Raw genomic sequence first — 53,567 nt, forward strand, 5'->3', positions numbered from 1 at the left:
GCACCCCCGCCCCCGAACCCCCACCCCCGCGGCTCAACCCCGGGGCCCACAGGGACCTCCCGCGCTTCGCTACGCCAGCCCCGCGGAGGCGCTCCGCTACGCGCGGGTCCCTCCTGTGGACTCCGGGGATGAGCCGCAACCAACTATGACGAGGGGGTCTGGTTCTCCCTGACGACAGGGGTCCAGTTCCGGATGTCGCTTGATACGCGGCGGCGGTCTTGCGGGCGCGCGGCGCCCTGGCGGGCGCTAGCGCAGCCGCGACAGGCTCCGCCGGCGCGGTGCCGCGGCTCGTGCCAAGGCTGATCTCGTCATCATCCGTTGGAACACAGTCTATCTGTCGCGGGCGGTCGATCAGCTGCAAGCCGAGGGCCATGGGCTGCCGGATGACATCCTGCGCCACGTCAAGAACAAGCCCCGCGGACTTCTTAGACCACTGGTGATGCGCGCATGTCCTCGCCATGGTGCTGGAGCGATGAGGCCGTGAGGAGGAACGCATCGGATGGTCCGGAACGGCTCCTTTCAACCCTGCAAGGGCTGAAGCTATCGTTCGATCAAAAAAGCTTAGTTATTCTCAGCCTGGCCAGTTGAAGTCCGTCCTCGGAGATGATCCGGCCCAGACGCGCTAAGGGATCTGAGGTTTTCCAAAAGCAAGCTCTGGGCCTCGGTAAGGGGCATGCCCCATATTGCCGCTAGCTGCTTGACCGCCTGCCAGGCATCCACCGGGTGCAGTGGGCCCTTGGAACCTGAGGCAAATGGTCCATCGGTTTCTGTGAGGATACGGTCGCGCGGCATCGCTTTAGCCAGAGACCGGCCTTTCTCACCGCCTAGCATGGCGGGGCCAACAGAAAACCAGCAGCCGATGTCGGTGGCGCGGCGGAGTTGAGCGGCGGTTCCGGAGAACCAGTGGAGTATGGGTGTCCCGGCGTCGGCATTGACGGCGAGCCGGTCGAGGATCTCGTCTACGGCGCGCCGGCTATGGATACTCATGATACGGCCACCGCCCTTGCCTGCGAGGCGGAGCACAGCGTCGAAGACCTTGGTCTGTACTGCGCTATGCTGGCCATAGCCGGGGCCGCCGTCGAGCCCAATTTCGCCGACGTAACGGGAGCGAGCAAGAAGCTCCTCGAATAGGCCGAGCTCATCAACGCGTTCGTGGGCGAGTTGGGGGTGAAGGCCGAGTGCAGTCCGGATCCGCGTGTGCCCCTTGGCAAGCTGAGCGGTCCGGACCCATGCGCGGGGCGTTGTTGTGACGGAGAGCACGTAGACGCGGGCGGTCCCGACGTCGCGGATTTCGCGCTCAGGATCTGGATAGAGATCGAGATGGCAATGGAAATCGATCAAACGCTCAGCCCATGCGACGCGAAAAAGTTCTCGAGTTCGTCCATCCCCCGTTCAACTACTCGAAACAGCGCCGCACGTTCTGCGGCGTCTCCGGGGAGCGGGCCGGTCTGCATCACCCAGCTTTTCAGACCGCGATCATAGCGACGCGTCAGCGCGGTATGGATGGACACGATGTCATCTCTGTAGTCGTCTTCGATAAGCGCGTCGACCAATTTGTCCGTGTCATACTTCGTTCCGTCGCTCAGACCTGCGCGATGGAAGGCTGAACGGCGGATTGAGCACGGCCAGCAGCGCCCGCACTGCATGTTCTTACGGTGCCAGTTCCCGCACGACACGGTGGATGCGGCGAACTGCGCGATGTTCGCCTGATTCGCCCGACGGGCAAGCATCTCACCCTTGGTTTCGTGCCGGTGTGGATTATTGATCCTCAGCCCAAGATCGACGGCGTTGAAGAGCTCCTGAAGGAGCGCGAGGTAGTGTGGATGGGCGGTACGGGTGCTCAACGCGCCGATCCGGCGCGCGGTGAGCGGCGGATTGAGCGCAATCAGGCCGTTCTCGCACATGTGCAGATCGATTGACGCCGTGCCGCGGAAGGTCCGAACCGCCTGCCCCACGAGCCCTGCGAACGTGAGAAAGAGGAAGCTCCTGGTGCGCGTGGTGATATCGGTCATCCCCTCACGGGTCGGATAGCAATTGAACGCGATGCGCTGAGGCTGCGAGGGAAGCAGGGCCGAGACCGCGGCTTGATACTTCTTGTCACCACGCGGCGCATGGCTGACGAGCAGCGGCCGGATGCCCGCGTCGATCAGATCCATGACGCCGAGCCCGCTGTCGAGCCCGCCCGAAAAGAGCGCGACTGCATCGATCTTGGACGGGTCGATGAAGCTACGATGGCGAACATCGAGCCAAGAGGGCGGCATGAGGCCGCCGGATCGGAAGCTGAAAGACCAGGTGTCGCCGCTTAGGAATCCCAGGATTCTGACCAGTAATGGCCCGAGCGTATTCCATCGGTCTGGCTCGGTCACGGGAACGTCAAGTTCGATCTCGCGGCGCCAGCCGTCGGCAGCATCGTCACGCAGGACGAAAGTGTCTGCGGCGGTGACGCCCATGGCGACCGCCACGAGGTCCATCGCCTGGCGGGACGGCGGCACCACCAGCCGCTCGAACCGGTCACGTAGGTCGTTGCCGATCACGCCAGCACCCGGAACCGGTGGATGGGCGCCATATAGGAGTACCGGAATGTCGCCGGCGTCGAGCCCGTCGCCAAGCCGCTGCGGATCGAGGTCGAGGACGACGCGGGTCATTCGGAATCGCTCCAAGCCTGCCAGATGTCGGCGAGAGCGGCCTGTTCAATTGCAGCAATCTCATCACGGCTGAGCGAGCCGAGATCGCCGGACAGGCGTGGGGAAAGGTGTGCGTCCATTGCGGCGCGCACCACTTCGAGCAGTTCGTTCTCCGTGGCCGTCGAGCGCTCGACGCTGGGGGCCTTCTTCCATGCCTCGCCGGCGGCGACGGAAATCTCCTGGAACAGAATGCGGGCGAAGAACTCGACCAGCACCGAGACGATCTGGTCGGGTGCAATCGCCGACGGATCGAAGCCGCCGTCCTCGCCCAGCACCTCCGCAAGCGATTCCTGCATGGCGGACCGAACCTGATCGGCGTCGGCGTTCTGCGGAGCGAGAGCCTCGGCGATCGCCTGGGCGGCCTCGTCCATCGGCAGGCCGGCGAGGGAGGCCAGATCAAAGGCGCCAGAGGGGGTTTGGATCTGGGCGCCGGACAAAGCCCGGATTAGATCGGCGCCTGCAGCATAGGCTGGGCCGAAGCGACGTGGCCCGACCGATGAGCCGCCGGTGGCGGCCGAGGCGTATTTCTGCAGCGCTTTCGCCATTGATCCGCCGCCACCGCCCGCCACCTTGCCAAACTCGGTACGGAAGCCGCGAAAGCGCTGGCCCTCGGGCTCAGGTAGAGGGGCGTTCGGCGTGACGTCCGCCCAGGGCGGCACCAGTGGCGACCTGCTGTTCGGTCCCTTGGCCGATGCCGATGTGCCCATCAGTTTTCCTCCACCCAGTCTTCATTCTTGATGAGTGTCTGCAGCCACTTTGGGCGATGCGTCAGCGACCGGAGGTACCGGTTGAGCCTCGCCGCGGCGTCAGGCCATGCCCGCGCGAGCACCACGCTGCCGCGAAGGTCGTTCCTGACCTTCGTCCAATCCGCATTCTTCCGGATTTCGGCGATCATCTCATCCATGGCCCCGACGGCTTCGGAAGGATCAATTCCGGTGGCGGCCTCGCGCGCGGCGACCGAACTCACGGTTGATGTCGCGAGCAGCGCCTCGATCGCCCTGAGGGTCGTCGGAGACAGGGCGGAACCCCGCAGCCGCATCGGGACGGTCTCGCGGGAGAGATAGACAGCGGGCCGCAGGTCGATGCCGGACAGCTTGGGTTCGAGCCCGAACCAGTCGCGCAGCACGGCAAGGTGCGGCTTCAATGCCTCGGGCAAGAGATTCCGCAACGCCGCTTCCGTCTGTGCCGCTTCCGCCTTGGCAAACAACTCCGGTCTGCCCGACTCGGCCGCCTGAACCATATGCTGCAGAGCCTCGGTCGCAGCGCCGTCGGTGCAGCGCTCGAACAGCGCGAGTTTGGCGATGACGGCCTCGTCCAGGTTCATATCGCGTCGCTTCGCGACTGATGCGCGCATCCGCACGACGTTCATCATGCGCTTGACGATGCGCGGGTTGCCGTTGACCTTGACCGACTGCGCCAGCATCGGCGCCATGCGCAGGCCGAGCTCGAACTGATCGCGCAGCACGGCGTCTGTGGATCCAAGCAGACCCATGACCTTGTCGACGTCGTATCTGTCGCCGTCCTTCCATGAGTGACGCAGGTCGTCGATGAGGAAGGCTCGGAGCGCCGCGACCTCATCCTTACCGCAACCCGACCTCGTGGCGATCAGCATCGTGAGATAGGCGCGGATCTCGAGGACGCCGGGGCGTGGTACATGGACCGGCACCTGGATCAGCTTGTCGAGGTAGTCGGTGACGAGGCGGTCGCCGGGATCGTGGAAATGCTCGGATACAGCATGACGGATCATGTCCTCGTCGGCCGCTACGACGAAGGCGGTGTTCGGCAGGAACATGAAGAGGCGGATCGCCTCGAGCGTATGGATCGCATTCGGCGGCAGGCAGCGATCCAGATTGTCGATGAAGACGACGAGTTTCTTGTCGAGCCCGGCGAGCACCTCTCCGAACTCGGCACGTAAAGCCGTGATTTCCTCGGTGGGCGCCTTTGCCGGGTCGAGCAGCTTGCCCGCCCTCTCGGCGAGCTTTTCCGCATCTTCGCCCGCATCCTCGCGATCCTTGTCGTCGAGGCCGTTGCTAAGCGCCTTCCCACCGGCCTCGACCAGGCGCCCGGCAGCGCCGAATGTCGGAAAGCCAAGCGCCGCCGCGCCGCCTTCGACGAGCAACCCCAGGAGACGGACCTTGTTCAAGCGCTTGATCAGGCCGCCAGCCTTCTTCCTCAGCCCCTCGGGCGCGGCCTCCGCGAGCGCTTTGGCAATGACCGACATGAGCGCGGCACGGGCATCGTCGAAACCCTGGTAGAACCAGGCGTCGAACCGGACGACTAGATACTGGTCCGTCTGATTCTTTAGCAGGCTCTCGACAAGGTTGAGCGTGCTGGACTTGCCGATGCCCCATCCGCCAAAGATTCCAAGCGATAGCGGAAGCAGCTGATCGTCGCCTATCATCTCGGCGACCATCTCCGCGACCTCGGAATAGTTCAGGAAGTCGATGTCGGTCTCGGTGTCAGCCCACACGGACCGTCCTCCACTTACTCAAATGTCAACCCCAGGTGGCCGCTTCTCGCCCGCAGAACCGGCAGCAGCAACCGCCATCACCCAAATTGCAACGAACGCCCATCTGTTCGTCGCCGCCCCTTCAGCACGGCCCGCTCTCGCAGGGATATCCATCGCGGTCCCTGTCGAGCCTGTTGAGCCCGCACTGGTTCAGGTAGTAGTTCGCCTCGGCACAGGAATTCATCTGACCGCACGTCCGCTTCAGCCCACAGGTGAACCCCGAGTTCACCTTCCGGCTCTGCCTTGCGGGCGCGGTCGGGGCCTCGGCCTGCGGCACCTCAAACAGCGTCGCCGGACGGGCCGCAGGGGCTGCCCCGGTCGTCGTACGGACTCTCGGCGGCGCCAGCACGGTATCCACCGGCCCCAGGAAGCGCCCGCTAACCCAGCCTAGGCGCCCCTGATACGAAACCTCCATCCACGTCTCTCCATCGATCTCCTGAGCGTCCCCCGTGTGAATCACGATCGTTCCCCGAGGCAGCGGGCCGCCGTAGCGGTCGTAGCCTGTGCCAGGCCCTCGCCGCATATTCAGGGATTGGGCCGTGACCTTCCGGGGCGAGGGTGTCAAGCTACGTGTAAAGTCTACTTTACGAGACGCTGTAGAGGCCGCGGGGGCGGTCGTGTAGGTCGACGGGGCCACGTTCTGGGCCGTGATCGGAGCTGGAGTCGGGGTCGGCGTATACGGCAGCGAAGGAGCATCCGGAGCGGGCGCATAGGTGACGTATCGGGGCGCGGGGGATTGGTCCTCCCCCATGCATTTGCCCAGGACGACGAGAACGATGAGCCCGAGAATGAGGGCTCCGGGTCTGGCCTTGGCCAATGACGCGATCCGAAATGCGCCCCGGAACGATGGGGCTAGTTGACCGGTGCGACGGCGACACCCCCAGCCTCGGCGCAAGCCTGGGCCGGCCTTGCGAGGGTCAGGGTGCCGATCCGGCAGATGACAGCCCCGGAAGCTGCGGTCGGCGTGCCGGGCTCGATCTGCCGGGCCACCGCGGGCGAGGCAACGAGGGTTGGGCCGGTCTGCGGCTCCAGGGTCATGGTCAGCGTGGGGTCGTACTTGTTCAGCGCGCCGGTCGCGTAGTCCACCAATCCGAAATCGAGCGTCAGTGCTCCTGCAACGCCCCATCCGCTGGCCGAAGAAACCAGCGTCACGGTCTTGTCGCGATAGCCGGGCGCCTTGCAGGTGAAGAGAATGTCGTTCCGGCTCTTGTCCACCTTGTAGATGTGCGAGACCGGATCATAGGTCCCCGTTGGGGTACCCTTCCTGGTGCCGCTGCACGAGGCCACGGCGGGCGTGACATCCACCCGGATTTCCTGGCTTGTCCCCTCCGTGATTGATGCGCAACCGGACAGGCTGAGGGCTGCCAGCGCAGCCGTCGACAATCGGTTCATCGAAAGAGTTCCTAAAATGCCGTCAAACTCCTAAGAGGAAAGCAGCATGGAGCCGAAAGCGCAAGGGGCGAACTTCCGCGCCGTCAGTGCCTCCTAGGCGCTCTCAACTCGATCCAACAAGCTGTCCAATGCGCGACAATTGCCACTGTCGTGTGATGGCTAAACCTGGGCCATATCGGGCATCATTGGCGCTTCCATGGAAGGAGCATGTGATGCACCGGCAGACCAGAGACAATTTCGACGTCGAGGCCGTGTTGAAGATGATCGCTGCGGGCAGGGCGCCGGAGCAGGGATGGCCATCCCTTGTGGAAGAGGCTGCGCACTTGATTGACCGACTGAACGATCGCTTGGCCGCCGTGCGCCTCGCGGCACGGAAGATCAACGCCGCCGCCGGTGAGTGACGTCGTGAACCAACCTCAGGAGGCGATGCCCAAACCACCGACAGCGCCTGTCATCCCGACCGCCATCGCTGATGCGGCTCAGGGGGCCCTTGAGGGCGCGTACCTGCACGGATTCCTGGCCGGGAAGAGGGCCGGGCGGGAGGAGATCGCGGCATTCCTCCAGCATCGGGCCGGCGCTCTCCGACGTTCCGGCAAGCATGCTGCGGCGGACGAGCTGGTGCAGATCTCGGTCGACGCTCTCTCAGCTCCTTCGGCGTGACTGGCGTAATCCACCGCAAAGCCGCGTCAGTCGTCTGCCAACAGCTTGCCGGTGAAGTTCCCCTGCCACAGGCTCGAATGCCGGCGGTAGCCGCGGGCCGTGCGCGCGTCCTTCCACCGACCGTGCTCCATCGCCGCCTCGAGCGGCACGCCCTTGCGGTCGGCCGCCGTCATCATGCCGGCGCGCAGGCTGTGCCCGGAAAACTCCCCCTCGGCCAGCCCGGTCCCCTTGATCACCCGCTTGACCAGGCGGGCGACGGTCTTGGGGTCGATCGGCTGCAGCCGGCCGTCCATCCCATAGGTCAGGTGGCCGCCGCGGTCGATCCGGCAGAACAGCGGCCCCGGCGCGTCGCCGCGGGCCGCTAGCCAGGCCGAGACCGCGGTCACGGCGCAGAGCGGCGATCGCGGCACCGCCTGGATGCCGACCTCCTCGCCGCAGCGCTCCTGGTCGGTCTTGGAGCCGGCGACGAACAGGACCAGGCCCTCGGGCGTGAAGGTGAGGTCCCGGAGATCGAAGCTGGCGAGCTCCGAGCGGCGGAACCCGCCGGCGAAGCCGGTCAGCAGCAGCGCCCGGTCGCGCAGGCAGCGTTTCGGCGCCGGCGCCGTCTCGGGGTCGAGCAGCAGCAGCACCGCGCGCAGATTCTCCTCGAGCAGCGCCGCCTTCTTCGCCGGCCGGGCGCCTTTGGTCCGACGCAGGCCTTGGACGAACTCCGGGAAGAACCCGTCGTCGAGATGCAGCGGATGGCCGAGCCGGCGCCGGATCGCCAGCACGGCGGCGCGCCGCAGCTCGATGGTCGACAGCGACCGGGTCTCGGACAGCGCGGTCAGGTGCATCGCCAGCCAGGAGGCGTCGGCGACGGGCCCGGCAGAGCCCGCGGCTCCGGCAGAGCCCGCGGCTCCGGTCGGGTCGAGGCCGAAGCCGAGGCACCATTCGCTCCACTGCCGCCAGGCGGAGGCGTAGGCCTGCCGGGTGTTGGCGGAGAGCGAGGCCTCGACCAGCTCGTCGGCGCGTCCGGCGAGGCGGCGGATTTCGGCCTTCTGGTCGTCGGTCAGGTGGCCGAGCGCCGCGGGCACCGGCAGCGCGGCCGCCGACGACCCTTCCCACTGGTCGATCACAGCGGGGGCATCTGGCATTCATCCCCTCCCCGGCGGATGGGGCGCCTGGCCGAGCAGCTGTCGTAGCTCCTCGGCCGCGCGATCATCCCAGACCACGGCTCGATGGATGGCCACCTGAATGGCGCGCCTGGATCCGCCCAGCAGCGCCAAGCGGAGACGCGTGTCGTCGGCGTGGTCGCGCAGGAACCGCTCCGGCCGCTCCTGGTAGCGCCGCAGTGTCGCCGCGCGCGGCGTCATCGTTGGCCGCCCAGGAACGCGGCAGCCTGTCGGAAGCCGCCGTCCTTCAAGCGCTGGACCGCTTCGCCTCGGGCCTGGCGAAACGCGGCCGCGATGTCCCGCGCCAGAGCGTTCGCCTTCGGGTGCCCGTCAACATGGTTTCGCTCGATCAGGGCTTCAGCGACACGGTCAAACTCGTCAGCCATGTGATGGTCCTTTGATCGTGCCGAGCATGCCATATCCGCCGAGGAAGCCGGGCCTCGCGTCGTCCGGCACCGCGACCCGGTGATGCTCCAGCATCAGCGACCGGAACCGCTGCCACTCGCCCTCCCCCGTGGGCCCGTGGGTGCAGGCCAGGCACTGGCTGGTCTCGGCCAGGGCCCGGTCGGCAGGATGGTGGACGTCGATGCCGAGCCGGCCGAAGCGGCCGATGCAGTGGCCGGTCGCGTCGTTGACCCAGACGGCGTGAGCGCCGGTGAGGATCTCGTGGTCGCTCATGCCGACCCGCCCCGCTCTGCGATGTTCGCCGCCGGCGAAGCCTGGCGGCGCTCGGCGAGGCCGGCCTCGTAGCCGCGGCGGAACGCGTCGAGCCGGCCGGAAACCCACAAAGCCGCCCAGTTCGGCGTCAGGCCCGCCGCGGCGAAGTGCCGTCCGCTGTCATAGGCGGTTCGGATTTTCATGATCAGCATGTCCCCTCCCCTCCCGATCAGTCCGGATCGCGGCAGGCGGCGAGCACGGGGTCATCAGGGTCGACGCCGTTGGCGATCGCCATCGCCCGGTAGCTGGCGTGCAGCGGGTACGGGCTGTCGATCTCGCCGCGCCGCAGGCGCCCGGCCCGGGCGGCGAGCCGGGCGCCGAGATTGTGGGTGGCGCCGCGCATGACGAAGCCGGCGCAGCCGAACTCGCCGCCTTCGGGGCTCTTGTGGCAGGCGAACTGGGCGACGGCCATGTCGTAGGCGGTCGCCGCCAGGTCGCGGAACCGCTCGGCCGCGAACTGGCCCCGCGCCACGTCGGTGCGCCAGGGGCATTCGGCGCAAGGCCGGGTCTGGTAGGTCTTCATGCCGTGGGTGCCGTCAGCTCGCATCCGGTGCCGCCAGGGCCCAGGAGATCGGATTGCCCTCGACCACGCGCCGGACCGCCTTGGCCGCTTCCAGCCGCAGCAGCGCGGCCCGGACCTTCGGCGTCTTCTCCTTCACCCCGTAGGCGATGTCGGCGGTCCACATCGCGCCTTCGCGATGGTGCCGCCGGAGATAGGCCAAGATCCGGTCCTGCAGCTCAGACGACATTCGCATCCTCCTGCCTTGCGCGGCGCGTGCTCGGGCGCCGCGGCCCGGTCTCCACTGCGGCGACCGCGCCGTTGGCGAGGGCCACCATTGCGGCCGCGGCTGCGGCCGCCTGCACGGCGGCCGTGCCGCCGGTGCCGGGCGGGCACAGCCGCAGCACGCGGCGGCCGCGGGCATCGCGGATCACGGTGCCGAGGCTGCGGCCGTCCGGGCCGAAGCAGGCGGGCGCGTCGGCCTCGGCCCGCCACGGCGGCTCGGTTGCGTCGGGTCTCGCCATCATCGCCCTCCTGTCGCCGTCCCCCGGCCCCTGCCGGCGAGTCTACCCGACGGCGGCGCGCCGCCACAAGCCTGCCAACGCCCGATAAGCCCCCTTGCCGGGCATAGGATATTTACTAACTCAAAGAAAACGCTGTCCTTTTACTTAAGATATTAAGCTCTCGCTGGCACCGAAGATGTAAATAGCGCCCCGTCCGCGGGGTGGGCGTCGCGTCCTTGTAGGCCTGCCCGGGCCGGGCGCAACCCCTCGCCTGGGCTCGGGGCCTTCCACTGCGTTTCAGCCTCCGGTGCGCCCGGCCCTTGTGGGCGGGCCTCCCGGCCGCTCTTCGCCGCCCACCCCGCTTGGCCGGGGACGGGCGGGTTGGAGAGCCAAGGGAGAGGCCCGATGCCTGCTGTCGAACGCTGCTCGGAACCCGACCGGCCGTCCCTCTATGCCGAGGTCACCGGCCGCATCGTGCATGAACTGGAGCAGGGCCGGGTGCCCTGGGTCCAGCCCTGGGGCCGGAGCCCCTGCCCGCTCGGCCTGCCCCGCAACGCCGCCACCGGGCGCCGGTATTCCGGCATCAACATCCTGATCCTGTGGGACGCCGCCGTGGCTTGCGGCTTCCCCTCGCAGAACTGGCTGACCTACCGGCAGGCCGTGGAGCTGGGCGGCCATGTCCGCAAGGGCGAGCGCGGCACCACGGTCGTCTATGCCGACCGCTTCGTGCCGCAAGCCGAGCGCGAGCGCGCCGAGGCCGAGGACGACGAGCCCGCGGGCGTGCCGTTCCTCAAGCGCTTCACCGTCTTCAACGCAGCCCAGTGCGAGGGCCTGCCCGAGCGGGTCGGCAGCGCCGTGCCGATGGTGCCGGACGACGCCATCGTGCCCGAGGCCGATGCCCTGATCGAAGCGACCGGCGCCGACATCCGCATCGGCGGCGACCGCGCCCTTTATGTGCCTTCGGAGGACTTCATCCGGGTGCCGCCGCGCGCGTCCTTCTTCGCGCCGATCAACTGGTACCGCACCTGCTTCCACGAGCTCGGCCACTGGACCGGCCATCCCTCGCGCCTCGCCCGCGACTTCTCCGGCGCCTACGGCTCGGTCGCCTATGGCCGCGAGGAGCTCGTCGCCGAGATGGCCAGCGCCTTCGTCTGCGCCTCGCTCGGCATCGTCCCGACCGTCCGCCATGCCGACTACCTCGGCGCCTGGCTCGAGCTTCTGCGCGAGGACACGCGCGCGATCTTCCGCGCCGCCAGCCACGCCAGCCGGGCCGCCGACTTCATCCTGGAGACGGCGCCATGCTCCTGATCCCCGATCCCCTGCGCGAGCGGCTCGCCGCCAACTTCCGGGCCGGTCCCGAGCACGATCCGGTACCGGTGGTGAAGCTCTATGCCCCCTGGGGCGTCGCCTGCTGGTTGCTGACCGAGCTGATGGAGGACGGCGACACCCTCTTCGGCCTGTGCGATCTCGGCTTCGGCTGCCCCGAACTCGGTTATGTCAGCTGGGCCGAGCTGGAGGCCCTGCGCGGCCCCTTGGGCCTTGGCATCCGCCGCGACGAGCGCTTCGCGCCGGCCCGCCCGCTCTCGGTCTATGCCGGCGCCGCCCGGCTCTGGGGCCGCATCGTCGAGGACGACGTCCTGCTCGCCGATGCCGCCCGCCACCTCACCCCGCTTCCGCCCGCTCCGGGCGGTTGAGCCTGCGCCACCCGGCGCAGCCCGGCCCCGCCCGGCGATCTTGCCGGATGGACGGACGGGGCCGGTTCACCCATCCCTCATGAGAAGGATGAGCCACCATGGAACTGCTCCACATCCCGCTCGGCAAGCTGTATCCGTCGCCCCTCAACATGCGGCACGGCAAGGCCGAGCCCGATGTCTCCGACCTCCTGCCCCTGATCCGGGCGCGCGGCATCCTGGTGCCGCTGCTGGTCCGGCCGGACGGCGAGCGCTACGAGATCATCGCCGGCCGGCGGCGCTACTTCGCCGCCCGGATGGTCGAAGAGGAGGCAGGCGAGATCGAGCCCCTGCCCTGCGGCGTGCTGGCGCCGGGCGACGATGCCGCCGCCATCGAGGCCTCGATGATCGAGAACATGGCCCGCCTCGATCCCGACGAGTCGAGTAGAGATAGCGCGCCGCGTCGGCTTGCGCCGATCGGTCTCGCTATCCCCCTCGCCGAACCGGACGTGCGAGTTTTCCCGCATCCGGCTCTCCATGGGCGGCTGTTGCCGCGGTGCCCGCAAGGGCGGTGCTCAACGTGTTGAACGATGGCCAGAAGTCATTCGCGCCAGGTAGCGCGAACGCGATCCGGTCCCTGTTCCAGCCGTTCGAGATCCTGATGCCACGCAGTGCGTAGCGGGCTGTCCCGCCGTCTTGGAACCTCCGCATCCAGACTCCCTCATCACCCCAACGCCCCCGCGAGGCCGGGGCGGTTCCGCGGAACCGCCGCCGCAGCACGTGGGAGGACGTTCTGGGGTGCTTCTTCTTGAGCCAGATGAAGAGGCGCCGCCAGAGCCAGTGATCGAGTTTGGCGAACTCGCCGCGGGCTCCGACGGCATAGCGGTAGTAGGTCCGCCATCCCGTGACGATCGGGTTGAGTTCCCGGAGAAGGTCGGACAGCGACCGGCTGGTCGTCGCCCGCGTGGTCATGGCCTTGATGCGTCGGCGGATCGCCTGTGCCTTGTCGACGGGAATCTTACCCTTTCCGACCGGCCGATCAGCGAGCGCCGACCGCTCCAGGACCACTCGATAGCCGAGGAAGGTGAAGCCCTCCTCGACTGCCGTGACCAAGGTCTTCTCCAGGGACAGCTCCATGCGAAGCTCCTCCTCGAGGAACCTCGCCAGCCGCTCCCGTTCGGCCTCCGCATCATCTTGCGACCCCGCGACCAGGATCACGAAGTCGTCCGCGTATCGAACCAGGTAGAACGTTGGCTGGCCGCGCTTCCAGTCTCGGTTGCGCTGCCAGACCGCTCGCCTGAGATCGTCACGCGGAGCGGGCGTCCAGCGCCGGTAACGCTCATCGAGCGCCGTCAGGTAGACGTTCGCCAGGAGAGGCGAGATTACACCTCCCTGCGGCGTCCCCGTCACCGGGTGCCGGACCATGCCTTCGGCCAGGATACCAGCCTTCAGGAACACGCCGATCAGACGCAGGACCTTGCGGTCCCTGATCCTTCGTCGGACCCGCTCCATCAGCAGGTGATGGTCGATGGCATCGAAGCATCCCTTGATGTCGCCTTCGACGACGTAGCGCACGCGTGTGCGCCCCGCCCGCGTCGGCTGGAGTTGGCCTCGAATCGAGGCTATCGCATCATGGGTGCTCCGCCCGCGTCGGAACCCGTATGAGGTCGGGTAGAAGTCCGCCTCGAAGATGGGCTCCAGGACGTGCATGAGGACCATCTGCACCAGACGATCCTTGAGCGTGGGAATGCCCAGCGGTCGGAACTTTCCCGGCTTGCCCGGTTTCGGAATCAACCGCTCCCGGACAGGTTTGGGCCGGTAGGTTCCAGCGCGGAGTTCCTCTCGGATGCCCTCGAGGTACGCCGCGACACCGCCGGGCCGCCCTTCGACTTTGCGCCGCGTCAGCCCGTCAACTCCCGGTGTGTTGCTGCCCGCACTGCGGGTCAGCTTCCTCCAGGCGAAGGCGAGCGTTCGACGATCGCAGATCACGTTGAACAAGTCGGCGAATCCCTTGTCGGGGTCCGCGTGACTCCACCGGTACAGCTTGCGCTGCATGTCGAGGATGAACTCGGTATTCACCGAGCCGGGCATACGCCCTCCTCCTGCTGGCCAGCTGACCCCACTGTCCCCCTTCGCCGTGTGAGCGGCTTTCCCGCCCTCTGACTACTACGAGGACTCCGCCCCCTGCCGCCGCGATCACCGGTCGCCTCGATCATCCCTCGCCCGGAGGCTGGGGAGACGGTGACAGGGTTCCCAGGTTCCGTTTGCTTCCCCTCGTCCGCTGTAGGCGCCGACTTTACCCCGTGTGGAATCCGATCCCTGGTCACCGCAGACTGGACCAGAAACTGACCGACGCTGCGCGCCAGCCCCTGGACCGCAACGTCATCAGTGCGGCCCAGCTCTCCACCGGCCTTGCGGCCGGCCCACCCACTTCCGCGTTGGTGGAGTTCGTGCTCTTCCGGGGCTTCAAGCATCGGTTCGGTTGCCCTCGCCATGACGGACTCGCTGGCCGGCCCGCTCAGGAGGGCGGAAGTCCTCCCGCGGCTGGCTTTGACGGGTTCTGCTGATGTATGGCTCCCCGGAGGCACCCGGTTCACCTCACCCATCTGCTTCTCCTCGCGCACTGCGGCGCACTCGGTTCGGGGTCTTCCACCCCGCAGGGATGCAAACAGCCAGGTGGCTCCCACACCACCATCCTGGCGCACGATGACGCAGCACGAGGCATTCACGAGACTGGTCAAGGAGGGCCGCAGCGTGGCCCAGATCGCCGCCACCTTCGGCCTCACCGAGGTGATGGTGAAGCAGCGCCTCGCCCTCGGCAACCTGCTGCCGCGGCTGCGCGACCTCTACCGCCGGCAGGAGATCGATGCCGAGACCATCCGGCACCTGACCATAGCGTCCAAGGCCCGGCAGCGCGAATGGCTGGCCCTCTACGACGACCCGAAGCAATGGGCGCCGACCGGCATCCAGGCCAAGCGCTGGATCCTCGGCGGGCAGGCGATCCCGGTCTCGGCGGCGCTGTTTCCGCCCGACGAGTACCCCGGCAAGATCCTCTCCGACCTGTTCCGGGAGGAGCGCTACTTCGCCGATCCGGAGGCCTTCTGGCCGCTCCAGAATGCGGCCATCGCCGCCAAGTGCGAGGCGCTCCTCGCCGCCGGCTGGGCCGGGGTCGAGGTGCTGGAGGCGGGCAAGCCTTTCGCGGAATGGGAGCACGAGCGGGTGCCGAAGGCGAAGGGCGGCAACGTCTTCGTCACGGTCTCGCATCAGGGCGAGGTCGAGCTGCATGAGGGCTGGGTCAGCCGCAAGGAGGCCCGCAAGCTCCGGCCGAAGCAGGACAGCGGGAGGCCCGAGCCGGCGGCGCGGCCGGAGGACAGCCGGGCGCTCAAGCGCTATCTCGACCTGCACCGGCATGCCGCCGTGCCGGGGGGCGCTGCTCGGCCATCCGGGCACGGCGCTGCGGCTGCTGCTGGCGCATGTCATCGCGCCCTCGGGCCGCTGGCAGGTCGAGCGCGAGGGCCAGGAGGCGCCCAGCGAAGCCGTCGCCGCAAGCCTTGCCAGCAGCACCTCGGAGGCGGCGTTCGGCGCCGAGCGCCGGGAAGTGCTGGAGCGGCTCGGCCGCGCCGAGGACGAGGCGCTCGTCGCTGGGCATTATGCCGGTGATGACGCCACCGCCGCCGCCTTCGAGGCCTGATGGCGCTCCCGGACGAGGAGGTGATGTGCGTCCTCGCCGTCGCCATCGGCGAGACCTTGATGGCCGGCGCTGCCGTCGTCGATGCCGTCGCCGCCAGGCTCGGCATCCGCATGGCCGAGCTCTGGCAGGCCGACGACGCCTTCTTCGATCTCGTCCGCGACCGCGAGGTGGTGGACGCGATGCTGGCCGAGGTCGCCGGCCGGGCCGTGGCAGACGCGAACCTCTCGGCGACGCTCTAGGCTCGCCGCGGCATCGTCCGCGACTGCCTCGCCGGCGCCAACGGACGGGCCAGGGTCGAGGGCTGGACGCCGGCCTGGATGGAATTCCCGGCGCGGTCCTACACCGCTCGCGGCGCCCTCGCCTGAGGCCGTAGCAGCAGGGGCGGCGCCGCCGTCCCTGCCCTTCCCGAAGCCGCTCCTGCCCCGCGCGGGAGCGGTCTTTGCCGTCCCCTGTTGCCGGCCGGCGAGGCTGCCGTGGCCCGTGCCGGCATGGTGTCTCCGCTGTCCGGCCGGGGCCGGTCCCGCCGCGCTGTCGTTGGACCTGCGGGCGGCGCCGGCCGGTCCGAAACCCTCCCGACCGGTTTTCTCCCCGCCGCCTCCGGCGGCTCCTCGCGCCCGCTCCGCTCCACAAAACCGGTCCGTCCGGGTCCTCCGCTGCCGCTCCGGCCCTCCGGGTGCGGGCCGCCCGCCGCGCCCGCGACGGTCCGCCATCGCGGCGGGACAGGCCCCCGCGACATCACAGAAGGAGACACGCCATGCCCGCGATCGGTCACGTCACCAAGCTCGCCACCGGCGGCTACAAGGGCCAGGTCAAGACCCTCTCCATCCGCGCCGAGATCGACATCGTCCCGAACACGGCGAAGTCCGGCGACACCCAGCCCGACTTCCGCGTCCTCACCCAGGGCGTCGAGATCGGTGCCGGCTGGGTCCGCACCGGCGAGGCCTCCGGCAAGCCCTATGTCAGCCTGTCGCTGGCCGCTCCCGAGTTCGGTCCCCGCAAGCTCTACGCCAATCTCGGCCGCGCTGCCGGACAGGACGATCCCGATGTCTTCGCCCTGATCTGGAACCCGGCCGACTAGTCTCAGCCCGGCCGCCCTCGCACCTCGCGGGGGCGGCTCTGTCATCCGCGGCTGTCAAGCAACACGAACCTTTCCGCACCGGGCCACGACCGGGAATGGCATGGGCGCAGCCGCGGGGAAGCAGCCCGCCGGAGTGCCCCGGCTTCAGCCATCATCGGCGCGTGAATAGCTCCCGGAATGCCGCCTCGGCCTCGCGCAGCCCCTCATCGGTCAGCACCACCGACTGCGCCTTGTTCGCCGGATTCGCGATCAGCCCATTGCGGAACAGCCGGTCCGTCGCGCCCCAGTCGAAGCTCTTCCACGCCCGGCGCTCGGCATGCAGCGTCAGCCACATCAGACCGAGCACCGCCCGGTCGATCTTCTCGGTGTCGATCTCCATCCGCCGATCTCCTCGATCGGCCCGGCGGCGGCGACGCCTCCCTGATGCGGGAGAGCTCGTGTCCCCTGAGGGGGCCCTGGCGGCACCGCCGGTGACATGTTGCTTCGTCTCGGCCTTCCCATCCTACCAGCCGGAAGCGGAGCCTCCGTCAAGGAGGCGCGGTCCCCCCGAGATGCTCCGCATCTCGGCTCCCCCGCGCCCCGCTCCGCGGCGCCTCCGGCGTCCCTGACGGAGCCTCCGCCGGCTGCTCCTGACAGACGTCCTCGACGAGGAGGACGGCTCATAACGGAGGATCCGATGCTCCCTTCCGACCATCCACACGCGTCGTTCGACCGCTTTCCCAAGCTCGTCCATGACCTCGAGATCGAGTTCGGACCCGACGGACTCGACGCCGTGGTCGAGCGCTTCGTCGAGGCCGAGCTGGGCGAGTTCGTCTGGGACGGCCGCATCGCGGAACGCGATCTCGGCTCCTACGAGAACGAGGATGACGACGAGTTCGGAGGCTCGGGTCTAGTGGGGATCCTGAGCGTCTTCCGCGGCCGATATCGCGTCGCGACCTGCGTCGTCGACCGCGCCCGGCGGCTTCAGATGATGCTCGTCATCAATGATTTCGACGACCTGGAGAGCGCCGATAACGCGTTCAGAAGCGGCGCTTGAGAGGCCGATTCGACGCCTCGGAGAGCGGTCGATCGGCCCGGCCGCTCTCCGGCTTCGAAGGCCGGCAGATCGATAGATTGGATTTGAGGGATCGCAGACGGGCGGGCTCGAGGTGGCTGGGGACGGGAGAGTCGGCGGGTCCGATTAAGACGGCAAGATAAAGCGCCGGCACACGCCGGCGCCTAAGTCTTTGTCTACACATCTTTTTTCATGGTGCCATGGCCGTTCGGCAGTGGGCCATTCTGGCACCATGCACTCCGCGGGCTTGCCGCGGCCACCGCGCTAGCCGCCGCTGTCGAGCGCTGGCTGGACCCATCCGGACGCCCGCTCCAGCATCGGTGTCGCGCGGGCACCGTTGGCGGCATCGAGCGCTGGGTATCCGATGGCGGCGATGTGGGAATTGATGCGCCTCGTGTCGCGCAGGATGTCCAGATGGAGCGAACTGGTCTCGATGCTTTCGAGACGGCCCTCGCGCAGCCGGAGGAAGTGCGTCTCGGTGGCGTGGCGTTCGAGCTCGCGGAACACCTCCTTCTCGGCGATCAGCCTGGCAGCCGTATGGGCATCGCCGGTCATGAACACAGAGACGGCGAGCTTCAGGTTCGCCAGCAGCCGCTCGCACATGGCGCGGATCTCCTCGGTGCCCTCCGCCGAGAAGGCCAAGCGGAAGCGGACCCTCTTGGCCGCCAGCTCCATCAGGTTCTTGTCGATGATGTCGCCGATGTGCTCGAGGTTGATGGCGAAGCTGAGCACGTCGGAATAGCGGCGGCCAGCCTCGTCATCGAAACCGTCGCGGCTGATCCTCGTCAGGTACAGCTTGATCGCGCGGTGCAGGCCGTCGACGCCATCGTCCATGCGGCTGATCTCGGTAACGCGCCTGCGATCGTCGGCCTGGAGGGCCTCGACCACGCCGCGCAGCATGGCCTCGACGATGTCGGCCATGCGCAGGGTCTCCCGGGCGGCGTTGGCCAAGGCGAGGTGCGGGTCGGACAGGGCGCCGTCGTCGAGATGGAGCGGCGCGCCCGGGTCCTGAAGGTTCTCCGGCCGGTCTGGCAGCAGCCATTCCAGCAGCCTTGCCGTCGCCGGCAGGGCGATGAAGAAGGGGATGGCGAGCACGAGATTGAAGGCGGTGTGGACATTGGCGGCCAGGCGCGCCGGGTCGGGGTCGAGCCGGAGCAGCAGGTCGGCGATCGGAGCGGCGAGCGGCAGGGCGACGGCGACGCCTATGGCGCGGGTCAGGAGATTGCCGACCGGCAGCCGGCGATGGACCGGGTTGCCACCGCCGGCGCCTTCCAGCACCGGGTTGATCGCGCTGCCGAGATTGGCGCCGACAACTAGTGCGACCACCGCCGCCTGCTCGATCACCCCGGCCCCGGCGAGCGACATCACCAGCAGCACGACCGCGACGGAGGAATGGGCGGCCCACGCCAGGCCGGCCGCGATCAGAACGCCGAGCGCCGGGGCCGAGGCGACGAGGCCGAAGACCGCCCGGACCGACGGCACCTCGGCTGCCGGTTCGATCGCCACCACCAGCAGGTGCAACGCCAGGAGGATCAGCCCGAGACCGATCCAGACCCGGCCGAGATCGCGGCTGCGGGTACGGCCGCTGCGCTTGAAGGCGACGACACCGACCAGGATCAGGATCGGCGCGACCAGGGAGATTTTGAAGGACAGGATCTGCACGATCAGGGTGGTGCCGACATTGGCGCCGAGCATCACTCCAAGCGCCGGAGCCAGGCCGATCACGCCGGAGGCGACGAACGACGTCGCCATCAGCCCGGTGGCGGTGCTGCTCTGCAGCGCGGCGGTCACCCCGAGCCCGACCAGGAAGGCGTTGAGGCGGTAGCGCAGGCTCCGGCCCAGCACCCGGCGCAGGTCCGAGCCGAAGGCCCGCATCACCCCAGTCGAGACCATGTGCACGCCCCACAGCAGCAGCGCGACATAGCCGGCGAGAGTGAGGAGTATCAGCGCGCCGGTCATGCGGCCGTCGAGGGCAAGGCGGGTCTCCTAGGTGGCGGAGATTGCAGAAGGTGTCGACCCTAGGACCAGAGTGCTCGCGCCGTCCGGCTCGCAGTCGTCATGAGAATGACGAATTCGGGACATTGGATTGATTGCGGATGGACTCAGGCCTCGTGCCGCTCCGCTCGCGTGAGCTGAGGTCATCCCGAGCGGGCCTTCATGAAACAGACAGATTATTCCAATGATCTTGCCGATCGTGACCCGGATGCCCTTGCCGTCGTCGGTTCGGCGATCGCTTCCGGAGAGCGCCATTTCCGGCCATCGACCTGGCGCACCAGTACCGGACGTCACCCAAATTCATCGGATTCGGCCGGTTCCCGCCAAGCCGACCCAGTGAGCCTGATCCAAAACCGGCCATCGCACTCGGCTCCGTGAAGCGGACATGGCCGGCTGCGGCTCATACCGGTTATTGGCATGGTGTCCCAGAAGCGGCGGAGCTGAACAAGGCTTCAAGATCGGGCGCGAGAGATCTCAGGGGTTCGAAGGCGGTTGTCTAAAGCGCGTTGATCCAGGCGGTCACCGCGGCGTTCACGTCGTCTTTGCGGTCCTGCATGATCCAATGACCGGCGTCGGGCCATACGTCGACTTTCGACCTCGGGTGCGAGAACCACGGCCGCATACGGTCGGCTTGGACCGGATCACGACACAGGTGGTAGAAGGGCACCGTCAAGCTTCTGCAGAATATCGCGCTCGCCTCTCCTACGCCTATCTGGTCTGCTCCGAAGAAGAGCGGACCGAAGGACTCGCGCACGACGTGCGGTGGCACCCCCTGCAAGCGTCTCGTGTGCCAGCGTTTGTATGCCGGATCGGTCGCGGGGTCGTAGACGAGCTGAAACAGGGCCGGGACCACCACCCCGGGATCGTTGACGTTCAGATCATGAGCAGTCTTCCCGAAGAATTGCGCTGCATCGCTGGAAAAGCCGAGCGCACCGTCGACGGACACAACGGCGTCGACCATGTCAGGTCGCTTGGCGGCGAGACGGGCAGCGATCTGTCCACCCATCGAATGCCCCACAATGATGAACGTCTGGCCGGGATATCTGGTCGAGATCAACGCCTCGATGTCGGCAATGTAATCAGCGGGCGTGTAGGCGCCTGACGGCATGACCTCGGACCTGCCGTGCCCCCGCAGGTCGACCGCGACGACACGGTAATTGCTCTCGAACAACGGCAGCTGCCAGCTCCAATCGTGGGAGTCGCACGTCCAGCCGTGCAGAAGCATCACATTCTTGCCTGTGCCTGCCTCCGTGGCGAAGAGCTTTGCCGTGGAGCCGACCGCCGCGTAAGCCCGGCCGTGACCCTGCGTGCCCGCAACCGCCGCCGCGCCGGCGAGCGTCAGCATCCCGCGCCGGGACAGATCGTACCGCCTTGCTTCCATTCGGATCCTCCGTGGTGCTTGAGCCCGCCGACCGGCTCCCTCCATCGGTTTGGGTGATTCAGATCTTGAGCTCAGAGCGATCGAGTTGCCGCAAAAGTATACATCGGATATCTACGGTCAATTACGCACCGCGAAGTGCGCAGGTATACAGAGGGATATCGGGATGACGTGCCAAGTTGATGCGGTGTTCTTTGCGGACTGCGCCGCACGCTCCTTCTTCGATCAGGTCGCCAACAAGTGGTCGGTGATGATCCTCACCCTGCTCAGCGAGAAGCCGACCCGCTTCAATGAGATCAGGCGGAGGCTGGAAGGCGTCACGCACAAGGCGTTGGCGCAGGCGTTGCGACGTCTGGAGCGCAACGGGCTGATCGCTCGCCAGGTGCTCGCCACCTCGCCAGTCGCGGTCGAATACTCAATCACGGACCTCGGGCGCACCCTGCAGGGCCCGTTTGGAGCAGTGTACGAGTGGGCGATCAACCATTTGCACGAGATCGAGCGGGCGCAACAAACCTATGACGGACGGGCGGGCCGGTGAGTCCACTTGGCCTCGGTGACGAGAGCGCCAAAAGCAGTCGCCACGCCGGTATCTCGACACCGGACGTGGCTAAAACTCCGGGCGCCTGGCCTCGTGTCGCCCAACTCGGGTTACGAAGCGTGCCCGAAACCGGTCGCCACAGCCGGCTCCTAAGGCCGCCGCCGGCGCCAACGGCCTGAGGCGTCGTCAGTCCGGCGCGCGGCCGGAGACAATCGGCCTCTGGTACCAACGATTCACCCCATCTGGACCTACCCAGCGGCGGCATCAAGGATCAAAGTCCCGTCCGTTCGATGTCGGTCCACTGTTCTCCAGATCGCGGTCGCGGCGCCTGACGCCGCAGTTCTGTGGTCGTCTCTAGCGTCCTGTTCATGGCCACGTCGGCGTATCTCCTTTTTCTGTGAATACGAAACGGAGTATTGCCATGACCCAATTCTTCTACATCCGCTCCCTGCAGTCGCCCAATTACGTTCTGAACGGGCAGGGCGGCAACCCGGTCGCGGGCCAGGCCATCATCACCTGGACCCAGGTGGAGGGGTTGATCGGGGGGTACAACGAGCTCTGGATCCTGCAGAATCAGCAGATGGAGGTCGGGCCGAACACGAAGACGTCCAGCTTCCAGATGCCGCAATACTACATCGCCTCGGCCTCCAGCCCCGATCTCGTCTTCGATCTCGGGCCGGATATCAACGGCTCGCCCTCCGTCGTCCTGGCGACGAAGGTGGCCGGCAAGGCCAGCCAGATCTGGTCCCTGCAGCCCGGGACGATCTCGGATGAGGCCACGGCCGGCGTGCTCGTCAATACTTCGAACGGACAGGCCCTGACCGCCAGCGGCACGTATCAGGGGGCCCAGCTCGTGACCTCCGCCCTGCCGAACCCGGTCACCTCCGGCTATGCCTGGCAGATCGAGCCCTGCGCCGTGCCGGTCAACCAGCCGACGACCATCCAGTGCATGCAGTTCGGGCTGCAGTCGCCGCAGGTGATCACGATCTCGCAGGTCGGGACGTTCGACGCCCCGAACGGGTCCCTCTCCGTCGCCCCGATCGTCCCGCCGACCAAGGGCAAGCCGACTTGGCCCGCCAACGCGATCTGGGTCTACACCCTCGACGGCCTGATCGTGAGCAGCGATAATCCGCAGCTCGCCCTCACCTGGTGCAGCAACGGCATCTACGCGCTACCGCGGCAGCCCGCGGGTTACAACAGCCTGCAGCAATGGATCGTCACGGCCGCTCCGGCCGAGTGGTCCGACGGCAACGACACGTACAAATATTCGCGGCTGACCATCTCGCCCTACTCCCAGCCGGATCGGTATCTGATGCTGAACCAGTGGGGCGGCCTGGCCATCCAGGCCTATGACGGTGGCGCGGCCGCCAACGGGTCGATGTACTGGGCCAATGGCAGCGGCTATCCGCTGGAAAGCATCATGGCCCAGCCGCCGCTGCCGTTCCCCACGGGGCCGAGCGACAACGACCAATACGCGCAGAGCTACAGCTACATCAGCGCCAACGTGAATCCGCAGGCCAAGGCGACCGCCGGGATCCGCGCCTATTACACTACCTCCAACCAGCAGGAGCTGGGCATCTGGCGCTCTCAGGTCTCGACGATGCAGATGCCGTCCTCCATCACTGACCCCGCTGCCTGGGCGGCGGTGGTCAAGCAGCTGGATCTCGAGCTCTCCATTGCCGCGGCGATCCAGGGCAATTACGCGGTCATGTCGAACCTGGCCGATCAGATGGAAGGCACCATCAAGAGCAGCGTCAACGACCTGTCGGCGCTGATCGGTCACTCGCTCGGCACGGCGACCGGGAGCCTCGCCACGCTGGGCGAAGGGCTGGTGCTGGCCGGCGTCAACCTGATCCCCGACCTCGGCGGTGCGATCGCGACCCTGATGCAGACCGGGCTGAACCTCGCGACCGGAAACGGCGGCATCAAGGTCACCAAGTTCGAGATGGCCGTGGCCGATCTCCAGACCAGTGTCAACAACACCTTCGCCGCGCTGCAGGCGGCCATCGCCCAGCAGCAGACGGCCATCCTCTCCGACTGGGGGAAGATGCAGGCGCTGAACCAGCTGGTCACGCTGCCCACCTGGCACCCCAACACGCTGTACCTGTCCGATGATGCGACGATCGCGTCCGCCGAAGCTGTCGGTTACGGCGCGCAGCTCGCGATCCTCCAGTATCTGATGCCCGCCGGCTTCCAGATCTGGCGCTGGTACAACATGTCCGGCTCGGTCTCGCAAAGCCTGCCGCCGAACGCGCCCGGCTACGCCCAGTATCGGGAGAACCTGCCGGGCGGGGTGTTCAACCTCTACATGGTTGCCGGCGGCTCATACGGCGACGATGGCGGGCACAACAGCTCGTATTACCCAAGCCAGGCGGTCATGAACCGGATCTGGGAGCTCGGCACGCAGCCCGCCAATTTCTTCAACCGCTGCAACGGCTGGGACAATTTCACCGTCCAGTCGCGCGATGTCGGCGGCCAGTGGATCGCCGATGGTGAGGACAACCCGATGCGCGGCGGGTGGTGCAACCTGCTGCTCGGGACGATCCAGAACTGCACCCCGAACCAGCTCTCGGTCCGGGTGTCAACGAACCACGACTGCGCTCTCTCGTGGAACACGGACACGGTCACCGTCGGGCCGTGGGGGCTCGTGACCTATGCCCTTCGTGTTGGCAATCACGACGACACCAGCGCCAATATCTATGTCTACGATCCGACCTATTCATCATCCAACGAGGTGCTGGAGTTCGAGATGGTCGGCGGTCAGGGCAGCTGCTACATGAACGGGCCCTACACCACGCAAGACAACTACAACCTGACGCCCCAATCGAAGAACGGCCATACCTACGACGCGAACAGCGGGCCGCCGGACGAGCTCACGGTCTGGGTCGTGCAGGGCTAGAACAGGCAGCGGGGCGCCGGTCGATTTCCGATCGGCGCCTTGCGCTTAGCGGACGAGCGTCTCGCATCGCCCCGTCGCCGAGCGTGCCGGTGAGGGGACGCCGAGGTTCTGATGGATCACAGCTTCGGCACTGCTCCCAAGGAGTTTCGAAAGCCTCCGATCGTCAGCAACGCACGAACCGGCCCCGGGGCCGAGGTCCGCTTTCGGGGCTCGATGAGGCGACGGGCAATGTCCGGTTCGGAGGAGTCCGACAGGACTTCGGGCGTCAGCAATGGGGACGATCCAGCCAGTTGACGCCGTTCGCCGAACCCGGGAGAGCGGCAGCCAGATGGCGCCGCTCTCAATGCGCTTACGACTTCGCAGTCGCGGCCCTGTGTGCGCGCGGTGCCCTGGAGGGCTTCGGTGCAGCGGCAACCGGCTGCGGCGGCGCATTGCCGCGCCGAGTGCCGAGTCCGATCGCTTTGGCGATGGTGCTGCGCTGCTGGGCGTAGCCCGGCGCCACCATCGGGTACTCCGCCGGCAGACCCCAGCGCTCGCTATACTGGTCCGGTCATATTGTAAGCTGACGCCAGGTGCCGCTTCAGCATCTTCAGCTTCTTGCCGTCCTCAAGACAGACAATGAAGTCGCGGGTCACCGACTTCTTGATCGGCACGGCCGGTTGGGGCGGCTCCTTCACCGGCTAGACAGATTCTCCGAGGCCACTGAGAGCGTTGTAGACCTGATCGATCAGCGCCGGCAGATCGTTCACCGCAACATTATTGTGAGCCAGATGCGCTGCAACAATCTGCACGGTCAACTTTCGCGTCTTGTCTGCCGTACCCAGTTGCAAGCCGACGGCTGCATCTCCCGGCATTTCTATACTCCGTTGAAATCGCCGCACGACTGTTATCGCAGCCGTGCAGCAAGTCCAGGATTTTCGAAAGCTCCTACGGGTTGTTTACGCTTGAGCCGCGTATCTCGCGGACGACAGCTTCGATCAAGTGGATCTTTTGTCGTCACGTGGACACCACACTGTCAGGCAGCTTCCCGAGGCGCTGGAGATCGGCCAGGACGGAGTGTAAGGGCGGCCACGGGACCTCCTCGTCGTCGCAGCGGGACTGGCCTATCGAGAGCATCATGGCAAGCTTGGCGGCGGGACCGGCCAGAGTGCTGGCAGGAACCTGCCACACAGTCGGTGAGAGCGTCCCAGCGGTCCCAGGCGAGGTTCACACGCTCTTCCACGGGGCCGAGCCCGATCGCCGCCGCGGCCATCTCCCAGCGTCGCCGGTGCGCTCGAACTCGCGGTGCAGCCTTTGCCGAAGCTCCTCCGTTCCCGGCAGGTATTCGAGCAGCTCGTCAATCTCGGCGGGCTCGCAGGCCGAGACCGGCTCGGCCTGGCCCGGCACCGGGACGAGCACGCGCGGCACTCCGACAGTGCGGAGTAGGACCCCTTCCTTCTTCTGCCAGTCGTCCTGTCAAGCGTCCAGCTCGGCATGAAGAGCCCGCCATTCCCGGAAGAGGCCGAGGACGGGATCGGAGCTAGCGCCGTGGCATCGGGCGTCGGCCGCGGAGATCGGCAGGATGGTGGCGCCGCCGAGCAAGGCGCGGCGGCTGAGCGCAGGCAAAGTCGTGTTATCGTCGGAATCAGCCATGATCCGGCTCCTGGCAAGCTGGATTGTGGTTAGGCTGGGGTGTTGGCGCATCCCGCCCAGCTTCTGTTTGCATCAAATTCGCACATATGCTAATTTGATGCAACCTCGAATGCGCGCAGATTGAGGCGAGCACGTTGCCCTGTATGATCGCGCGCATGACGATTACTGCTGCTCAAGTGCGCGCTGCACGCGCCCTGCTCAATCTCACGCAAAGGGAGCTCGCGGAGCGTTCGAAGGTCAGTCATCGCACAATCGTCCATCTCGAGGCCGATGAACGTCAGCCGGTTCCGGCCACTCTCTCTGCCATTCGGCAGGCCTTGGAGGCGGCCGGTGTCATCTTCATCGACGAGAATGGTGAGGGCGCAGGGGTGCGGCTGAAGAAGCCAAAGCCCCGCGGGTAGGGACGTTTGCACCGCTAGGTGCGCGCCCTTCCCGCCCCGGTCGGCCTCGGCGCATTGATCCGCCGGCTCCGTGGGCGCAGCTCTGTTCCGCAGGGAGCCACTGGCATGGAGCGGAGAAATGCTTGAGGTGATGGATCACTGCCGAGATGGCGGCTTGGCTGTCATTCAGAGACTCGGATTCGTCGCGGAGGCCACATGAGCGAGCGTCGCGTTGAGATCGTGGCGCGTTTGCCTCTTGTGCTCGGGTTGCCGGCGCCGGAGGCGGCGGCCGCTGTCGGCATCAGTTCTTCGAAATTCAAGGAAATGGTCCTCGACAAGCGTATGCCGCGCCCGCGCAGGATCGACGGCAGGCTCGTCTGGGACGTCGACGAGCTGCGCGACGCGTTCAAGGCCCTGCCGCATGAGGGCGGCGACGATGAAGAGGACACTTGGGCCGACTTCCGATGACGACGGTGCGGCTGCGTTACATCAACCGGTTCAGGGACCGGCACGGCAAGGAGCGGCACTACTTCCGTCCGCCCGGCGGCGTCGCGGTTCCGCTGCCGGGGAGGCCCGGCTCGCCGGAATATCTTGCCGCCTACTATGAGGCGGCCAAGCACTTCGCCCCTAAAGAGCCGGGCAAGAAGACACGCGGCAAGCCAGGCACGTTCGAGCGGCTGGCATTCGAGTACTACAACACGACTGCGTTCAAGATGCAGAAGCCCGACACCCGGCGCGCCGTTCGCGGGATCATCGATGCTTTCATCAAGGAGCATGGCCACCGGCTCGTGGCACAGATGCGTTATGAAGACGCCGAGAAAATTATCTCGGGGAAAGCCGCAACGCCGGCCGCCGCGAACAATCTGCTGAAGCGTCTCCGCGCCCTGATGAAGCTGGCGATTCGGTTGAAGTGGCGGACGGACGATCCGACGCGGGAAATCGCATTCTTCCCGTCCGGCACCTTCCACACCTGGACCGAGGAGGAGTTGGCGGCCTACGAACGGCGGTGGCCGGTCGGGACGATGGAGCGGACCGCCTTCGCCCTTGCGCTCCACACCGGCCAGCGCAAGAGCGACATCGTGAAGATGCGGTGGAGCGACTACAACGAGACCGCCGGCACGATCACGCTCACACAAAAGAAGACGGACCAGGAGGCCAAGGACGAGAGCATCGTCATCCCGATCCATCCCCAGCTCCAGGAGGCGCTCCGGACCACGCCGCGCCGCCACGGGGTGATCCTCACGACGCGGTACGGACAGCCGTTCACATCGAACGGGTTCGGCAACTGGATGGCTGACAAGATTGGCGCCTCGGGCGTGCCGGATCGCTGCGTCCTCCACGGTCTCCGGAAGGCGGCCGCACGCCGGCTCGCCGAAGCCGGATGCAGCACGATGGAGATCATGTCGATCACCGGCCACAAGTCGATCAAGGAAGTCGAGCGCTATGTGGCCGCAGCCCGGCAGAAGCTCCTCGCGAAGGCCGCCGTGATCAAGATGACCGAGCATCTGGCGGACACGGAGTTACAAACCTCGCCGGCCAAATCTACAAACCCTTTTACAAATCAAATATTTAGCACTGGGGATGGTGAGCCGGGTGGGACTCGAACCCACGACCAGGGGCTTAAAAGGCCTCTGCTCTACCGACTGAGCTACCGGCTCACACCGCCGGCCCGGAGCGCTTCCGGGCGGGCGGGGCGCACATTAGGGAGGGGGCGCACGGCGGTCAACACCGCAAGGCGTGATAATGGCGCTATTCCGCCACCAACCCCTTGCGGGCGAACTGTTCGGTCAGGCGCTTGGCCACCAGCGGGCTGACGAAGGGGGCGATGTCGCCGCCCAGCCGCCCGATCTCCTTGACGAAGCGGGAGGAGATGAACTGGTAGCGGTCCGACGCCATCAGGAACACCGTCTCGATCACCGGATTGATCTTGGCGTTCATGCCGGCCATCTGGAACTCGTACTCGAAATCCGAGACGGCGCGCAGGCCGCGCACCACCATGGTGGCGCCGACCGAGGCGGCGAAGTTCATCAGCAGGACATCGAAGGAGCGGACCTCGATCGAGATCCCCTGGGCCACCAGGGGGGCGACGTCGGCCCGCACCAGTTCCACCCGCTCGTCGGTCGAGAACAGCGGGCCCTTGCCGTCGTTGCGGGCGACGGCGACGACCAGATGGTCGACGATCCGCGTCGCCCGCTGGATGATGTCCATATGGCCCTTGGTGATGGGATCGAAGGTGCCGGGATAGACCCCGATGCGCGCCTTGGACATCCGTGCGGCCTTTCTTATGCGCTGTCGCCGCCGGACGCGGCGCCGTCCTGTTGCTCACCCGCGGCATCGCCGGATGCCTCGACCCCGTCCTCGACCGCCTCGTCGCCCTCGCCATTGGTACCGTTCTCCTCCGGCACCGAGGCGACGGAGACGACGCGCTCGCCCTCGGCGACGTTGAAGAGCCGCACGCCCATGGTCTTGCGGGCCGCGATCCGGACATCCGAGACCGGGCAGCGGATCAGCTGGCCGCCATCGGTGACCAGGATGATCTCCTGGCTCGGCGAGATCGGGAAGCAGGCGGTCACGGCGCTGTTCTTCTCGCCCATCGCCATGGTCCAGATGCCCTTCCCGCCCCGGCCGGTGATCCGGTAGCCATAGGCGGAACTGAGCTTGCCGAAGCCTTCCTCGCTGACCGTCAGGATGAACTCCTCGCCCGCCTCGAGCTCGGCGAAGCGGGCCGGGTCGAGGTCGTGCTCCTCCACCGGCTGCTGGTCGGCGCCGTCGGTCTCCTCGCCCTCGGCGCGACGCATCGCATTGGCCATGCGCAGGTAGTTGGCGCGCTCGTCCGGCGAGGCGTCGAGATGGTGCAGGATCGAGATCGAGATGACGTTGTCGCCATCCGCCAGGCGGATGCCGCGCACGCCGGTCGAATCGCGGCCCTTGAACACGCGGACATCGGTGACCGGGAAGCGGATGCACATGCCGGTGTGCGTGGCCAGCAGCACGTCCTGGTCGTCGCTGCAGACCTTGACGCCGATCAGGCTGTCGCCTTCGTCCAGCTTCATCGCGATCTTGCCGTTGCGATTGATGCTGGTGAAGTCGGCCAGGCTGTTGCGGCGGACATTGCCGCTGGCCGTGGCGAACATGACGTAGAGCTGGTCCCAGGTGCTCTCATCCTCCGGCAGCGGCATGACGGTGGAGATGGTCTCGCCCTGCTGCAGCGGCAGCATGTTGACCATCGCCTTGCCGCGCGACTGCGGCGTGCCGATCGGCAGACGGTAGACCTTCAGCTTGTAGACGATGCCGCGGCTGGAGAAGAACAGCATCGGCGTGTGGGTGTTGGCGACGAAGAGGTCGGAGACGAAATCCTCCTCCTTCGTCGCCATGCCGCTGCGGCCCTTGCCGCCGCGGCGCTGCGCCCGGTAGGTCGACAGCGGCACGCGCTTGATGTAGCCGCCGTTGGAGACGGTGACGACCATGTCCTCGCGCTGGATCAGGTCCTCGATGTCGGCCTCGAATTCGAGGTCGAGGATCTCGGTCTTGCGCGGGGTGGCGAACTGCTCCTTCATCTCGGCCAGCTCGCCGCGCATGATCTCCAGCAGCTTCTCGCGGCTCGACAGGATCGCGAGGTATTCCTGGATCTCGGCGACGATGGCGCGCAGATCGTCGCCGATCTTGTCGCGCTCGAGGCCGGTCAGCCGGTGCAGGCGCAGGTCGAGGATGGCGCGGGCCTGGGCCTCGGACAGGCGGTAGGTGTCGTCCTCGCCCAGCGGATGGCCGGGTTCGTCGACCAGCCGGATCAGCGGCGCGATCTCGCCCGCCGGCCAGGCCCTGGCCATCAGCTCCTCGCGCGCCGTCTGCGGGTCGGGCGCGCGGCGGATCAGCTCGATCACCTCGTCGATGTTGACGACGGCGGTGGCGAGGCCGACCAGGACATGCGCCCGTTCGCGGGCGCGGCCCAGCAAGTAGCGCGTGCGCCGGGTGATCACCTCCTCGCGGAAGGCGACGAAGGCGTCGATGATCTGCTTCAGGTTCAGCAGCTCGGGCCGGCCGCCGTGCAGCGCCAGCATGTTGACGCCGAAGGAGGTCTGCAGCGGGGTCGAGCGGTAGAGCTGGTTCAGCACCACATCGGCGCTGGCGTCGCGCTTCAGCTCGACGACGATGCGCACGCCGTCGCGGTCGCTCTCGTCGCGCAGCTCGGAGATGCCCTCGACCGTCTTGTCGTTGACGACCTCGGCGATCCGCTCCATCAGCCGCGACTTGTTCACCTGATACGGGATCTCGGTGAAGATGATCGCTTCGCGGTCCTTGCGGATCTCCTCGATGTTCGACCGGGCCCGCATCACCACGCTGCCGCGGCCGGTGGCGACGGCCGAACGGATGCCGGAGCGGCCGAGGATCAGGGCGCCGGTCGGGAAGTCCGGCCCCGGCACGATCTGGTTCAGCTCCTCGATCGTGATGCCCGGGTTCTCGATCGTGGCGAGGCAGGCGTCGATCACCTCGCCCAGATTGTGCGGCGGGATGTTGGTGGCCATGCCGACGGCGATGCCGCCGGCGCCGTTGACCAGGAGATTCGGGAAGCGCGACGGCAGCACCGTCGGCTCGGACTGGGTCTCGTCGTAATTCGGCTGGAACTCGACCGTATCCTTGTCGATGTCGTCCAGCATCGCCTCGGCGGCCTTGGCCAGACGCGCCTCGGTGTAGCGCATCGCCGCCGGCGGGTCGCCGTCCATCGAGCCGAAATTGCCCTGCCCCTGGATCAGCGGCAGCCGCATCGAGAAGTCCTGCGCCATGCGCACCATGGCGTCGTAGATCGCGGTGTCGCCATGGGGGTGATACTTACCCATGACGTCGCCGACGACGCGGGCCGACTTCTTGAACGGCTTGGTCGAATCGTAGCCGCCCTCCTTCATCGCGAAGAGGATGCGGCGATGCACCGGCTTGAGGCCGTCGCGCACATCCGGCAGGGCGCGGGAGACGATCACGCTCATGGCGTAATCGAGGTAGGAGCGTCGCATCTCCTCCTCGATCGTCACCGGGGTGATGTCGAGGTGCGGCGGCGTGGGCGAACGTTCGGTCAAAGCACTGTCCGGGCTGGCAAAAGGACGCGCCCGGTCAGCCTGCCGGGCGCGGCGACGCTAGCACGTTTCCGCACCTGCGAACAATCAGGCGACGGCGCCCGCTGTCGCGGTGCGGGCGTCGCTGCGCGCCAGGAGGTGAAAGCGCCAGGCCAGGAGCCCGACCGAGACGACGCTGGCGATCAGAATCGCCTCGAACAGCCCGACGGCGCCGCGCCCGAGATGGACCCCGAGCAGCCAGCCCAGCGGGGTCATCACCAGGACGTAGGAGATGGTGTGCAGCAGCGTCGGCACCACCACGTCGCCGCGGCCGCGCAGGGCGTTGGCCATCACCACCTGGCCGCCATCGACCAGCAGGATGAAGGTCGAGACCAGGACCACCGGGATCAGCAGCGGGATCAGCGCCGGGTCGCTGGTGTAGGCCTCGGAGATCGGCCGGGCGAAGAGCCACAGCACGGCCCCGAGCAGCACCATCACGACGCTGTTGACGCCGAGACCGACCCAGCCGGCCAGCACCATGTCCTTGAGGTCGCGCCGGCCATGGGCGATGCCGACCCGGACCGCGGTGGCCGAGGCGAGGCCGAGCGCCACCATGAAGATCAGGGCGATCAGGTTGAGCCCGATCGAATAGGCGGCGAGCGGCAATGTGCCGAGCAGCCCGGCGAAGAAGGTCAGCGCGGTGAAGGCGCCCGATTCGATGAAGATGCTGAGGCCGCCGCCATAGCCGAGCTGGCGCTGCTTGGCCCAGTCGCGCCAACGCCAGCCCTGCCAGCGGCGGATGCCGTAGGCGTCGCGGTCGCGCATCAGCCAGACATAGGCGACCAGGCTGGCCGCCAGGAACACGCGCGAGGCGGTGCTGGCCCAGGCCGCGCCCAAAGCCCCGAGCTCCGGCAGGCCGGCGACGCCGAACACCAGCAGCCAGTTGACCAGCGCGTTCAGGATGTTGGCGACGATCATCGCGATCATGCCCGGCACCGGCCGCTTCAGCCCCTCGAGGAAGAAGGCGGTGACGGTGTAGATGACCGCGGCCGGCATGCCCCAGCCGAGCACGATGGCGATGTCGGCGCCGGCCTTCGACAGCTCCGGCGTCTGACCGGTCAGGACCAGCAGCGGCTCGATGAAATGGCTCAGCACGGCCAGCACCAGGCCGATGGCGCCGCCATAGATCAGCGCCCGGTGCCAGACCGCGCCGCACTCCTCCGGCCGGCCGCGGCCGAGGGCGTTGGCGGTCATCACCAGCGTGCCAATGACGAGGCCGGTCGAGGTGCCGATCATGGCGCCGATCGGGGCGTTGGCGATCGACAGATGGGCCAGGTCGGCGCTGCCGTAGCGGCCGACGAACAGCGTGTCGACCAGCGCCATCAGGATCAGCCCGGCGCGGGCGACGATCACTGGCAGCGCCAGCCGCAGCAGCTCATGGACATGTCGCCGGACCCGGGCGCGCATCCAGCTTTCGCCCGGCCGGATCGGAACCTGGTACATCGCGGCGCCTCTCCTCCCTCGGAGCGGCACATTAGCAGCACGGCGGGGCGGAGATCAGGCAGCCGAACGCCGGTCTGCCATGCGCCTGCCGAAGCGACGGCGAAAGCATGCTTTAAATATTTTGCAAGAATTGTCCAAAATAATACTTAAAATAGAATACTACATTCAGCAATGACTCAGCCAATTCTTTATTGCAAGATTTCGATATCGCATATCCGTGGAGATTTTAAATGGATCGCTCCAGCAGCACAGTCGAATATGCGCTCGGTCATTCCGAGGCCGAAATCCGGAGGCTGATGCTGCAGGCCGCGGTGCTGCGGCCGATCACCGAACGCCTGTTGCATGCCGCAGGGCTGCGGCCGGGAATGCGGGTGCTCGACCTCGGCTGCGGAGCCGGCGACGTCTCGCTGCTGGCGGCGGAGATCGTCGGGCCGACGGGTGCGGTGATCGGCATCGACCGCAGCGCCGAGGTCCTGAGCGTCGCCCGGGCCCGCGCCGCGGCGGCAGGCCTGGACCATGCCGCCTTCATCGAGACGGACATCGATGATTTCGCGGTCGGGGAGCCGTTTGACGCCGTCCTCGGGCGCTATGTCCTGATCCATCAGCCGGAGCCGACCGAGACGATCCGCCGGGCCGCCGCGCAGCTGCGGCCCGGCGGCATTGCCGCCTTCCATGAGATCGCCCTGCACAACGACTGCGAGTCGCTGCCGCCCGTGCCGCTGTGGCAGGACACCGCGCGCGTGCTCTTCGACGCCTTCCGGATGCTCCTACCCCATCCCGACATCGCCGGCCGGCTGATCCATGCCTTCGCCGAGGCCGGGCTGCCGACGCCCCGGCTGTTCAGCGAAAACCCCGTGGGTTGTGGCGAGGATTCGCCGCTGTATGCCTGGATGGCGGAGTCGGTGCGCAGCGGCCTGCCCCTCATTCAACGATCGGGGCTGGCAGACGCCGGGGCGATCGGGATCGAGACGCTGGAGGACCGGCTGCGGCAGGCGGCCGTGGCAGCCAGCAGCCAACTCGTGATCTCGGCGCAGATCTGCGCGTGGAGCTGCAAGCCGTAGCGGCTTCGCCGCCTCCTTTCGGGACGCTATGCTGCTGGGATCGCAGGCCGATCGGACCACACCATGATCACCCTCGCCGCGCTCGCCCTCTTCGCCGTGCCCGTCGCCCTCGCCGCCCTGGTTCCCGGACCCGCGCAGACGGCGCTGGTGGCGCGAGTGCTGTCGCGCGGCGCCGGCGAGGCCCTACCCTTCGTCCTCGGCATGGTCGCCGGCAACGCCCTCTGGCTGGCCGCCGCAGTGTTCGGCCTGTCGGCGCTGGCCCTGGCCTATGAGCCCGTCTTCATTGCGGTGAAATGGGCCGGCATCGTCTATCTGGCGGTCCTGGCCTGGAAGCTTTGGCGCGCCCCGGCGGCGGAGCCGGAAGCGGCGCCGCGGCGGGCCGGCGGCTTCCTGGGCGGGGCGGCGCTGACGCTCGGCAACCCGAAGGCGGTGGTGTTCTTCGGCGCCGTGCTGCCGCAGGTGCTGGACCTGACCACGCTGGACGCGACCGGCATCGCCGCGGTTTTCGCGGTGCAGATCGGCATCGACCTCCTGGTCCAGTCGGCCTATGTGCTGGGCGCGGCCCGTGCGCGGCGTTTCTTCCTGTCGCCGCACCGGCTGCGCCTGGCCAACCGCTCCGCCGCCGCGATGATGGCAGGGTCTGCCGCGCTGATCGCCAGCCGCAGCTGATCTCAGGCCGGGATCGGCGCGCCGGTTCGCTCGACCGTCCGGGCCTCGCCCTCCAGCAGCCGGCGCTCGGCCGCGAACAGGGCGGCGATCGCCTCCTTGGCCCGGGCGACGCGGGGCGAGCGCCCGACATCCTGGTGCACGATCAGGCGGTAGCGGTGCTCCATCGCCGGCACCAGCGGCGACACCCGCGCCAGATCCGGATGCGCATCGCCGACGAAGCAGGGGATCAGCGCCAGCCCGGCGCCGGACAGCAGGGCCGACAGCATCAGGTCGGTGGTGGTCAGACGCAGGATCCCGGTGTTTCCGGCCGATGCGAGCTGCCGGTCGAGCGGGTAGCCGTCGACGTCGCTGCCGACCCGCACCCGCTCGCTGTCATAGATCACCCAGTCGCAGGCGCCGAAGCGCGCCTCGGTCCAGGCCTCCGGATGCCGGTCGACATAGGCCCGCGCACCGTAGACGGCATAGGCGGATCGGGCCACGAGGCGGGAGCGCAGGCCCGGCTGGTCCGGCACGGAGGCGTAGACGCCGAGATGCACCGAATCGTCGCCCAGATCCGGCAGCTGCCGTTCGAAATCGACCGCCAGATCGATGCCGGGCAGCGCCTCACGCAGCCGCGGCAGCCTTTCGGCCAGGAAGCGGCTGATCCAGCCGCCGGAGGCGACCCGCACCAGCCCGGTGCCCGGATCGGCCTGGACCCGCGCCTCGCGCTCCAGCGCCGCCGCCGCTTCCGCCATGGCGCGCAGATGCGGCAGCAGCGCCTCCCCGGCCGCGGTCGGGCGATAGCCCTCGGCCCGGCGCTCGAACAGGATCAGCCCCAGCCGCTCCTCCAGCGCCTGGACCCGGCGGCCGATCGTGGGTTGACTGAGGCCGAGACGCCGCGCCGCCGCCGACAGGCTGCCGGTCTCGGCCACCGCATGGATCACCCGCAGATCGTCCCAATCGGTCACGGCCCCGCCCCTGCATGCTGAACGGAAACGTAGAGGCCCTCTTCGACATTGTCGAATGGCGTACGTCAGCGTTCACGCCCATTCTCCCTCCGCGACCGCTTCGATGCGTCGGCCCGGCTATCTCTCCTGACAGGATGTTGTCAGGAGGAGTGGCGTAGTCTTCCACCATCGCCTCGGGGTCGCCGGGGCCGGAGATGGAGGAACCGATGGCCGTGCTGACGGAAGTGGTGCTGTACCGGGCCAAGCCCGGCGCCGCGGCCGAGACGGTCGTCACGGTGTCCGACGCCACCGGCCCGGTGATCACCGGCCGCTACGGCATCGACACGGCGCCGCCGCCGGTGCCGAAGGCCGCCGCCTGCCCCGTCGCAATGGCTTCGAGGAGATCGACATGAGCACCCACGTCCTGCGCCTGCCGCTGCGCCAGCGCCCCGCCGGCCTGCTGGGGCGGATCTGGCGTCACATCACCGGCGGATCGACGACCCCGGCCGCGCGGCCGGGCCGGCTGCGGCCGGAGACGCTGAGCGACGCCGCCCGCCGCGACCTCGGTTTGCCGCTTGACACGGATCACGACGCCGCGACCGCTCGCATCGGCCTCATGGCCATGGCCACGCGGACCCTCCTGTGATGCCCAGGAGCGGCTATCGACCTGCCACCGCTACTCCGCCACCTTGACCAGGAGCTTGCCGAAGTTCTCGCCGCGGAACAGGCGCAGGAAGGTCCGCGGCGCGTTCTCCAGCCCTTCGGCCACGTCCTCGCGGTAGCGGATCCTGCCCTCGCGGATCCAGCCAGAGACGTCGCGCAGGAAGGCGGCATGCTGGTCGGCGAAGTCGCCGACGATGAAGCCGCGGAGGGTCAGGCGCTTCGACAGCACGTCGCGCATCACCGCCGGCACCAGGTTCGGCCCCGGCGGCAGGCCGGTGGCGTTGTACTGGGCGATCAGGCCGCAGACCGGGATACGGGCGAAGGGGTTCAGCAGCGGCCACACCGCCTCCCACACCGCGCCGCCGACATTCTCGAAATAGACGTCGATCCCGTCCGGCACGGCGGCGCGCAGCCGCTCGGCGAAATCCGGCGCGCGGTGGTCGACCGCGGCGTCGAAGCCGAGCTCGTCGACCAGATGGGCGCATTTGCGCTCGCCGCCGGCGATGCCGACCGCCCGCGCGCCCTTGATCTTCGCGATCTGCCCGACCACCGAGCCGACGGCGCCCGAGGCGGCTGAGACCACGACCGTCTCGCCCGGCTTCGGCCGGCCGATGGTGAGGAGGCCGGTATAGGCCGTCATCCCCGGCATGCCGAGCACGCCGAGCGCGGTCGAGACCGGCGCCAGCGCCGGGTCGACCTTGCGCAAGCCCGCGCCGTCGGACAGGGCGTAGTCCTGCCAGCCGGTGCGGCCTTCGACGATGTCGCCCGGGGCGAAGCCGGGATGGTTCGAGGCGACGACGCGGCCGACCGCGCCGCCGACCATGACCTGGCCGATCTCGACCGGCGCCGCATAGGATTTCGCGTCGCTCATGCGGCCGCGCATATAGGGGTCGAGCGACAGCCACAACGTGCGGACCAGCAGCTGGCCGGGCCCGGGCACCGGCACCGCCTCCTCGACCAAGCGGAAATCCGTGTCCTTCGGCTCCCCGACCGGCCGCGCGGCCAGCAGGATCCGGCGATTCACATCGGTGCTCATGACGGGCTCCCTTCTGCGGATGGTCGGGAGCTAAGCACTATTGTCGCGCGAGATGAAGGGGTTCGCTTTAATTGACAGAATTCGTCAGCTAAAATCGATAAAGGCTCACGCCCCGCGGATGAAGACGGTGACGGTGACCGCGAGCAGGCCGACCGCGAGCGCCGGGCCGAAGGGCCGCATCTCGCGCCAGCGGACGCCGCGCCAGGGGGCCATGGCCAGGGTGGCCAGCAACGCCACCAGGCTGGCGACGATCAGCACGATCAGGCTGCCCTGCAGCCCGACCCAGAGGCTGGCGGCGGTCAGGAACTTCAGGTCGCCCCAGCCGATGCGGGCATGCCGGTCGATCTTCTGCATCAGCCAGGCGGTGCCGGCGAGGAGCAGGAAGGTGAGCACGGCGACGCCGAGCGACAGGCCGAGCGTCTGCAGCGTCGGGCTGCGGACCAGGGCCTGGGCCAGCCCGCCCGCGGCCAGCGCCAGGTTGCAGACATTGGGGATCCGGCTCTCGCGCAGATCGATCAGCACGATCGGCAGCAGCAGCAGGACCAGAAGGCCGAGGAAGATGAAGTCGAGACCGGCCATCAATATCCGCCATTGGCGACGGTCGCGGTGGCCGTCGGATTGGAGAGCGGCAGCACGATCAGGGAGTCATCGTCCCCGCTGTCGCCCTGAAGGCCAGAGGCCGCGTTGCGCGCAGCCTGGTCGTAAGTCACCGTCACCTCGAACAGGCGCGGGTCGGAGTCCGAGGCCTTGGCATCGACCGTCCAGCCGGTGTCGCCCAGGATCGGCCCATAGGCGGCGAGGACGGCCTCGGCGGTGCTGGTCGCGAGTTCCCGGCGCTCATCCAGATCCATGCCGGCGACGGAGGCGCGGGCGCCTTCTGCAGCCGCCTGATTGACGGCGAGCCAGGTGCCGAAATGGATCCCGAAGATGATGATGCCGAAGAGCAGAATGATGAAGACCGGGGCGACCAGGGCGAATTCGACCGCGGCCAGCCCGCTCTCGTCGGAGAAGGCGGCGGGCCGCCGACGGCCCGCCACTCGAGTTGCACGTGCGAAGAAGATCATGGCTGTTCCCATGAACTCGTTGAGTCCGGCGCGAAAGGACCTCCGGCTTACGGGGTGCCCTGCTCTCCCGTAATCGCTTTGCTCATGTCCTCAATGGCGGTTTTGATATCGCTTCCTAGCGTAGACGCCGCCGTCGCAATGCCGACCGCGACCAGAGCTCCGAGGATGGCGTATTCGACAGCCGAAATGCCCTGCTCGTCCCGAGCGATCTGGCGCGCCTTCTTGAAGAATTTCCGCAACATGATGTGACCTCCTGAAACAACCGGGATCAACTCCTTCCCGCCAACGGCCCCGGCGCCGCAGGCAGTGTCCCCTCATCGGATCAGCACGGGCACGCCGCAGCGCACGCCGGTGACGACGACATCCATGACGCCCAGGCGGATGCCCAGGGCGGCGAGCAGGTTGTCGACCAGCGGATCGAGGAGTCCCTTGATCACGGGGTCGAGAAGCTGGTGCAGGGCACCGACCGTCTTGCCGAGCGCCTCGGGAGCGACCGGGATCAGGCAGAGGCCGCCGAGGCTGACGACGCAGGCGCTGAGCTGCAGGTTGGCTTTTCCAGTGGCCGGATCGACGCCGCCCAGGCTGGCGAGGAGATTGTCGACCATGCCGGCGCTGGCGACCGACTGCGCCACGTGGTTGTCGATGTCCTCCCGGTCGAAGACCAGATCCTGATACGCACCGCTCCCGAGCTCGACCTTCGCCCGGCCGTTGATCCGCACAAGACCGATGATCCCCAGCACGCCGACATCGACGAGCGCTGCGGGTTGGATGTCATTGACCGAGATCTCATGGTCGAAATTCTTCATCAGGCCGGGCGGCAGCGTGCCGATATAGGCCTTGGCCACGCCGCTCTTGGCTGCGACGGTGACGGTGGTTTCCTTGGCCGGCTCTATCCCGCAGGAGATGTCCTTCAGCACGGCATCGCCTTCGCCGGCTTCGACATAGAGCGGCAATTGGACGCCCTGGCCGAGCAGACCGAACAGGTCGAGCAGCTGAAGCTTGAGCTGCAGCCGCACCTGTGCGGTGTGGACTCGCATCCCTTCCGGCCCGAAGGCGAAGGGTGGCGACTGCGGCGGCTCGATCACCGTCGCGGTGATCTGCAGTGACGCGATCCCGGGCAGCCCGACATTGATCGCCGGGATGTAGACGGCGTTGTGCTTGTTGGCCACCTGGACGGCCAGGGTGACGAGCTGGAAGACGTTCAGGTCGGCGGCCAGCGCCGTCGGCGCCGTCGATCCGCCGATCGGGAGATTCTTCCACACCCCGAGATCGATCAGGTCGCCGAGCCTGAGATCGGGATTGCCAACAAGTTGCCCCTGCAGCGCCACCAGCCCCTCGATGGCCTGCAGGCCGAGTCCAGCGATGTTGCCCGCTTTATTCAGGGCATCGATCGCAGCCTGCAGCAGCACGCCGACGCTGACATCGGTCTCCAGCAACCCGTCATATGTGCCCGCCGAGATGTCGGCGTGGATCGCGAGCGCGTCGAGGAAGGTCAGCGCATCGATATTGGTGTTCAGGAGTCCCTGGTAGTGGACCGCTGTGAGCTGGATCTGGGTGCCAAGCACATTGCCCAGGATCGCGTTGAGCAGCGCGCTCTTCTGGGTGTCGACCTCGACCAAGCCGGTCCCGGCCTGGAATCCGGCCTCGTCGATGCGCGCGGCGGTGGCCTGCACGCTGACCTTGTGGAGATTGGGATCTTCTTCGGAACCCGGCGTGCCGCCAATCTGCCCACCGCCATCGTCCTGCAGCAGGGCACGGGACAGAAAGCCCGGCACGGTCGTCTTGGCCGATACCATGACCGCGTTCGCGGCCGGCGGGCTGGTCCCGTCCGGACAGGTAGCGAGGCCCGGCACAAATCGGGCGGAGGGAGCAATGGTGACGTCCGGGCAGTAGGTGCCGAGGGTTGTGGTCTCCAGCGCCTCAGTGTCGAAGCCGTTGCGCTGCAGCAGGTCGCCGGCGATGGCCGAGGCCTCGGCCGGGTTCTGCACGGCCGACAGCGCCGCCATGTCGGCGGCCGCTTGCAGATGCCGGCGCTGGGCGTACCAGAGACCGACATCCGTCGCCAGAGCCGTCGCGCCGATCAGCGGCACCAGCATGAGGGCGGCGAACGGTGCGATCGCGCCCCGGTCGCCGAGGGACGATCGCAGGACGCTGGGCTTCATGGCCTTCCCCCGGATGACCCGTTCATGCCCGATCCGAAGCCGAGATCGGACTCGCCGTAGGAGCGGCCCGCTCCGCTCGGCAACGGCTTGCCGATCTGCTGCATGTAGTTGCGGTAGATCTGCTCCGCCTCGCCCGCGGCGAGACCGCCCTGGCCGGCCGGGCGAAGCCCCTGCTGCTGCGCTCGCAGAACCTGAAGAGTGCGGTTGGACTCGAACCAATCGGGCTGTGCAGCCGGCCGGGCCGGCACCAGCGTCTGCTGCGCCCCCGCCGTGGCGACCGGAAGCAGCAGGAGGGCAGCGCAAAACGCCGACAGGCGGACACTCGTCGAGGCTGATCGCGTCATGGCTGGGTCTCCGAAGCCTGCGCCAAGCGCCGCGGGGCGGTCGCGGAATTGGTGCCGGCAGTGGTCGGCGCCCGGATCTGGGCGCGGGCGGCCTTGACCATCTGCTCGACCGCACGCCGTTCCTTGGCGTCGGCGATCCTGGCGATCATGGATTTCGCGGCATCGCCCTGGCCGGCAACATCGAGGCAGAGGATCAGGTTGTTGCGGACCTGGGCGTTGTCGGGCGCCAGCTCATTGGCCTGGCGCAGCGTGAACAGCGCCTCGTTGTAGGAAGCAACGCGCATCTCGGCGAAGCCGAGATCGTTCAGGTATTTGACGTTGATGGGTTCGCGCCGCACCGCCTCGTGGAACTGCGCCCTGGCCTTGGCCCAGTCGCCGCGCCCGGCAGCGACACGGCCGAGGCCGTCATAGGCCGCCGCCGCCTGGTCACCGGTCAGGAGCTCGCGATAGATCGCCTCGGCCCGGTCGTAGTCCTGGATGTCGAGAAAGGCGTCGGCTCGCAGCACCTGCGCCCGGAGGTCACCCGGATGCCGGTTGTCATAGTCGTCGAGATAGGCGAGTGCGGCCCGCGACTTGCCGCCCTGCCGCAGCTTGTCGACGATGCCGAGATAGAGGTCGCGCGAATTCTCGGCATTGAGCGGCTGCGCCTGCGGCAACTGGTCGGCCGGCGACGGCTCGCGCCGAGGCGCACTGTCGCCACCGAACAGGCTGGAGCAGGCCGACAGCCAGGGCAGCATCACCAATACCGGAAGACGGAGCGCCATCCGCTTCATTTGCCTCCCCCTGACAAGGCCGCGAGAATGGAGACGATGGCCGGCGCGGTGAGCACGATGAACAGGGCCGGCATCAGGAACACGATCATGACCACCGTCATCTGCGTGGTCTTGCGGCCGATGCTCTCGCGGGCGGTCGAGACCCGGCGATCAGAGAATTCGCGCACGAAGTCCTTGAGCGCCGGCCCGAGCTCCGTGCCGTAGAGCAAGGTCTGCTTGAACAGCGATGCGATCTCGCGGATGCCATTGACGGCCAGCCGCTCGGCCCAGCGGTCCAGCGCCTGGTCGTAGCTCATGCCGCGCTGCAGGTCGTCGACCAGGATCCGTACCGACCGGTGGATGTGCGGCATGGCGCCCCCGTCGCCCTGAGCCAGCGCACGGAAGCACTGGTCGAGGCTGACGCCGCTCTCCAGCATCAGCAGCAGGACGTCGAGCACGAAGGGCAACTCGGCACCGATCCGGCGCTGCCGCCTGGCGGCCAGTGAGCGCAGCACCACCTTGGTGGCGATATAGATGACGCCGCCGGCCGCCAACGGATAGAAGCGCGCCAGGCCGGACCAACGCCCCATCAGCCACAGCGCGAGCGCGGTGGCGACAATGGCGGTCACCGCCGCGGCGAAGCGCAACGCGGCGAAGATGATCAGGCCGCGCGGGTCGTAGTAACCGGCCGCACGCAGGGCCTGCAGGATCTCCTCGCGATCCTTCGCGCCGCCGACCAGGATGCGCTCGAACGGCCGCAACCAGCCGACGGCGCCGCCGGCCTCGCCGATCCGGGACTGGTCGGCGATCCCGGTCAGCCGACGCCGCAGCCTCACCTCGCCCACGGTGCCACGCAGGCCGAGGCCCAGGAGGAGCAGGGTCGAACCGGCGGTGAGGGCAAGGATCGCGAATTCGAGGCTGAAGATCGGCATGGCCTAGAACTCCAGCCGCATGATGCGGCGCATCACGAGGATGCCCAGCAACTGCAGCCCGATCGCGATCGCGGCCAGCCGCGGCCCCTGCTCGGCCTCGAGAAAGAACATCACATAGCTCGGCTTGACCATGCCGATCATCGCGGCGGCGAGGATCGGCATCAGGCCGAGGACGATCGCGCTGAACCGGATCTCGGCCGTCGCCGCCTTGAGCTCCCGCCCCACCCGCGCCCGGTCACGCAGGATCTGCACCAGATTGGCCAGCACCGCCGACAGCCGGCCGCCGAAGCGGAAATTGGTCTCGATCGCCGTCGCCAGCATGTACAGCTCGGGTACCCCCAGCCGGGCCGCGAGCCAGGACACCGCCTCCGGGATCGGCGCGCCATTGTTGATGCGGCGAATCATCGGCTGCAAATAGCGCTGCAGCGCCGGCGACGCGTTCTCCGCCGCCCTGAGCATCGCCTGCTGCGTCGAATTGCCGACCATCAGGAGCTGGCGCACGGCGTCGAGGAACATCGGCAGGCCGGCGATGAAGGTGTCGAGGCGCTTGTTGGCCAGGAGCCGCAGGCCGTAGAGGGCGCCGGCCGGAACCGCCACCGCGGCCGCGAATGCCGGAATCGGGCCGAGCAGCCAAGCCAGGACGGCGACGGCAGCGGCCAGCAGAAGACCGCCCCCGACGAATTGGCGCGGCGAGAGCGCCAGATCCGCCTGCGCCAGCCACAGCCGCAGGAATCGCGGCATCCGGGCCGGGGCGGCGGCGCGTCCGGCGGCTGCCGTCTCGCCGGCCGGCTGCAGGTCGCGCAGCGCCTGCAACCGTTCCTGCACCTGCTGCTGGCGGCGGCGTTGCGCCCGCCCGGCCAGCAGGCTGATCCCGGCCATGATAAACAGGGCGAAGACGCCGAACAGGAGAAAGCCGAGGCCGGTCATGGCGATGCCCCCACGGCAGCCCGCAGGTCGGGCACCCCGACCAGGCGATGGGCGTAGAACGGGCGCGCCGAATGGACCCGGAACTCGCCCAGCCCGCTCAGCGGCGGCTGCTCCTCGAAGGTGAAGAGCTGGTTCAGGCTGTAGCTCTCCCCCTCCAGCCCCGTCAGCTCGGACACCGAGGTGACCCGGCGCTTGCCGTTCGCCATGCGGTTGACCTGGACGATGATCTGGATGCTGTTGGCGACGTAGCGCCGGAGGGTTTTCGGATCGCCGTTCAGGCCGCCGAAGCCGAGCAGCATCTCCAGCCGCCCGAAGGCGTCGCGGCTGGAGTTGGCGTGCATCGTCGCCATCGAGCCGTCATGGCCGGTGCTCATCGCCTGCAGCATCTCGACCGCCTCGGCGCCGCGCACCTCGCCCAGGATGATGCGGTCGGGCCGCATCCGCAGCGCGTTGCGCACCAGGTCGCGGGCGGTGATCTCCCGGCTGCCGTCGAGGTTCGGCGGCCGCGTCTCCAGCCGCACCACATGGCTCTGCCGCAGTTGCAGCTCGGCCGCGTCCTCGATCGTGATCAGCCGCTCCTTCTCGTCGATATAGCCGCTGAGCATGTTCAGCAGCGTGGTCTTGCCCGAGCCGGTGCCGCCGCAGATCAGGATGTTGAGGCGCGAGCGCACGGCCGCGGCCAGGAAGCCCATCATCTCCTGGCTCATCGAGCCGAGCCGGACATAGTCCTGCGCGCCCATGGCCTGGACCCGGAACTTGCGGATCGACACCATCGGCCCGTCCAGCGCGATCGGCGGGATCACGATGTTGACCCGCGACCCGTCCGGCAGGCGGGCGTCGACATAGGGCGTCGCCTCGTCCACCCGGCGGCCGATCGGGCTGACGATGCGCTGGATGATGTTCATCAGATGCGCATTGTCGCGGAACCGGACCGGCACCGCAGAGAGCTGGCCGCCGCGCTCGACATAGATCCGGTAGGGACCGTTGACGATCACGTCGTCGATCGACGGGTCCTTCAGCAGCGGCTCGAGCGGGCCAAGGCCGACCACCTCGTTCTGCACCTCGGCGGCCAGCAGCGCCCGCTCGGCCGCGTTCAGGGCCAGCCCCTCCTTGGCGGCGAAGCGGGTGATGGCCTGCTCGATGCCGTCGCGGACCATCGCCGGGCTGGCGGTCTCGGCGGTGATGCCGAGCGCCTCGAGCTGCTCCAGCACCAGGTTGAAGATGGCGAATTTGGTGCGCTGATAGCCGTCGGTCACGCGCAGCTGGGCGGCGGCCGATTCCGGATCCGCCGCAACCTTCACGCCGACGCCGTTGATCAGCCCCGCCATCGCCTGTCCCCTCACGACGTCCGCAGCCGGCCGAACAGGCTGATGCCGCGCGATGCCGGCCGCCGGGCGGCCGCGGCCGGCGCCGCCACGCCCTCGGCGGCCAGCTTCGCCAGCGCCTTGCTGTACTGTGCCCGCGGCTGCTCCAGCACCAGCGGACGGCCGGCATTGAGCGCGTTGACCAGCTCGACCCTGGCGGCCGGCAGCCGCACCGAGCGCTTCAGGTCGAGCGCCTCGCGCATCTGCTCCTCGGTCAGGCCGATCCCCGGCATGTGGTCCTCGACCACCAGGGTGACGCGGTCGAGCACCTGGGGGCTCGGCCCGATCCGGACCAGGAGGTCGCGGCAGGCCTTGACCGCGGTGAACTTCTGCGGCGCGACCAGGTAGATCCGGCCGGCCGCGCGCACGAATTCATCGAGCAGGCCGGGGTGGCGGATGCCGCCGGCATTCAGCACCACCTCGCCGAACAGCGCCCGCAGCACCAGCAGCATCGAGACGATGGCGTCGGGCGCGATGTCGTGCACCTCTTCCCCCGCTACGGCCAGGGGCAGGACATGCAGCCCGGACGCGACGTGATGGCCGAGCGCCGAGGACAGCAGCGTCCGGTCCAGCCGCGACAGATCCTGGACCGCGTCGCGGATGGTGTAGTTGAGCGGCACGTTGAGCGCGGCGCCGGCCTCGCTCGACGGCAGTGCCCCATCGACCAGCAGCGCCCCACCCGCCGCCATGGCCCGCAGCACCGCGAGATTGACCGCGAACAGGCCTTCGCCACCCGGCTGGCCGCTGAGCACCAGGGTCAGCGTGCCGCTGCCACCGGCATCGCCGCGCGGCGTGCCGGCGAGATGCCGGCCGAGCTGCCCGCGCAGCCCCTCGCCGTCGCTGGCCCGGTCCACCACATCCGCGGCCCCGGCGCGGATCACCCGCAGCACCGACCGGGCGTCGGCCTCGTCCCCGAGCACGATGACGGGCGCTTCCGGATCGGCGCCGGCCAGGGTCCGCACCGCCTCGGCGAGCACGGTGCCGAAGCCGTCGACCGGATCGGCGTCGAGCAGGATCAGATCCGGCTTGGCCTTGCCGCACAGCTCCGCCAGCGATGCCGTGTCCGGGGCCGAGCGGATGATGGCGGCCGTCCCTTCCAGGGCGGCGATCAGGCCGGCGGCGAGGGTGGTGTCGGCGGTGGCGGCGACGATCCGGAACATCGGCGGCCTCAGCGCATCAGCCCGTAGGGGGCGAGATGATCCTGCACCTGGTCCACGTTCAGGATCATGTCGCCGACCGTCGGGTTGTATTTGCGGGTGTCCACCCCGGGCAGCGGCGGGATCTGCCCGGGCGACAGCGGCGTGACCAGCCGCGGCGTCGCGACGATGATCAGCTCCTGCCGCTCCTGCTGGTTGTTGGTGCTCTTGAACAGGGCGCCGAGGATCGGGATGTCGCCGAGCCAGGGGAACTTGCTCTCGTTGATCTGGCTGTTGCTGTACATCAGCCCGGCCAGGACGAAGCTCTGGCCGTTGCCCAGCTCGACCGTGGTCGAGGTCGAACGGCGGCGGAAGGCCGGCACGCTGAAGCCCTGGAACTCGAGCGCGTTGGCGAAGTCCAGCTCGCTGACCTCCGGCGCGACCTTGAGCACGATGCGCTTGTCCGACATCACCACCGGCGCGATCTCCAGCTTCACGCCGTATTCGTGGTATTCGATCGTCACCGTGCCGATCGAGGCGCCGCCCTGCGGCACCGGGATCGGCACCTCGCCGCCGGCCAGGAACTCGGCCTGATCGCCGGAGCGGACCAGCAGCGTCGGCTGGGCCAGCAGTTGGGTCAGCCCGGCCTGCGACAGGGCGCTGAGGATGCCGAGAATGCCGTTGCGCGGATCGCCGAGGAACAGGTTGAAGGCGCTGGCCAGCGGCGCCGAGGCCTCGAGCGACAGCCCGGCGCCGTTGAACTCGAAGCTCTGCAGCGAGTTCGGCCCCACGATCGCGCCCTGGAAATCGCTGCCGCCGAGCGCCGCGAAGTTGAAGCCGAGGGCGCGCAGCGTGGTCGCCGACACCGCCGCGAACTGGATGTCGACCGCCACCATCTGGTTGCCGGTGACCCGAGTCAGGTCGACGACGTTGCCGCCGCCATAGGCCCGGGCGATGCTCGACGCCCGAGCGTGGGCGTCGAGATCCGGCACGGTGCCGGACATCACCAGCGTGTCGCCGTCGCGGTTCACCCGCACCCCCTGCAGCCCGGGCTGGCCGCGGATCTGCCGCGCCGGATCGCCGCGGTCGGGAATGGTGGGCAGGGCGACCGTCGCGCCGCCGACCGTGACGTCGTAGGAGACCCCCTGGTCCGACTGGGCGGTGAAGATGCTGAGGGTGGTCTTGCCGGATTGCAGCCCGGTGATCTGCAACTGGTCCTCGTTCAGCGCGGTCGCGTCGATAATGCCGCCCTGGCCGACGACGATGCGGGTGATCGGCGCCGGCAGGTTGAGCACGCGCTGGGCCCCGACGCCGAGCCGCAGCTCTTCCGCCCCCGCGACCTGGCTGACGAGGACGAGAACCGCGACGCACAGCAAACGGACCACAAACCTCATCGCGGCTCTCCGGACGTCTTGGGATAGATCAGCTGGGTCTTGTCACCGACGATCAGCTCGATCGGCTTCTTCTGCGGCGGCGCCGGGGCGGCCGGCGGCGGGGCCGGGCCGCGGATGTCGGAGAGCTTGGCGGTGTTGTCCCCGATCAGCTGCAGGTCGTCGGGGCTGCGCAGGGACAGGTAGAAGGAGCCGAGGCTGCGGGCCAGGGCGAATTTGGCGATCTGCTCCGGGGTCATGGCCAGGCTGATGGTCCGCGACGGCTCGCTCCGGCGCCCGGCCGTGTTCGCCGCCTGTTCGGCGGCCGCCTGGGCCAGGCTCGGATCACCGAGGGTGGCGCCGACGGTGAGCACCAGCACGTCCTGCAGCACCGTGCGCGCCTCGCTCAGATCGCTCTCCGGCCGCTGCACCCCGTTCTGCTTGTTCAGGACGTCGTCGGGCAGCACCAGCTGGATGTCGACCTTGTCCCCCGGCCGCACGAACTGGCTGACAGCGATCTCGTCATTGGTCAGGATGCTGATCGCGCGATAGCCGGCGGGCACCAGCGCCGCCAGCCCCGCCTTGGCCGGATCGGCGGAGAGTGTGGAATCGAGCAGCAGCTGCTGCGGCATGATGTCGGCCGTCGCCACCTTGCCGACCACGTCGCCGATCGCCGTCCGGGCGCCCGGCGGCACCGCCCCGGCGATCGAGGTGGTGGCCACGTCCTCGCGCGCGATCACCTGCCCCCGGGCGATGAACCGGGCCGCCGTCATGACGCCGAAGACCTTCATGTCGACGGGCGCCGGCTGCATGACCGGAGCCGACGCCGGCACCGTGTTCGACGGCACGGAGCTCTTGTAGATGCCGTAGGCGATCAGCGAGACCGCGCCCAGCCCGCCGAGGACCAGATAAGCTCGTGTCAGCGCGTTCGTGTTCATCGGCAAGAGGCTTCAATGGACAGATCAAAAACCACAACGCCGCCCGGCCGAGACGGCATTTTCCAACCGACCCGCCTAGCGTCTCAGAACTCTAGAATATTTCTTCATTTCCTGCATTCCTTAAAAGATTAGCTAAACTAGCATTAATAGCCGCCTATGTAGCACAAATCAGAGATCGGCACAAGCTTTATTGCCCCTCTCCTGAAACAACAGCCACTCTTACTAGAATTCCAGAAGCAAAAAGAGCTGCATAAAATAATATGCGCAGGGATGGAGCTGAAATTCTGCGGAGCGTATTCCTAGACACCCGACCTGAGGTTGCAGTCTATATCGAAATATATGGAATATTTATTTATGTCCATTTTTTTGTCGAACCTGGTACTGAAAAAAGCTAATGCCCGGTCATGGCGGCCACGACCATTGGTTGTAGCCGCTGGTCGGTCGGGCTCGCACCGAATCCTTAGATACTCCTTAAGGGCGTCCAAGAGGATCCGCAGCCTCCCCGCCGGCGGCCCTGCGGTTCATGCCCCTTTCGAGGCGGTGTCCGGGTGGGACGCCGACCGGCGGCGGTCGATTGGCGGTTGCCAAATGCTGTCCCCCCACTAACCTGCAAACGGTTGCACCGGACGCCAGAATCCGCCCGCCGAGATCACAGGAGGAGCCATGCCCGGGAAACACCTGATCGCTCTCGCCGCCGCGGCCCTCGTCCTGGCGGCGCCGGCGGCCGCCGCCGTCGAGATCACCCTCGCCTGCGGCTCGACCGGCATTCAGTCCAGGCTCTGCGACGAAGCCGCCAAGGCCTGGTCGGCCAAGACCGGGAACGCGGTCAAGGTCGTGGCCGCCCCGCAATCGACCTCGGAACAGCTCGCCCTCTATCAGCAGTTCCTCACCGGCAAGTCGAGCGACATCGACGTGTTCCAGGTCGACGTCATCTGGCCGGGCATCCTGGGCAGCCACTTCATCGATCTGAAGCCCTATGTCGACCAGGCGACGATCGACCAGCATTTCCCGAACATCGTCCAGGGCCTGACCCGCGACGGCCAGCTCCTGGCCCTGCCCTGGTACACCGATGCCGGGCTGCTGTACTACCGCCAGGACCTGCTGGACAAATACAAGCTCGAGGTCCCGAAGACCTGGGCCGAGCTGACCGAAGCCGCCAAGACCATCCAGGAGGGGGAGAGGCAGGCCGGCAACGACCGCTTCTTCGGCTTCGTCTTCCAGGGCCGCGCCTATGAGGGCCTGACCTGCAACGCGTTGGAGTGGATCGCCGGCTTCGGCGGGGGCACCATCGTCGGCCAGGACGGCAAGATCACCGTCAACAATCCCCAGGCGGCCAAGGCGCTGGACACCGCCGCCTCCTGGGTCGGCACCATCGCCCCCGACGGCGTGCTGAATTATATCGAGGAGGACGCCCGCGGCGTGTTCCAGTCCGGCAACGCCGCCTTCATGCGCAACTGGCCCTATGCCGCCAGCCTGGCGGAGTCGGCGGACAGCCCGGTCAAGGGCAAGGTGGGCTATGCGCCCCTGCCGAAGGGCGACGGCGAGGGCGCGCGCCCTGCCGCGACCCTCGGCGGCTGGCAGATCGCGGTTTCGAAATATTCCAAGAACCCCAAGGAGGCGGCGGAGTTCGCGATCTATCTCACCTCGAAGGAGGAGCAGAAGCGCCGGGCCCTCGAGGGGGGTTACCAGCCGACCATCCCGGCTTTGTACGAGGATCCCGAGCTGCTGCAGAAGCGGCCCTTCTTCAAGACGACCAAGCAGATCCTGCAAGGAGCCACGGCCCGGCCGTCGGCGGTGACCGGCGAGCGCTACAGCGAGGTCTCGTCGCTGTTCTGGAACGCCGTCCACGCCACCTTGTCCAAGAACGGCGACGCCGCCGCCAACCTGGCGCAGCTGCAGAAGGACCTGAACCGGCTGAGCCGCGGCGGCCGCTGGTGAACATCACCCGTTGGGACGGAACGAAGGAGACGGAATGTCGGTCAAGGTCATCCAGATCGGCCTCGGCGGCTGGGGTACGAACTGGGCCCATACCATCCTGCCGCAGGTCAAGGCGGTCGATGTCGTCGGCTTCGTCGACGCCAATCCGGAGGCGCTGAAGCAGGCGCAGGAGACGCTCGGCCTGGCCGAGAGCAAGTGCTTCCCGAGCCTCGAGGCCGCGATCGCCGCGGTCGACGCCGAGGGCGTGCTGGCGGTGCTGCCGACCGCCGGGCACAAGAGCGTCAGCGAGGCGGCGCTGAAGGCCGGCAAGCACGTGCTGGTCGAGAAGCCCTTCACCTCGACCCTGGAGGAGGCGCAGGAGCTGATCGCCCTGGCGAAACGGGTCGACCGGATCCTGATGGTCAGCCAAAACTACCGCTACCACGCGGCGGTGCAGACCGTGGCCAACCTGGTGCGCGACGGCGTCTACGGCCGGCCGCTGTCGGCGCTGATCGACTTCCGCCAGAACTGGAAGGTGATCGGCCATCGCTATCACGACATTCCGGGGCCGCTGCTGCTGGACATGGCGATCCATCACTTCGACCTGATGCGCATGATCTTCGGCGAGAATGTGCAGCGGGTCGCCTGCCGCAGCTGGAACACACCGGACAGCCCGTTTAAGGACCACGCCGCCGCCCATGCGCTGCTGGCGCTCGAGAGCGGCATGATGGTGTCGTACAACGGCTCCTGGGTGTCGCGCGGCACGCCGACCACCTGGACCGGCGAATGGGCGATCGAATGCGAGGAGGCCCAGCTGGTGTGGCAGGCCCGCGGCGCGGCCGGTGCACCCGCCGACAGGCTGATGCTGCGCAGGCCCGACGGCTCGACCCAGGACCTGCCGCTAAAGCCGCAGCCGCTGATGGACCGCGCCGGTACGCTCAACGCCTTCGCCGAGGCCATCCGCGGCAAGCCGCCGCGCTACTTCACCTCGGGCGAGGACAATATCCATTCCCTCGCCACCAGCTTCGCCTGCATGCGGTCGGGCGCCCAGGATGGCACCTGGGTGTCGCTGTCCGAGATCCTGCCCTGACCGCCCGCCCCGGAGAGACGCGCCATGACCCTTCCCCGCCTCCTGGTCTGGAACGAGTACCGGCACGAGCTGCAGAACCCCGAGGTCTCCGCCCTCTATCCCGACGGCATCCACGAGGCCATCGCCGACCCGCTGCGCCAGCGCGGCTTCCCGGTGGCGACCGCGACCTTGGACCAGCCCGAGCACGGGCTGACCGAGGAGGCGCTGGCCGGCGCCGACGTGCTGCTGTGGTGGGGCCACAAGGCGCATGAGGAGGTGTCGGACGCCGTGGTCGAGCGGGTGCGCCGGCACGTCATGGGCGGGCTCGGCCTGATCGTGCTGCACTCCGGCCACTACTCGAAGATCTTCCGCCGGCTGATGGGCACCAGCTGCAGCGTCAACTGGCGGGTGCACGGCAAGGAGGGCGAGACCGAGCGGATCTGGGTCACCGCCCCCGCCCATCCGATCGCGGCCGGGCTCGACCGCTACATCGAGATCCCGCAGGAGGAGATGTACGGCGAGTTCTTCGATGTGCCGGAGCCGGACGAGCTGGTCTTCGTCAGCTGGTTCAAAGGCGGCGAGGTGTTCCGCAGCGGCCTGACCTACCGCCGCGGCTACGGCCGGATCTTCTACTTCCGCCCCGGCCACGAGACCTTCCCAAGCTATCACAACGCCGAGGTGCAGAAGGTGATCGCCAACGCAACCGCCTGGGCCGCCCAGCCCGGGGTGCGCCGCCAGCCGCCGGACAATATGCGGCGGGACCCGATCGAAGCGATCGGCTGATCGCTCAAAGCAGACGGGCCGGCCGGGAGAACCGACCGGCCCGTTTCGTCTCGTCAGGCCTGTCGATCAGAACGGGATCTCGTCGTCGAGGTCGTCCGTCATCGGGCCGCGGCCGCCGCCGCCACCGGAGGAGCCGCCGCCCGACGAACCGCCGCCGTAACCGCCGCCCGAGGACCGGCCGCCGCCGTAGCCGCCCCCGCCATAGCCACCGCCGGCGCCGCCCTCGTCCTCGAAGCCGCCGCCCCCGCCGCCTTCGCCGCGGCCGTCGAGCATGGTCAGCTCACCCCGGAACGGGCGCAGCACGACCTCGGTGGTGTAGCGCTCGGCGCCGCTCTGGTCGGTGTACTTCCGGGTCTCGAGCTGGCCCTCGACATAGATCTTCGAGCCCTTCTTCAGGAACCGCTCGACCACCCCGACCAGCGCGTCGTTGAACACCACGACGCGGTGCCATTCGGTGCGCTCCTTGCGCTCGCCGGTGTTGCGGTCCTTCCAGGTCTCCGACGTCGCGACCGAGAGATTCGCCACACGCCCGCCGTTCTGGAAGGAGCGGATCTCCGGATCGCGGCCGAGATTGCCGATCAGAATGACCTTGTTGACGCTTCCAGCCATGATCCAGACCTCACGAAATGCTATCCGGGGCGGACCCTAGACGCAGAGCCCGCCGATTCCAATCCCGTTCGCCGCCCGCCTCATTCTTTCCGCCGCGGCCTCGCCGCGCGGCCACGCTTGCGCAGCGCCTTGAGCCAAGCGCCGACCGCCGCCGCCAGCTCCCCGGTCGGCAGCGCCAGCGCCGGCACCTTGGCATCGTGGATGTTGCGCAGCACCGACTGGTCGCCGCGGATCTCCAGCGCATAGAGATTGCCGGTGATCGGCTCTCCGCCCTCCCCCGCCTCGGCCAGGCGCGCGGCCACCCCGGCCGTCCAGTCGGCGTCGCCGCGCAGGTCGGTCTCCAGGAAATCGGCCAGCATCGGCGCTGCGGTGCCGGGCACGACACGGGGCCGGCCCTCGGCGTCGCGGGTGATCTCGATCTTGCTCTGCTTCCCCTTCATCCGAGAGCCCCGTTCAGTTCGGGAATGCGGTGTTGACCGCAGTCTGGCCGCGGCGCTGGATCATGCCCAGCCGGATCTCGAAGGGCCGGCCCCGCTCGTCGCGGCAATAGCCGTCCTTGCCGCCCTCCGCCGGCGCCGAAGGCCCGAGCACGCCCCAGGCCGGATGCGTCCCGGTCTGGTTCCGGTAGGCGTAGAGGATCGAGCGCAGGATCGCCTCCGCCGAGCAGTCGTCGGGGTAGAAGGTCGACCGCCTGCGCCGGCCGTTGCTGAAGATCACGGTCGCGTCGTAGATCTCGTCGCCGCGATGAGCGGTCTCCTCGACCCGGTCGACGGCGCCCGTCGGCAGGCCGGCGGCGCGGGAATGAAAGCCCTTCGGGTCGCCGTTGCGCCCGATCTCGCCGCAGAAGATGTGGCTGAGATTGACCTG

At 67.9% G+C, this 53,567-nt stretch carries 59 protein-coding genes, 1 tRNA gene and 2 pseudogenes (1 of these 62 only partly in view); 21 read left to right on the forward strand and 41 right to left on the reverse strand.

The features are described from left to right. Positions 1-561: 561 nt before the first annotated feature. The 6 genes from qatD to G537_RS0120755 all read right to left on the reverse strand — a co-directional run bounded on the left by qatD (position 562) and on the right by G537_RS0120755 (position 6,585). Complete coding sequence (gene qatD / locus G537_RS43035; RefSeq protein ID WP_081688946.1) at positions 562-1,341, reverse strand: Qat anti-phage system TatD family nuclease QatD; 780 nt, start codon at positions 1,339-1,341, stop codon at positions 562-564. Next, a complete protein-coding gene (qatC, locus tag G537_RS0120735) occupies positions 1,338-2,645 on the reverse strand; it encodes a Qat anti-phage system QueC-like protein QatC (protein ID WP_026871749.1) in 1,308 nt (435 codons plus the stop codon). The genes qatD and qatC overlap by 4 nt, the downstream gene beginning before the upstream one ends. Next, complete coding sequence (locus tag G537_RS43040; protein WP_081688947.1) at positions 2,642-3,391, reverse strand: hypothetical protein; 750 nt, start codon at positions 3,389-3,391, stop codon at positions 2,642-2,644. The genes qatC and G537_RS43040 overlap by 4 nt, the downstream gene beginning before the upstream one ends. Next, the gene (locus G537_RS0120745; protein WP_026871751.1) at positions 3,391-5,154 is read right to left on the reverse strand and encodes a KAP family P-loop NTPase fold protein; all 1,764 of its coding nucleotides are present in this window, start codon (positions 5,152-5,154) and stop codon (positions 3,391-3,393) included. The genes G537_RS43040 and G537_RS0120745 overlap by 1 nt, the downstream gene beginning before the upstream one ends. A gap of 121 nt (positions 5,155-5,275) precedes the next feature. Beyond that, a complete protein-coding gene (locus G537_RS45620; RefSeq protein WP_425402301.1) occupies positions 5,276-5,944 on the reverse strand; it encodes an excalibur calcium-binding domain-containing protein in 669 nt (222 codons plus the stop codon). Between the two features lie 101 nt (positions 5,945-6,045). Beyond that, positions 6,046-6,585 (reverse strand): hypothetical protein, encoded by a 540-nt coding sequence (locus tag G537_RS0120755; protein WP_155888698.1) that lies wholly within the window; start codon positions 6,583-6,585, stop codon positions 6,046-6,048. Positions 6,586-6,797: 212 nt separating this feature from the next. Between G537_RS0120755 and G537_RS0120760 the strand changes: the two genes are divergently transcribed. Further along, positions 6,798-6,986, forward strand: coding sequence for a hypothetical protein (locus G537_RS0120760; RefSeq protein ID WP_026871754.1), 189 nt, complete (start codon positions 6,798-6,800; stop codon positions 6,984-6,986). Between the two features lie 285 nt (positions 6,987-7,271). Here the strand turns inward: G537_RS0120760 and G537_RS0120770 are convergent, their stop codons facing one another. Next, positions 7,272-8,378, reverse strand: a complete 1,107-nt coding sequence (locus G537_RS0120770; protein WP_081688949.1) for a site-specific integrase — start codon at positions 8,376-8,378, stop codon at positions 7,272-7,274. Continuing rightward, a complete protein-coding gene (locus tag G537_RS0120775) occupies positions 8,379-8,597 on the reverse strand; it encodes a hypothetical protein (RefSeq protein WP_026871757.1) in 219 nt (72 codons plus the stop codon). It lies immediately after the preceding gene. 2 nt (positions 8,598-8,599) lie between these two features. Between G537_RS0120775 and G537_RS43820 the strand changes: the two genes are divergently transcribed. Beyond that, positions 8,600-8,797 (forward strand): hypothetical protein, encoded by a 198-nt coding sequence (locus tag G537_RS43820; protein ID WP_155888699.1) that lies wholly within the window; start codon positions 8,600-8,602, stop codon positions 8,795-8,797. Here the strand turns inward: G537_RS43820 and G537_RS39040 are convergent. Genes G537_RS39040 through G537_RS0120800 form a run of 5 tightly spaced genes read right to left on the reverse strand, consistent with a single transcriptional unit; the run spans position 8,775 to position 10,136 of the window. Next, on the reverse strand, positions 8,775-9,074 hold the full coding sequence (locus G537_RS39040; protein ID WP_051248752.1) for a hypothetical protein: 300 nt from the start codon (positions 9,072-9,074) through the stop codon (positions 8,775-8,777). The two genes, G537_RS43820 and G537_RS39040, sit on opposite strands and share 23 nt — an antisense overlap. Beyond that, a complete protein-coding gene (locus G537_RS39045) occupies positions 9,071-9,265 on the reverse strand; it encodes a hypothetical protein (protein ID WP_034852458.1) in 195 nt (64 codons plus the stop codon). The genes G537_RS39040 and G537_RS39045 overlap by 4 nt, the downstream gene beginning before the upstream one ends. A gap of 17 nt (positions 9,266-9,282) precedes the next feature. Continuing rightward, positions 9,283-9,660 carry a DUF6283 family protein gene (locus tag G537_RS0120790; protein WP_051248754.1) on the reverse strand — a complete coding sequence of 126 codons (378 nt, stop codon included), beginning with the start codon at positions 9,658-9,660 and terminating at the stop codon, positions 9,283-9,285. Then, entirely contained in the window at positions 9,650-9,862 is a 213-nt protein-coding gene (locus G537_RS0120795) for a hypothetical protein (protein ID WP_026871760.1), read from the reverse strand. Before G537_RS0120795 ends, G537_RS0120790 begins: the two co-directional genes overlap by 11 nt. Then, on the reverse strand, positions 9,852-10,136 hold the full coding sequence (locus G537_RS0120800) for a hypothetical protein (protein WP_026871761.1): 285 nt from the start codon (positions 10,134-10,136) through the stop codon (positions 9,852-9,854). The genes G537_RS0120795 and G537_RS0120800 overlap by 11 nt, the downstream gene beginning before the upstream one ends. Before the next feature lie 384 nt (positions 10,137-10,520). On the opposite strand from G537_RS0120800, the gene G537_RS0120805 reads away from it, so the two are divergent. From G537_RS0120805 to G537_RS43050, 3 genes are all read left to right on the forward strand, one after another. Continuing rightward, the gene (locus G537_RS0120805; RefSeq protein ID WP_026871762.1) at positions 10,521-11,423 is read left to right on the forward strand and encodes an ArdC family protein; all 903 of its coding nucleotides are present in this window, start codon (positions 10,521-10,523) and stop codon (positions 11,421-11,423) included. Next, the gene (locus tag G537_RS0120810) at positions 11,414-11,809 is read left to right on the forward strand and encodes a DUF2958 domain-containing protein (RefSeq protein WP_026871763.1); all 396 of its coding nucleotides are present in this window, start codon (positions 11,414-11,416) and stop codon (positions 11,807-11,809) included. Before G537_RS0120805 ends, G537_RS0120810 begins: the two co-directional genes overlap by 10 nt. 98 nt (positions 11,810-11,907) lie before the next feature. Further along, positions 11,908-12,372, forward strand: coding sequence for a ParB/RepB/Spo0J family partition protein (locus G537_RS43050; RefSeq protein ID WP_026871764.1), 465 nt, complete (start codon positions 11,908-11,910; stop codon positions 12,370-12,372). Here the strand turns inward: G537_RS43050 and ltrA are convergent. Next, the gene (gene ltrA / locus G537_RS39050) at positions 12,272-13,876 is read right to left on the reverse strand and encodes a group II intron reverse transcriptase/maturase (RefSeq protein WP_064742186.1); all 1,605 of its coding nucleotides are present in this window, start codon (positions 13,874-13,876) and stop codon (positions 12,272-12,274) included. The genes G537_RS43050 and ltrA overlap by 101 nt on opposite strands. Before the next feature lie 663 nt (positions 13,877-14,539). Here ltrA and G537_RS39055 point away from each other — a divergent pair. From G537_RS39055 to G537_RS0120830, 3 genes are all read left to right on the forward strand, one after another. After that, on the forward strand, positions 14,540-15,445 hold the full coding sequence (locus tag G537_RS39055) for a hypothetical protein (protein WP_051248756.1): 906 nt from the start codon (positions 14,540-14,542) through the stop codon (positions 15,443-15,445). Positions 15,446-15,475: 30 nt separating this feature from the next. After that, a complete protein-coding gene (locus G537_RS42235) occupies positions 15,476-15,715 on the forward strand; it encodes a hypothetical protein (protein WP_051248758.1) in 240 nt (79 codons plus the stop codon). A gap of 515 nt (positions 15,716-16,230) precedes the next feature. After that, positions 16,231-16,554 carry a DUF736 domain-containing protein gene (locus G537_RS0120830; protein ID WP_026871765.1) on the forward strand — a complete coding sequence of 108 codons (324 nt, stop codon included), beginning with the start codon at positions 16,231-16,233 and terminating at the stop codon, positions 16,552-16,554. Positions 16,555-16,705: 151 nt separating this feature from the next. Here G537_RS0120830 and G537_RS0120835 read toward each other — a convergent pair whose 3' ends face one another. Next, positions 16,706-16,933: a DUF6429 family protein gene (locus tag G537_RS0120835; RefSeq protein ID WP_026871766.1), complete on the reverse strand. Its 228-nt coding sequence runs from the start codon at positions 16,931-16,933 to the stop codon at positions 16,706-16,708. A 297-nt stretch (positions 16,934-17,230) separates the two neighbouring features. On the opposite strand from G537_RS0120835, the gene G537_RS0120840 reads away from it, so the two are divergent. Beyond that, entirely contained in the window at positions 17,231-17,590 is a 360-nt protein-coding gene (locus G537_RS0120840) for a hypothetical protein (protein WP_034852461.1), read from the forward strand. A gap of 282 nt (positions 17,591-17,872) precedes the next feature. Here G537_RS0120840 and G537_RS39060 read toward each other — a convergent pair whose 3' ends face one another. After that, positions 17,873-19,567, reverse strand: a complete 1,695-nt coding sequence (locus G537_RS39060; protein WP_064742187.1) for a Na/Pi cotransporter family protein — start codon at positions 19,565-19,567, stop codon at positions 17,873-17,875. Between the two features lie 532 nt (positions 19,568-20,099). Next, complete coding sequence (locus G537_RS0120850; RefSeq protein ID WP_026871768.1) at positions 20,100-20,984, reverse strand: alpha/beta fold hydrolase; 885 nt, start codon at positions 20,982-20,984, stop codon at positions 20,100-20,102. 163 nt (positions 20,985-21,147) lie between these two features. On the opposite strand from G537_RS0120850, the gene G537_RS0120855 reads away from it, so the two are divergent. Together G537_RS0120855 and G537_RS0120860 are read left to right on the forward strand one after the other, a co-directional pair. After that, complete coding sequence (locus tag G537_RS0120855) at positions 21,148-21,519, forward strand: winged helix-turn-helix transcriptional regulator (protein ID WP_026871769.1); 372 nt, start codon at positions 21,148-21,150, stop codon at positions 21,517-21,519. A gap of 421 nt (positions 21,520-21,940) precedes the next feature. Then, complete coding sequence (locus G537_RS0120860) at positions 21,941-24,418, forward strand: hypothetical protein (protein ID WP_026871770.1); 2,478 nt, start codon at positions 21,941-21,943, stop codon at positions 24,416-24,418. Between the two features lie 349 nt (positions 24,419-24,767). Here the strand turns inward: G537_RS0120860 and G537_RS43055 are convergent. The 3 genes and pseudogenes from G537_RS43055 to G537_RS0120875 form a co-directional block, all read right to left on the reverse strand. Next, positions 24,768-25,272: pseudogene (locus tag G537_RS43055) on the reverse strand (Ros/MucR family transcriptional regulator). A 352-nt stretch (positions 25,273-25,624) separates the two neighbouring features. Next, complete coding sequence (locus tag G537_RS0120870) at positions 25,625-25,816, reverse strand: hypothetical protein (protein ID WP_026871771.1); 192 nt, start codon at positions 25,814-25,816, stop codon at positions 25,625-25,627. A 57-nt stretch (positions 25,817-25,873) separates the two neighbouring features. After that, positions 25,874-26,050 (reverse strand): hypothetical protein, encoded by a 177-nt coding sequence (locus G537_RS0120875; protein WP_155888700.1) that lies wholly within the window; start codon positions 26,048-26,050, stop codon positions 25,874-25,876. 143 nt (positions 26,051-26,193) lie between these two features. Here G537_RS0120875 and G537_RS0120880 point away from each other — a divergent pair, with 143 nt between their 5' ends. From G537_RS0120880 to G537_RS45625, 3 genes and pseudogenes are all read left to right on the forward strand, one after another. Next, a complete protein-coding gene (locus G537_RS0120880; RefSeq protein WP_211230448.1) occupies positions 26,194-26,451 on the forward strand; it encodes a helix-turn-helix domain-containing protein in 258 nt (85 codons plus the stop codon). 195 nt (positions 26,452-26,646) lie between these two features. After that, positions 26,647-26,898, forward strand: a complete 252-nt coding sequence (locus tag G537_RS0120885; protein ID WP_026871774.1) for a helix-turn-helix transcriptional regulator — start codon at positions 26,647-26,649, stop codon at positions 26,896-26,898. Between the two features lie 554 nt (positions 26,899-27,452). Further along, positions 27,453-27,830 (forward strand): annotated as a pseudogene (locus G537_RS45625) (tyrosine-type recombinase/integrase); the annotation flags it as partial. Between the two features lie 182 nt (positions 27,831-28,012). On the opposite strand, the gene G537_RS0120895 reads toward G537_RS45625, so the two are convergent. The 4 genes from G537_RS0120895 to G537_RS39065 form a co-directional block, all read right to left on the reverse strand. Beyond that, a tRNA-Lys gene (locus tag G537_RS0120895) sits at positions 28,013-28,088 on the reverse strand. Between the two features lie 91 nt (positions 28,089-28,179). Then, positions 28,180-28,698: a pantetheine-phosphate adenylyltransferase gene (coaD, locus tag G537_RS0120900; protein WP_026871776.1), complete on the reverse strand. Its 519-nt coding sequence runs from the start codon at positions 28,696-28,698 to the stop codon at positions 28,180-28,182. 14 nt (positions 28,699-28,712) lie between these two features. Next, complete coding sequence (gene gyrA / locus G537_RS0120905; RefSeq protein WP_026871777.1) at positions 28,713-31,499, reverse strand: DNA gyrase subunit A; 2,787 nt, start codon at positions 31,497-31,499, stop codon at positions 28,713-28,715. Between the two features lie 84 nt (positions 31,500-31,583). Then, positions 31,584-32,978: an MATE family efflux transporter gene (locus G537_RS39065; protein ID WP_245579068.1), complete on the reverse strand. Its 1,395-nt coding sequence runs from the start codon at positions 32,976-32,978 to the stop codon at positions 31,584-31,586. A 230-nt stretch (positions 32,979-33,208) separates the two neighbouring features. On the opposite strand from G537_RS39065, the gene G537_RS0120915 reads away from it, so the two are divergent. Further along, positions 33,209-34,039, forward strand: a complete 831-nt coding sequence (locus G537_RS0120915; RefSeq protein ID WP_026871778.1) for a methyltransferase domain-containing protein — start codon at positions 33,209-33,211, stop codon at positions 34,037-34,039. Positions 34,040-34,102: 63 nt separating this feature from the next. Beyond that, a complete protein-coding gene (locus G537_RS0120920; protein WP_051248760.1) occupies positions 34,103-34,708 on the forward strand; it encodes a LysE family translocator in 606 nt (201 codons plus the stop codon). A gap of 2 nt (positions 34,709-34,710) precedes the next feature. Here the strand turns inward: G537_RS0120920 and G537_RS0120925 are convergent, their stop codons facing one another. After that, positions 34,711-35,655 carry a LysR family transcriptional regulator gene (locus G537_RS0120925; protein WP_026871780.1) on the reverse strand — a complete coding sequence of 315 codons (945 nt, stop codon included), beginning with the start codon at positions 35,653-35,655 and terminating at the stop codon, positions 34,711-34,713. A 206-nt stretch (positions 35,656-35,861) separates the two neighbouring features. Here G537_RS0120925 and G537_RS0120930 point away from each other — a divergent pair, with 206 nt between their 5' ends. Beyond that, the gene (locus G537_RS0120930; RefSeq protein WP_026871781.1) at positions 35,862-36,047 is read left to right on the forward strand and encodes a hypothetical protein; all 186 of its coding nucleotides are present in this window, start codon (positions 35,862-35,864) and stop codon (positions 36,045-36,047) included. Beyond that, positions 36,044-36,280 carry a hypothetical protein gene (locus G537_RS0120935; protein WP_026871782.1) on the forward strand — a complete coding sequence of 79 codons (237 nt, stop codon included), beginning with the start codon at positions 36,044-36,046 and terminating at the stop codon, positions 36,278-36,280. The genes G537_RS0120930 and G537_RS0120935 overlap by 4 nt, the downstream gene beginning before the upstream one ends. Positions 36,281-36,310: 30 nt before the next feature. On the opposite strand, the gene G537_RS0120940 is transcribed toward G537_RS0120935, so the two are convergent. The 13 genes from G537_RS0120940 to cpaB form a co-directional block, all read right to left on the reverse strand. Beyond that, positions 36,311-37,333 (reverse strand): NADP-dependent oxidoreductase, encoded by a 1,023-nt coding sequence (locus G537_RS0120940; protein WP_026871783.1) that lies wholly within the window; start codon positions 37,331-37,333, stop codon positions 36,311-36,313. 105 nt (positions 37,334-37,438) lie between these two features. Continuing rightward, positions 37,439-37,912, reverse strand: a complete 474-nt coding sequence (locus G537_RS42240) for a prepilin peptidase (protein WP_051248762.1) — start codon at positions 37,910-37,912, stop codon at positions 37,439-37,441. Further along, the gene (locus tag G537_RS39075) at positions 37,912-38,397 is read right to left on the reverse strand and encodes a TadE/TadG family type IV pilus assembly protein (protein ID WP_162146133.1); all 486 of its coding nucleotides are present in this window, start codon (positions 38,395-38,397) and stop codon (positions 37,912-37,914) included. Before G537_RS39075 ends, G537_RS42240 begins: the two co-directional genes overlap by 1 nt. A 47-nt stretch (positions 38,398-38,444) precedes the next feature. Continuing rightward, complete coding sequence (locus tag G537_RS39080; RefSeq protein WP_034852467.1) at positions 38,445-38,639, reverse strand: Flp family type IVb pilin; 195 nt, start codon at positions 38,637-38,639, stop codon at positions 38,445-38,447. A 72-nt stretch (positions 38,640-38,711) separates the two neighbouring features. Then, positions 38,712-40,559: a pilus assembly protein TadG-related protein gene (locus tag G537_RS0120960; RefSeq protein WP_026871784.1), complete on the reverse strand. Its 1,848-nt coding sequence runs from the start codon at positions 40,557-40,559 to the stop codon at positions 38,712-38,714. Then, positions 40,556-40,903, reverse strand: coding sequence for a hypothetical protein (locus G537_RS43825; RefSeq protein WP_026871785.1), 348 nt, complete (start codon positions 40,901-40,903; stop codon positions 40,556-40,558). The genes G537_RS0120960 and G537_RS43825 overlap by 4 nt, the downstream gene beginning before the upstream one ends. Further along, entirely contained in the window at positions 40,900-41,667 is a 768-nt protein-coding gene (locus tag G537_RS39085; protein WP_155888701.1) for a tetratricopeptide repeat protein, read from the reverse strand. Before G537_RS39085 ends, G537_RS43825 begins: the two co-directional genes overlap by 4 nt. A gap of 5 nt (positions 41,668-41,672) precedes the next feature. Then, on the reverse strand, positions 41,673-42,587 hold the full coding sequence (locus G537_RS44710; RefSeq protein WP_026871786.1) for a type II secretion system F family protein: 915 nt from the start codon (positions 42,585-42,587) through the stop codon (positions 41,673-41,675). 3 nt (positions 42,588-42,590) lie between these two features. After that, positions 42,591-43,514 (reverse strand): type II secretion system F family protein, encoded by a 924-nt coding sequence (locus tag G537_RS0120980; RefSeq protein WP_034852469.1) that lies wholly within the window; start codon positions 43,512-43,514, stop codon positions 42,591-42,593. Continuing rightward, the gene (locus G537_RS39090; RefSeq protein WP_051248768.1) at positions 43,511-44,842 is read right to left on the reverse strand and encodes a TadA family conjugal transfer-associated ATPase; all 1,332 of its coding nucleotides are present in this window, start codon (positions 44,840-44,842) and stop codon (positions 43,511-43,513) included. Before G537_RS39090 ends, G537_RS0120980 begins: the two co-directional genes overlap by 4 nt. 11 nt (positions 44,843-44,853) lie before the next feature. Continuing rightward, positions 44,854-46,038: a CpaE/TadZ family protein gene (locus tag G537_RS0120990; protein WP_026871788.1), complete on the reverse strand. Its 1,185-nt coding sequence runs from the start codon at positions 46,036-46,038 to the stop codon at positions 44,854-44,856. Between the two features lie 8 nt (positions 46,039-46,046). Then, positions 46,047-47,408 (reverse strand): type II and III secretion system protein family protein, encoded by a 1,362-nt coding sequence (locus tag G537_RS0120995; protein ID WP_081688952.1) that lies wholly within the window; start codon positions 47,406-47,408, stop codon positions 46,047-46,049. Then, a complete protein-coding gene (gene cpaB / locus G537_RS42245) occupies positions 47,405-48,322 on the reverse strand; it encodes a Flp pilus assembly protein CpaB (protein WP_051248772.1) in 918 nt (305 codons plus the stop codon). Before cpaB ends, G537_RS0120995 begins: the two co-directional genes overlap by 4 nt. 663 nt (positions 48,323-48,985) lie before the next feature. Between cpaB and G537_RS0121005 the strand changes: the two genes are divergently transcribed. The 3 genes from G537_RS0121005 to G537_RS0121015 are packed head-to-tail and all read left to right on the forward strand — an operon-like array spanning position 48,986 to position 52,091. Continuing rightward, on the forward strand, positions 48,986-50,260 hold the full coding sequence (locus tag G537_RS0121005) for an ABC transporter substrate-binding protein (protein ID WP_026871790.1): 1,275 nt from the start codon (positions 48,986-48,988) through the stop codon (positions 50,258-50,260). A gap of 34 nt (positions 50,261-50,294) precedes the next feature. Continuing rightward, the gene (locus tag G537_RS39100) at positions 50,295-51,329 is read left to right on the forward strand and encodes a Gfo/Idh/MocA family protein (protein WP_051248774.1); all 1,035 of its coding nucleotides are present in this window, start codon (positions 50,295-50,297) and stop codon (positions 51,327-51,329) included. A gap of 24 nt (positions 51,330-51,353) precedes the next feature. Then, complete coding sequence (locus tag G537_RS0121015) at positions 51,354-52,091, forward strand: ThuA domain-containing protein (protein WP_026871791.1); 738 nt, start codon at positions 51,354-51,356, stop codon at positions 52,089-52,091. A gap of 66 nt (positions 52,092-52,157) precedes the next feature. On the opposite strand, the gene ssb is transcribed toward G537_RS0121015, so the two are convergent. From ssb to G537_RS0121030, 3 genes are all read right to left on the reverse strand, one after another. After that, positions 52,158-52,700 carry a single-stranded DNA-binding protein gene (ssb, locus tag G537_RS0121020; RefSeq protein ID WP_026871792.1) on the reverse strand — a complete coding sequence of 181 codons (543 nt, stop codon included), beginning with the start codon at positions 52,698-52,700 and terminating at the stop codon, positions 52,158-52,160. A gap of 80 nt (positions 52,701-52,780) precedes the next feature. Beyond that, the gene (locus G537_RS0121025; protein WP_026871793.1) at positions 52,781-53,140 is read right to left on the reverse strand and encodes a hypothetical protein; all 360 of its coding nucleotides are present in this window, start codon (positions 53,138-53,140) and stop codon (positions 52,781-52,783) included. Positions 53,141-53,153: 13 nt separating this feature from the next. Further along, positions 53,154-53,567, reverse strand: the 3' portion of a protein-coding gene (locus G537_RS0121030; protein ID WP_026871794.1) for an EndoU domain-containing protein. Its footprint extends 120 nt past the window's final position; the window shows 414 of its 534 coding nt (coding positions 121-534); its start codon lies beyond the right edge, outside the window; its stop codon occupies positions 53,154-53,156.

The organism is Inquilinus limosus DSM 16000 (genome assembly GCF_000423185.1).
Taxonomy (GTDB): Bacteria; Pseudomonadota; Alphaproteobacteria; order DSM-16000; family Inquilinaceae; genus Inquilinus; species Inquilinus limosus.

Bases quoted from the DNA above. Each gene is read 5' to 3' on its own strand.
- qatC (WP_026871749.1), bottom strand. From the start codon at position 2,645: ATGACCCGCGTCGTCCTCGACCTCGATCCGCAGCGGCTTGGCGACGGG.
- G537_RS43040 (WP_081688947.1), bottom strand. From the start codon at position 3,391: ATGGGCACATCGGCATCGGCCAAGGGACCGAACAGCAGGTCGCCACTG.
- G537_RS45620 (WP_425402301.1), bottom strand. From the start codon at position 5,944: ATGGGGGAGGACCAATCCCCCGCGCCCCGATACGTCACCTATGCGCCC.
- G537_RS0120755 (WP_155888698.1), bottom strand. From the start codon at position 6,585: ATGAACCGATTGTCGACGGCTGCGCTGGCAGCCCTCAGCCTGTCCGGT.
- G537_RS0120760 (WP_026871754.1), top strand. From the start codon at position 6,798: ATGCACCGGCAGACCAGAGACAATTTCGACGTCGAGGCCGTGTTGAAG.
- G537_RS0120770 (WP_081688949.1), bottom strand. From the start codon at position 8,378: ATGCCAGATGCCCCCGCTGTGATCGACCAGTGGGAAGGGTCGTCGGCG.
- G537_RS0120775 (WP_026871757.1), bottom strand. From the start codon at position 8,597: ATGACGCCGCGCGCGGCGACACTGCGGCGCTACCAGGAGCGGCCGGAG.
- G537_RS39040 (WP_051248752.1), bottom strand. From the start codon at position 9,074: ATGAGCGACCACGAGATCCTCACCGGCGCTCACGCCGTCTGGGTCAAC.
- G537_RS39045 (WP_034852458.1), bottom strand. From the start codon at position 9,265: ATGCTGATCATGAAAATCCGAACCGCCTATGACAGCGGACGGCACTTC.
- G537_RS0120790 (WP_051248754.1), bottom strand. From the start codon at position 9,660: ATGCGAGCTGACGGCACCCACGGCATGAAGACCTACCAGACCCGGCCT.
- G537_RS0120795 (WP_026871760.1), bottom strand. From the start codon at position 9,862: ATGTCGTCTGAGCTGCAGGACCGGATCTTGGCCTATCTCCGGCGGCAC.
- G537_RS0120800 (WP_026871761.1), bottom strand. From the start codon at position 10,136: ATGGCGAGACCCGACGCAACCGAGCCGCCGTGGCGGGCCGAGGCCGAC.
- G537_RS0120805 (WP_026871762.1), top strand. From the start codon at position 10,521: ATGCCTGCTGTCGAACGCTGCTCGGAACCCGACCGGCCGTCCCTCTAT.
- G537_RS0120810 (WP_026871763.1), top strand. From the start codon at position 11,414: ATGCTCCTGATCCCCGATCCCCTGCGCGAGCGGCTCGCCGCCAACTTC.
- G537_RS43050 (WP_026871764.1), top strand. From the start codon at position 11,908: ATGGAACTGCTCCACATCCCGCTCGGCAAGCTGTATCCGTCGCCCCTC.
- ltrA (WP_064742186.1), bottom strand. From the start codon at position 13,876: ATGCCCGGCTCGGTGAATACCGAGTTCATCCTCGACATGCAGCGCAAG.
- G537_RS42235 (WP_051248758.1), top strand. From the start codon at position 15,476: ATGGCGCTCCCGGACGAGGAGGTGATGTGCGTCCTCGCCGTCGCCATC.
- G537_RS0120830 (WP_026871765.1), top strand. From the start codon at position 16,231: ATGCCCGCGATCGGTCACGTCACCAAGCTCGCCACCGGCGGCTACAAG.
- G537_RS0120835 (WP_026871766.1), bottom strand. From the start codon at position 16,933: ATGGAGATCGACACCGAGAAGATCGACCGGGCGGTGCTCGGTCTGATG.
- G537_RS0120840 (WP_034852461.1), top strand. From the start codon at position 17,231: ATGCTCCCTTCCGACCATCCACACGCGTCGTTCGACCGCTTTCCCAAG.
- G537_RS39060 (WP_064742187.1), bottom strand. From the start codon at position 19,567: ATGACCGGCGCGCTGATACTCCTCACTCTCGCCGGCTATGTCGCGCTG.
- G537_RS0120850 (WP_026871768.1), bottom strand. From the start codon at position 20,984: ATGGAAGCAAGGCGGTACGATCTGTCCCGGCGCGGGATGCTGACGCTC.
- G537_RS0120855 (WP_026871769.1), top strand. From the start codon at position 21,148: ATGACGTGCCAAGTTGATGCGGTGTTCTTTGCGGACTGCGCCGCACGC.
- G537_RS0120860 (WP_026871770.1), top strand. From the start codon at position 21,941: ATGACCCAATTCTTCTACATCCGCTCCCTGCAGTCGCCCAATTACGTT.
- G537_RS0120875 (WP_155888700.1), bottom strand. From the start codon at position 26,050: ATGGCTGATTCCGACGATAACACGACTTTGCCTGCGCTCAGCCGCCGC.
- G537_RS0120880 (WP_211230448.1), top strand. From the start codon at position 26,194: ATGATCGCGCGCATGACGATTACTGCTGCTCAAGTGCGCGCTGCACGC.
- G537_RS0120885 (WP_026871774.1), top strand. From the start codon at position 26,647: ATGAGCGAGCGTCGCGTTGAGATCGTGGCGCGTTTGCCTCTTGTGCTC.
- coaD (WP_026871776.1), bottom strand. From the start codon at position 28,698: ATGTCCAAGGCGCGCATCGGGGTCTATCCCGGCACCTTCGATCCCATC.
- G537_RS39065 (WP_245579068.1), bottom strand. From the start codon at position 32,978: ATGTACCAGGTTCCGATCCGGCCGGGCGAAAGCTGGATGCGCGCCCGG.
- G537_RS0120915 (WP_026871778.1), top strand. From the start codon at position 33,209: ATGGATCGCTCCAGCAGCACAGTCGAATATGCGCTCGGTCATTCCGAG.
- G537_RS0120920 (WP_051248760.1), top strand. From the start codon at position 34,103: ATGATCACCCTCGCCGCGCTCGCCCTCTTCGCCGTGCCCGTCGCCCTC.
- G537_RS0120930 (WP_026871781.1), top strand. From the start codon at position 35,862: ATGGCCGTGCTGACGGAAGTGGTGCTGTACCGGGCCAAGCCCGGCGCC.
- G537_RS0120935 (WP_026871782.1), top strand. From the start codon at position 36,044: ATGAGCACCCACGTCCTGCGCCTGCCGCTGCGCCAGCGCCCCGCCGGC.
- G537_RS0120940 (WP_026871783.1), bottom strand. From the start codon at position 37,333: ATGAGCACCGATGTGAATCGCCGGATCCTGCTGGCCGCGCGGCCGGTC.
- G537_RS42240 (WP_051248762.1), bottom strand. From the start codon at position 37,912: ATGGCCGGTCTCGACTTCATCTTCCTCGGCCTTCTGGTCCTGCTGCTG.
- G537_RS39075 (WP_162146133.1), bottom strand. From the start codon at position 38,397: ATGATCTTCTTCGCACGTGCAACTCGAGTGGCGGGCCGTCGGCGGCCC.
- G537_RS39080 (WP_034852467.1), bottom strand. From the start codon at position 38,639: ATGTTGCGGAAATTCTTCAAGAAGGCGCGCCAGATCGCTCGGGACGAG.
- G537_RS0120960 (WP_026871784.1), bottom strand. From the start codon at position 40,559: ATGAAGCCCAGCGTCCTGCGATCGTCCCTCGGCGACCGGGGCGCGATC.
- G537_RS43825 (WP_026871785.1), bottom strand. From the start codon at position 40,903: ATGACGCGATCAGCCTCGACGAGTGTCCGCCTGTCGGCGTTTTGCGCT.
- G537_RS39085 (WP_155888701.1), bottom strand. From the start codon at position 41,667: ATGGCGCTCCGTCTTCCGGTATTGGTGATGCTGCCCTGGCTGTCGGCC.
- G537_RS44710 (WP_026871786.1), bottom strand. From the start codon at position 42,587: ATGCCGATCTTCAGCCTCGAATTCGCGATCCTTGCCCTCACCGCCGGT.
- G537_RS0120980 (WP_034852469.1), bottom strand. From the start codon at position 43,514: ATGACCGGCCTCGGCTTTCTCCTGTTCGGCGTCTTCGCCCTGTTTATC.
- G537_RS39090 (WP_051248768.1), bottom strand. From the start codon at position 44,842: ATGGCGGGGCTGATCAACGGCGTCGGCGTGAAGGTTGCGGCGGATCCG.
- G537_RS0120990 (WP_026871788.1), bottom strand. From the start codon at position 46,038: ATGTTCCGGATCGTCGCCGCCACCGCCGACACCACCCTCGCCGCCGGC.
- G537_RS0120995 (WP_081688952.1), bottom strand. From the start codon at position 47,408: ATGAGGTTTGTGGTCCGTTTGCTGTGCGTCGCGGTTCTCGTCCTCGTC.
- cpaB (WP_051248772.1), bottom strand. From the start codon at position 48,322: ATGAACACGAACGCGCTGACACGAGCTTATCTGGTCCTCGGCGGGCTG.
- G537_RS0121005 (WP_026871790.1), top strand. From the start codon at position 48,986: ATGCCCGGGAAACACCTGATCGCTCTCGCCGCCGCGGCCCTCGTCCTG.
- G537_RS39100 (WP_051248774.1), top strand. From the start codon at position 50,295: ATGTCGGTCAAGGTCATCCAGATCGGCCTCGGCGGCTGGGGTACGAAC.
- G537_RS0121015 (WP_026871791.1), top strand. From the start codon at position 51,354: ATGACCCTTCCCCGCCTCCTGGTCTGGAACGAGTACCGGCACGAGCTG.
- ssb (WP_026871792.1), bottom strand. From the start codon at position 52,700: ATGGCTGGAAGCGTCAACAAGGTCATTCTGATCGGCAATCTCGGCCGC.
- G537_RS0121025 (WP_026871793.1), bottom strand. From the start codon at position 53,140: ATGAAGGGGAAGCAGAGCAAGATCGAGATCACCCGCGACGCCGAGGGC.